The following is a 57015-nucleotide window of genomic DNA, read 5'->3' on the forward strand; positions in this document are numbered from 1 at the left end:
CTCACCCAGCAGGGCCGCCGCTTCGGGCAGGTTGGGGGTAATCAGGGTGGCGCGGGGCAGTAGTTCGCGGATCAACAGCGCTTCGGCCTCGCGCTCCAGCAAGCGGTCGCCGCTGGTGGCAAGCATCACCGGATCCACCACCAGCGCCCTGGGCTCAAACTCGCCCAGGGTATCAAGCAGGGCGCGGATGATATCGGCATTGGCGAGCATGCCCGTTTTGGCGGCCGACACCGGAAAATCCGCCAGTACCGAACGCAACTGGGCACTGACGAATGCCGGCGGCACCGGGTGCACCGACTGCACGCCGCGGGTGTTCTGCGCAGTAAGTGCGGTCAGGGCGCTGCAGCCGTACACACCCAGGGCGGCGAAGGTTTTGAGGTCGGCCTGAATGCCGGCCCCGCCGCCACTGTCGCTGCCGGCGATGGTCAGCGCGACCGGGGGCGCACTCGGTGATTCGGGTCGAACAAAGGCATCGTTCACGCGGTCCACTCCAAAAAACAGTGGCGCGGGTAACGCAAGCATCAACAACGGATGGAACTTCGGTGGAGGACACCGGAGGGGCTGTTCTGGCTTTCGTTCCCTACGCCGGTATTAACCGGATCAGGTTCTGCGGGTAAAATCTCAGCCCGGACATTGTCCGGGCACCCCGACGAAGTTCGTGTTGGCTGACGCCCGCTTTCACTTTGCAGACAGCGCCCGACCAACGCCGAACAGTCTATTGCAGTCATCCAGCGCTGTAAAGTAAGCGTACTGCCCTGAGGCGCTTACTCTGGTTTACCTTTTTTAACAACTTGCCCCACGAGCAGACTCGACCTGCAGCGGCCGAGTGAGTAAACTCCCGACTTACCCACCACGGCGTTCCAAATGTGGAAATCAACGGACAGGAACTCACATGAAAACAACCCATACCCTCTGGTGTCTCGCTCTTCTGGCCCTCGCTCCGCTGAGCGCGAGTGCCAACTCGCTGCTGGACATCTACGAGTTGGCGCTGGAGAACGACGCTCAGTTGGAAGCCGATCGCGCCGCCTACGTGGCCGGCCAGGAAAACCGCACTCTGGGGCGGGCCGGCCTGCTCCCACAGATCAATGCGCGGGCTTTCTATACCGAGTCGGAGGACGACAACTTCGACAACACCGCGAACACCTCCCAGGTCACCGAACGCGAACGCTCCGGCTGGAGCATTTCGCTGGATCAGCCGCTGGTCAACATGGCGGCCTGGTACCAGTACAAGCGCGGCTCCACGCTGAGCGAACTGGCCGAGGTGCAGTTTGGCGCCGACCAGCAGTCGCTGATCGTGCGGGTGGCCGAGGCTTACTTCAACGTCCTGCGAGCCATTGACAATCTGGAAACCGCCCGGGCGGAAGAGAAAGCGTTGGAGCAGCAACTGGAACAGACCTCCCAGCGCTACGACGTCGGCCTGACCGCCATCACCGAAGTGCACGAAGCCCAATCGGTGTACGACACCGCGGCCGCCGCCGCCCTGGAGGCCGAGGGCAACCTGGGTATCGCCTACGAGGCGCTCGAAGTGCTCACCGGGCAGCCCCATGACCGGATCGCGCCACTTGCCGACGATTTTCCTGTGGTTCCCCCACAGCCGGCTGACCGGCACGAATGGGTGGAATTCGCTCTGCAGAACAACTACCGACTCGAAGTGGCCCAGCTCAATGCCCGCGCGGCTTCACAAAGCGCCAAAGCCGCCAGGTCCCAGCACCTGCCCACCCTCTCCGCCTCAGCGGGTTACAATGACACCCAATCCGAGGGCGATCAGTATTTTGGCGGCGATATTGGCAACATCACCAGTGACTCCGAGACCCAGGGGCACAGCTTCACCATCAGTCTGGACGTTCCCTTGTTCTCGGGCGGACGCACTTCGGGCCAGCGCCGCCAGGCCCATGCCCAATACCTGCAAGCACGCGCCGAAATGAACCGGACCCAGCGAAACGTCGTGCAGTCCACCCGATCACTGCACCTGTCGGTGCAAATCGGAGTCTCTCAGGTACGTGCCCGCCAGCAGGCCATCGTGTCGGCCGAGAGTGCACTGGAAGCGACCCAGTCCGGCTACGAAGTAGGCACGCGCAACCTGGTGGAAGTGCTGCTGGCCCAGCGAGCGGTCTACCAGGCTCAACGCGATTACTACAATGCCCTCTACGACTATGTGATCGACAGCTTCCAGCTGCGGGAAGTGGCGGGCATGCTCACCCCGGCGGATGTCCAGCGCATCGACGGCTCTCTGGATGTGGGTGATCCGGTGCGCCGCAGCGAACTCGAAGGGTCATGAGCCCCGCGCTTCCCCGGTCTGTCCGACTGGTGGAGGTGGGGCCCCGGGACGGGCTGCAGAACGAAGCCCGCCCCGTCTCCCTGGATGCCAAGCGCCAGTTGCTGGAACAGCTGGCGCAGGCGGGCCTGCGTTACCTGGAAGCCGGCAGCTTTGTGCACCCCGAGCGGGTGCCCCAGATGGCCGACAGCGATACTCTTCTGCGCGACCTGCGCCGTCACCCGGGCGTCACCTACGCCGCCCTCACCCCCAACCAGCGCGGCTTCGAACGGGCCCTGGCGGCCGGTGTGGATGAAGTCGCCGTCTTTGCCGCCGCCTCCGAGACTTTCAGCCAGAAAAACATCAACTGCAGTATCGACGACAGCCTGGCGCGTTTCGAACCCCTGATGCACAGCGCCCGTGAGGCGAACCTGCCGGTGCGCGGCTACATTTCCTGCGTGCTCGGCTGCCCCTACACCGGCCGGGTGGCGCCCGAACAGGTATTGGCGCTGACGCACCAACTGCTCGATCTGGGCTGCCGGGAAGTGTCGCTGGGCGATACCATCGGCGTGGGCACGCCGGGCGACACCGCCCGACTGCTCGATGTGCTTCTGGCCGAGATTCCGCCCGAGCGCCTGGCGGTGCACATGCACGACACCTACGGGCAGGCACTGGCCAATATTTACGTGGCCCTGACCCATGGCATCAGTGTGGTGGACAGTGCCGTCGCCGGCCTGGGCGGTTGCCCTTTTGCCCCCGGCGCTGCGGGCAATGTCGCCACCGAGGATGTGGTGTATATGCTCAATGGCCTGGGTATAGAACACGGGGTCGATCTGGAGGCGCTGGTGCACGCGGGCGATACCATCTGCCGCACCCTGGGGCGCGACAACGCCTCCCGTGTGGCCCGCGCCCTGCTCAGCCGGGCAGATTCCTGACCCGTTTTTTCTTTTCTGACGAACTGATGACTGACCACCATGACCGATGATCCGCAACTGCCTCTGGAAACGACGCTGAACCTGGAGACCGCTCCCATTCACTGGCGCGAACTGGAGCGCTTTTTTGCCGCCGGCCGCGCGATCCGGGTGGCGCCGGAACTGGACCTGGTAGCGGTGGGAGCCGAGCTGGCAAAGGACAATGCCCGGCAGATTTCACAGTGGATGGAAGAGGGAAAAGTCGACGCGGTGCCGGATGAAAAGGCTCAAGCCTGGCACGAGCGCAATACCGAAGTCTGGGCGCTGGTGATCCGCCCCTGGGTGTTAGTGCAGGAGCGAACTGAGTCGTAAAGGGGTACGCTAGCTGCGGCTTTTCTTGTGCTGGCGCTCCCAGTTTTCCAGGCGTTTGCGCTCGCTCTTGCGCAGCAGAATATAGGTGGCGCCGCTCTCCCCGTGCTGTTTCAGGGCCGAGTGAAACGCCAGCACCTCGTGCAGCTGTGGCAACCAGTGCGCCACACAGCTTTTGAGTAACGCCGGACGCTCGCGCCCCACTCCCTTACCGTGGGTGATCAGCGCACAGCGGATGTCCTGCGCCATACAGTCCTGCACAAAACCAAACACCGCCCGGCGCGCCTGTTCCACGGTCATCCGGTGCAGGTCCAGTCGGGCGTCGATGGTGTACTTGCCCAGGCGAAGATTGCGATAGACCCCGTTCTGCACCCCGTCGCGTTTGAACGCCAGCAGGTCGTGGGGGTTCAACTCAGGCACGTACTCGCCGGAGAGGAAGTTGCTCTCGGCGCCCACCGCCTGGGCCACCGCCGCTTCGCGACGCTGGGCCAAAGTGAGAGGATCGGCGTCGCGCTGCGCCAGCGGCACCTTGGGCTCGCTCTTGATCGGACGCACGTCGCGCATTTCCCGCCGAAATATTTCCAGCTCGTCGGGCTTGTCTGCACTCATAACCTTTACTCTCGTGCCAATATTGCGGGCCCCCGGAGCCCTCGACCGGTCCGGGAGCCTGCTACACTTGGGGTGTCCCGATTGATGATGGCCAATGCCAGCATCAATCAGGAGGCCCTGAAATCAATCCATCATTCTGACAAGCGGACCCAGATGCTGAGCCGATTTTCCCTCGCCCTGATCACCTTGCTGTCTACCGCCCTGTTCGCGTTTGCCTGGGCCCTGGCACTATTTTACGGTGGCGCTCCCGTGCCACTGGAACAGGTGGACTGGCCCATTGTACTGCGCGAGCTGGTGCTCTGCCTGACTCTTTTTACCCTGTTCGCCACGGCGGCCTATCTGCCCGTGCGCAAATCCATCGCCGAGAAACTGACCATCGGGCTGGGACTGATTTTTCTCGGATCCTGGCAGGAATTGCTCAACCAACTGATTCTGTCCGACTGGTGGCTCGCCAAGGCCTTTACTCTGACGCTCAGCCCCGCCGGGCTGATGCTGGCCACGGTGGGTCTGTTTCAGCTGGGCCGGGCCTACCGGCTGAGCCGGTTGATGCTCGGCAGCTACCAGAATATCGAGCGGGATCTGGCGACCATCGATCAGCTCACTCAGCTCTATAACCGCCGCTACTTCTTCTCCGTTTGCGGGCCGCTCATCGAGCAGGCCGGCGCCGGGGGGCATCGACCCGTGCTTCTGAGCCTTCGGATCATGAACCTCACGCCACTCAATCGCCGGCTGGGCTTTCAGGCCGGAGACGATGTGCTGATCCGGGTGAGCAAAGCCATCCGCCGGCACCTGCGCCCGGAGCATGTCGCCGCACGCCTGGGAGGACGGCGCTTTGCCATCCTGCTGCCCAATGCCAGCGAACGCGAGGCCGAAGAGCTGGCTAACCAGATTCGCAGCCGCGTCGAGCATGTGCTCATGACCAGCGAAGAGGGCGAGGAGGTACTCACCGGTATTGAGCTGGAAGCCCGCGCGGGCGAATACCAGCCGGGCGAGACCCTGGACGAGCTGTTGACTCGCATCGGGTCCAACCCGGATCCCTCCACAACCGACACCGCCTCCGGGGCTTCCGGGGCCGATTAACCGGTATTGCGCATCCCGGCGGAAATACCCGCCATGGTGACCTTGAGCGCCCGTTCCAGCTCGGGGCTGATGGGATTGCCACTGCGATGGCGCTTGAGCAGCTCGACCTGCAAGTAGTTGAGCGGATCCACATAGGGTTTGCGCACGCTCAGTGCCCGCTGGAGCATCGGCTCGTCATTGAGCAGTTGATCCTGGTGTTTGATCCGGTTGATCAACACCTCCAGCGCGGCCAGATCGGAGCGCAACTGCTGCCCCAGTCCGTGCAGATCGGCCGGCACCAGCTCTTTCTCGTAATAGGTGGAAATCGCCAGGTCGGACTTGCCCACCACCATTTCCAGCAGATCCAGAAAGCTGGAGAAGAACGGCCAGTTTTCCAGCATATCCACCAGCGTTCCCGGAGCGTTCTCCAGCCCGTACTCCAGCGCCTGGCGGGTGCCCAGCCAGGAAGGCAGGTTCAAACGCACCTGCATCCAGGCAAAAACCCAGGGAATCGCGCGCAGGCTGTCCACGCCGCCGGTCGCCTTGCGCTTGGCCGGGCGACTGCCCAGAGCCAGCAGGTTCAACTCCTGCTCCGGAGTCAGGCTGCGGAAGTAGGGCACGAATTTCGGGTGACCGCGCACCACGCTCCGGTAGGCCTCGAGACTGCTCTGGGCCATGCGCTCAATCAGGTCGCGCCACTCCTGCGAGGGCCCCTGGTGAGGCATGAGTGTGGCCCGCAGGGTGGCCGAGACATAGGTGGAGAAGCTGCTGAACGCCACCCGGGACTGGCCGAACTTGTAGCGGATCATCTCGCCCTGCTCGGTCACCCGGATCTGGCCGCGCACCGACCCCGGCGGCTGGGACGCCATGGCCTTTTCCACCGGGCCACCACCGCGACCGACGGTACCGCCGCGGCCGTGGAACAACACCAGATTGACGCCCTGCTGCTCGGCGTGGGCCACCAGTTTCTCCTGCGCCTTGTACTGGGCCCAGGTGGCGGCGAACTTGCCGGCATCCTTGGCCGAGTCGGAATAACCGATCATGACGGTCTGCCGACCCGCGATGTAATCCTGATACCAAGGCAGTTGCCAGAGGCGGTTCATCACCGAAGGCGCCCGATCCAGGTCGTCCAGGGTTTCAAACAGGGGCACGATGGGCATGTTCCAGTCCATGCCGCACTCGCGCAGCAGCAGCGCCACCACCAGTACGTCCGACGGCTGCTGGGCCATGGAAATGACGTAGTGTGAGAGGGTTTCGCGCGGCTCGTTGGCAATCACCCGGCAGGTGGCCAACACCTCGGCGGTCTCGTCACTCATGGGCCATTTGGCGGGCAGCAGCGGCCGTTTGTTGTCCAACTGCTCGAGCAGAAATTCCTGCTTTTCCTCTTCCGACCACTCCAGATAACGACCCAGCTCCAGGTATTGGGTCAACTCATCCATGGCCTTGATGTGGCGCTCGCCATCCTGGCGAATATCCAGCGGTACCAGGTTGATACCGAAGCTGTGAATACGCCGGATGGTATCCATCAGTGGGCCATTGGCAACATGAGGCAGGCCCACGTCGCGCAGCGAGCGGTAACACAGCATCAGCGGTTCGAGCAGATCCTCGCGCGTGCGGATCACCGCGTCGGACGCCTCGGGGGTGCGCCCCTTGAGGCGGGTCTCGGTCCACTCCAGGGTGGCCTGCAGCCGGCGACGCAAATCCAGCAACAGATCCCGATAGGGCGTGACACTGTCCGGGAATACGGCCCGCAACTCCTCGTTGGCCTGGTGCATGCTCAGGTCATTGCCCAGATTGAAAATATCGCGCAGGTACAGCTCCGCCGCCATCCACCGGCCCAGCAGCAGCACTTCACGGGTGACTTCATGGGTCACGTTGGGGTTGCCGTCACGGTCCCCGCCCATCCAGGAGAAGAACTTGAAGGGCTTGAGGTCAGTGGGCAGACACTGATCCAGATGGCGACAACAAAGCCGGTCCAGGTGGCGAATAAAATCGGGGACCGCCTGCCAGAGGCTGTTCTCGATCACCGCAAAGCCCCACTTGGCTTCATCCACGGCCGTGGGCCGCTCGCTGCGGATCTCATCGGTACTCCAGATCTCTTCCACCAACCGGTGCAGCCGGCCGCGGTGTTTGTCCTGCTCATAGGTGAGCAGGTTGCCGCGCTGGCGGTCCCCCAGGGTGTGCACTACCTGGTCGTATTTGCGGATCAGGGTACGCCGGGTCACCTCTGTCGGGTGAGCAGTCAGCACCAGCTCGATGCTCAGATCGCCGATGACATCGGCCAGCCGATCCCGCCCGTAGGTGTCAGACAGCTCCAGCAACAGGTTTTTCAGGCCATCTTCCGACTCGGCCTCGGCACTGGAAAAGTACTCCTGCTCGGCGATATTGGCCAGATTCAGGAACTGGTTGAAAGCCCGCACCAGCGGCAGAACATCCCGATCATCCAGCTCACCGAGCCGCTCCACCAGGGGGGCCGAGTCTTCATCTTCGGACTGCTGGATGGTTTTGCCCAGCTGGCGAATATCCTCGATTTTCTGGAATAGCGCCTCGCCCTCGTGGTCGCGAATGGTATCGCCCAGCAGTTCACCCAGCAGACGCACGTTTTCCCGCAATGTTTCCGGCAGTGCCTCCATAGACAGTCCTCCAAACTATGAATAGGCCCCCATTCTACGTCAAACTGACATCAAAGGAATATCCACAGCGCCAGAGCGAGCCGCAACCGGACCGCGCGCTGTCCACAAAACCTGTGCACAAAGCTGTGAATGACAGCTGGGTAACTGCGCCAAACCCTATAAGGGCAAGGCCGGAGAAAATTGTTCAGTTTATGAACCTCCGGCCGATACTTGCTATTTCCACGCTTTCAATGAAAAATGCGCCAACCCCTTACATCATGCCGGGGGGCGGTATTGCCGAGCGCCAGTTGCCAAGCCGGGATTTGTGGTCAATGCTTAGCCGGTGTGCGCACGTTGTCATCGACTCCATTGTGAAGGATGTCTGTTTGCTGAGATTCTTGCTGTTAACCGGGTTGCTGCTCGGCCTGGCCTCGGCGCCAGGGGCTGAAGGTGCTGAAAGCGCGGGCGCCGTGGGCGGCGCCGTCAGTGTGCAGGGTACGGAGGATGCAGGCAGTGCAGACGGAGCAGAGGCCCCGCCGCAGTCCGGCCAGTGGATAGCACTGGAGGATGGCACCCGTTTCGACCGTGGGCTGGCACCGGACCTGACGTTTCCCCCGGTCGAAGTCAGCCATGCCGGTGGCGGCGTCCTGTGGCATGAATTGACCTTCACACTGACTCGGGATGAGACGATCGTACTGGACTTCACCAGCTCCTCGACCCTGGATTTCTTCACCCACCATGTTCTGGATGCCAGCGGCTCGCCTGTCGCCCAACTCAGCGGCGGACTGAGCCGGCCCGAGGATTATCAGTATTTTCTGCGCCACGGCCAGCGGCTGGCGCTTCCCGCCGGTGAATACCGGGTCTTCACCCGGATGGAAAGCCCCTTTTACCTGGCGCTGCCCAAGCCCCGGGTGTTTTACGAGGCGGACTATGTCCGGCAGATTCCCTACACCCAGAGCCTCACGCTGATCGGCCTGGGGATTTTTCTCGCGCTGATTTTCTACTACTCGGTCATGGCGGTGTGGCGCGGCTCGCGCACCGACCTGCTCTATGCCCTGTTCATCACCGGCAACCTCCTCTACAACGGGGCGGCACTGCTGGTGTACAGCCATCTGTTCGGCTGGACCTGGTTCTACCTGACCAGCACCCCCATTCTGCTGTCCAACGTCATCTATATCGCCTTTGTCATGCGCCTGCTTCGCATCGGGCGGGCCGAGCAGCCCACGCTGTACTGGCTCGGGGTGAGCGCCATGGGGCTACTGATCAGTTTCTGGCCCCTGGCCCTGCTCGCGCCCAACTGGTCGATGGAATTCTGTCGCGCCGGCGTGGCGGTGTTCGCGCTCTATGGCCTGATCAGCGGCATTACCCGCAGCCTGCAGGGCAGCAAGGTGGCTCGCCTGTACCTCATCGCCAACGCCGCCTTTGCCGTACCCGCGCTGGTCGCGATCTCGCTGCAGAGCCTGAGCACCCCACTGTACCTGGTAGAGCACCTGGGCATGGTGGCGGTATTGATTGAAGTGCTGCTGCTGGCGCAGGTGCTCAGCTATCAGATCGGACAGGTGTACAAGGAGCGCGCCGACATCCAGTCGGCGAGCGAACGGATCAAAATGCTCGACAACCTGACGTCGCAGGCCCCGGGGGTGATCTACCAGTTCGAAATGGCGCCCGATGGCCGCTTCAGCATGCCATTTGTCAGCCGGCAGGTGGAGAAGTACGCCGAGATCTCGCCCGAGGAGGTGGTTCACGACATCTATCACCTGTTCAAACGGGTACACCCCAAGGATTACAACGACTTCAAGGCGTCCATCATTCATTCGGCCCGTCATTTGAGCCGGTGGAGATTGGAGTTCCGGGTGATTCTTCCCGTCGCCGGCATTCAGTGGCTGGAGGGCTCCGCTCAACCCGAGCGGCTGAACGACGGCACGACGCGCTGGTACGGGTTCATCAGCGATGTGACCGAGCGCAAGAAGATCGAAGATCATATGCGCCACATGGCACAACACGACCCGTTGACCCAGCTGCCCAACCGGGCCCTGTTCAGCGACCGGCTCGAGCACGCGATCAAAAGCGCCACCCGGCTCAACAACCGGCTGGCACTGATGTTCATCGACCTGGACAACTTCAAGACCATCAATGACCAGTACGGGCACGATCTGGGAGATCAGTTATTGCAGCAGGTGGCCCAGGCACTGACCGTCAATCTGCGCGCGGCGGACACGGTGGCGCGCCTGGGCGGGGACGAGTTTGTGGTGCTGTTGGAGACCGTGACCAGCCTCGAGGAGGCGCAGGCGGTGGCGGAGAAAATCCGCCGCTCCTGCGAGCGCCCCATCCCCGTGGGCCACTTGACGCTGACCATCTCCACCAGTATCGGTCTGGCGTTGTTCCCCGACCACGCAAGTACCGAGCTCGGTTTGATGCGCGCCGCGGACCAGGCCATGTACCGGGCCAAGAAGCAGGGGCGCAACCAGATCCAGGCCAGCGAAACGCTCACCGAGCCGGACTGACCTCCGCGCCCTGGCACATGACCTGCGGGCCTTTTTCGAGCCCTGCCCGGCTGGGCGCGGGGGCCAGATGGAGACAAAGGCATCGGTCATCGCTCAAAAATTGCCTGGCCGAGATAGCAATACCCCGTTTATGCACAGCCGGGCCACGCAACTCGAAGATGATGCCACCCTCATAAAATTGCCCGGAGCGCAATAACTGCTACCATGGCTGGCTCACCGGGAAAGGCCTCACTATGACGCTGCTTATCATCTACATTCTGCTGGCACTGGCTGTGTCTTTTTTGTGCTCCATTGCCGAAGCCGTGCTGCTCAGTGTGACCGGCGCGCACGCATCAGTGCTGGAGCGCGAAGGCAAACCCTCGGGGGCACTGCTACACAAGCTCAAGAGCGAGATCGACCGCCCACTGGCCGCCATCCTGACGCTCAACACTGTGGCCCATACGGTGGGCGCGGCGGGTGCCGGCGCTCAGGCCACGGTGGTTTTTGGCAGCTCCGCCCTGGGCATTTTTTCGGCCATTCTGACCTTTCTGATCCTGGTGTTCTCGGAGATCATCCCCAAAACGCTGGGTGCTCACTACTGGCGCCCGCTGGCGCCGGCGACGGCGTACAGCCTCAAATACCTGATCATTCTCTTGCAGCCGTTCATCAAACTGTCGGAGGCGATTACCCGTCTGCTGACCCGCTCCGGTCCGCATTACGCCGGATTTGACCGGAGCGAATTTACCGCCATGGCGGAGCTGAGCTCGCGCGAAGGCCATCTGGACGACCGCGAGTCGGACATACTGAAAAACCTGATGAAGCTGCGCCTGACACTGATCAAGGAGGTCATGACCCCGCGGGTGGTGCTCTTTTCGGCGGAGCAGAGCCAGAGCGCCCGGGAGTTTCTCGACGCTCACCGCCAGGTGCCCTTTTCCCGCATCCCCATCTATGAAGACGATCCGGACCGGATCAACGGCATTGTGCTGCTCAATGACCTGCTGCTCGCCCAGGCCCGGGGCGAGGGAGACAAGCCCCTGAAAGCCTTTCACCGGCGGATCCCCGCCCTGCTCGATACCATGTCACTGAACGACGCATTGGAAGAGTTTCTGCGCGAACACACTCACATCATTCTGGTGGTGACCGAATACGGTTCGGTGGTCGGCGTGGTGACCCTGGAGGATGTACTGGAAACGCTGCTGGGACTGGAGATCGTGGACGAAAAAGACAAAACGCGCGACATGCAGGAACTGGCCCGTCGCCACTGGCGCCGACAGGCGAGACGCCTGGGCCTGGAGGAAGACGCCGCCGAGGAGGATGTCGTCGCAACGGACAAGCGCGAGCGCCGCGACCCGACAGACGAACGGGACCGGAGCAGCGAGTGACCCTTCGGGCGGTCCATCACTACCAATCGAGAAACACGTCCTTGGGATCGAACCGATAGTTCACCACATTGGCGCGGTGGCCCTCACGCACGGCATTGATGCTGCGCTGGGCGGCGAGCGTCCAGATGGGGTAAGTGTCGCTATCGACGCAATAACCCTGCTCAAGCAGCGGCGTCGCGATGGCACGCCGGGCACCGACCGCCTCCTCGAGGCTCTGGAACGGCCCCTGCATGATCGTGCGCTCGGGCGGCCCCTCTTCACCGGCGAAGGCGATCAGGGCAAACAGACCCGCCTCATCGTGACGCAGATGAATTTCCACCCGGCGCGGCCCACTCGTCAGCACCAGAGGCGCCGAACCCGATGGGACCGTGAGACTGTACTGAATGCGCATGAGCGGCTCCACTGTACCATTGGCGCGATGCTCTCCAGGTGAGGGGGTGAGGCCGCGCCCTGTTATTGGGGTCTACTACAGTTTAGTACACCCCCACCCGGATGACGCCCGGATTCAGGCTAAGCGCGTGATTGTCAAAACCTATCAGCGCCCTTCACAGGGCATCCAGATCAAAGGGAATCACTTCACTGATGGTCCGGGCGCCGTGCAGACACATCAACAGGCGATCCACACCCAGGGCCACGCCCGCGCTATCGGGCAGGCCCTGCTCCAGGGCGGCGAGCAACTTCGGGTCACCGGCATGAGGCGTTAGCCCCAGGGCCTCGCGCCGGTCCCGGTCGGCGGCGAAGCGCCGGCGTTGCTCCCCGGCATCGGTCAGCTCCCAGTAACCGTTGGCCAGCTCCATCCCTCCGATGAAGGCTTCAAACCGGCGGGCGACCCTCTGGCCCCGGCTGTCGGGCTCGATGCGCGCGAGTGCCGCCTGGCTTTGCGGGTAGTCGTACACGAACGTCAGACCCGGCCCCAGGGTGGCTTCCAGCTCATGCGTGACCAGCAGATCCAACCAGAGATCCCGGTCCTCCGCCTCCGGCCCGTCCACGTCAATCTCGATGCGGCCCCGGGCAATGGCGGCCAGCTCCGCCGCGCTGGCGGTATGCGGATCGACGGCCAGGTGCGACTGAAACCATTCGCGGTAGCTCAACCGGGCGACTTCCAGGCCCGGCCGCAAGTGGAGCAGCAGGGCTTCGACCTCGTCCATCAACTGATGGTCATTCCAGCCGGGCCGATACCACTCCAGGAGAGTAAACTCCGGATTGTGTCTGCGCCCGTACTCACCCCCATTGCGAAACACCTTGCCCAACGCGTAGATTGGGCCGGAGCCCGCCGCGAGCAGCCGCTTCATGGCGAATTCCGGGGAGGTCTGCAGGTAATAGGTGCGCCCGTCACACTGCGCCGACACAGACTCGATGTAAGGATCCGTGACGGCGGCGGCGCCCATGACCGGCGCTTCGATTTCCATCACGGCGCGCGCGGTAAAAAACTCGCGTATCTGTCGATACAGACGGGCCCGAGCCTGCAGATAAAATAGGGAAGCCGAGGGTCGCCAGTCAGTCATAGGAGTTGTCAGCAAAGGGAAGGGGGGCTGTAACGAAAAAGGTGGAGCAGGTGGGCCGGGCGGCCCACCCTCGGGTCAATCAGTCCTTGGAGGCGCGCCCCAGGTATTCGCCCGTGCGGGTGTCCACACGCACGACGTCGCCCTGATTCATGAACAGCGGTACTTTCACCACCGCGCCGGTACTCAGCGTGGCGGGCTTGGTGCCGCCCTGGGCGGTATCGCCCTTCAGGCCAGGGTCGGTCTCGACCACTTCGAGCTCCACATGGTTGGGCGGTGACACCGCCAGCGGTGCGCCATTGTAAAGCGTGACCACACAGCGGTCCTGCTCTTTAAGCCACTTGGCGGCGTCGCCCACGGCGGCCTTGTCCGCCTGGTGTTGCTCAAAGGTATCCGGCTCCATAAAGTGCCAGAACTCGCCATCGCTGAAAATGAAGTCCATGTTCTCGTCGGTGACATCGGCACCTTCCAGGTTCTCGCTGCCGCGGAAGGTCCGATCCCAGACCCGACCGGTTTTGAGGTTGCGCAGCTTGACCCGGTTGAAGGCCTGACCCTTGCCCGGCTTGACCAACTCATTCTCGACAATGTTGCAGGGATCGCCGTCGAGCATCACTTTCAGCCCGACACGGAAATCGTTGATAGAATACGTGGCCATACTGCCCTCTCGCTACTCAGATGTTAAAAGGCGCCCATGATACATCGAACCGCTGCCACATGGCAGGCCCCCCGCTGGCAAAACGAGCTGGCCGACATTATCCGTTCACCCGAGGCGCTGTTCCAGCTACTGGAGCTGGACCCGGCCCTGCTGCCCGACGCCCTGGCCGCCAGCGAGCGTTTCTCGCTGCGGGTACCGCGGGCCTACGCGGCGCGCATGCGCAAGGGTGACCTCAACGACCCGCTACTGCGTCAGGTCCTGCCTCTGGGGGAGGAGCTGGTCGCCGCCCCCGGGTACAGTGCCGATCCGCTGGGTGAGGCCGAAGCCAACCCGATTCCGGGACTGATTCACAAATATCACGGCCGGGTGCTGCTGATCGTCTCCGGCGCCTGCGCCATCAACTGTCGCTACTGTTTTCGCCGGGAGTTTCCCTACGAAGACAACAACCCCGGGCGCTCGCGCTGGCAGGAGGCACTGGACTACATTGCCTCCGACCCCAGCATCACCGAGGTCATCTACAGCGGCGGCGACCCGCTCAACGCCTCCGACAGGCAGCTGCAGTGGCTCACCGAGCGAGTGGCGGCAATCGGTCATGTGAAGCGCCTGCGCATTCACAGCCGCCTGCCGGTGGTCATCCCCAACCGGATTGATGAGTCCTGTCTGGAATGGATGACCGGGCACCGCCTGAGCACCAGTCTGGTCATTCACAGCAATCATGCCCGGGAGCTGGACGACGACGTCCATCAGGCCATGAACCGCCTGCGCGCCGCCGGTGTCACCCCGCTCAACCAGACGGTCCTCTTACAGGGTGTCAACGATCGGGCGGAAGATCTGGCCGAATTGAGCGAACGCCTGTTTGCCTGTGGCGTTCTGCCCTACTACCTTCATATGTTGGACAAGGTGGCCGGCGCCCGGCACTTTGAGGTGGATGAAAGTCGGGCCCGCCAACTGCTGCAGCAACTGCGGGAGCAACTGCCCGGTTACCTGGTGCCCAAACTGGTGCGCGAAATTGCCGGCGAACCCAGCAAGACGCCCCTCGCCTGAGCCACATCATCCGTGAGTCGTGCCCGGATCTGCTATAGTCGAGGTTACCGAACAGGCCGACACCAATCCGATAACAGGCCCACAACCAGCGAGCTGCTTTTTTGATGACTGCCGACACTCCCCTGACCGAGCTTCTGAGCCGCTTCAAAGTGCCCTCGCAAGATCTGGAAGCGCTGAGCTTTTGCGCCAGTAAGCCCGCCAAGGTAAACGCCTGGGTCGAGGCGCTGCCCATGACCCGGATCAGCTACGTCAGCACCCTGATCTACCGGGCACTGCCGGAAATCGCCCGCCTGAAAACCGGCGCCGAAAACCGTCTGGCCATGCTGGAGGCCCTGCGACCGGCGGTCCAGCAGGTGATTCAGGGGCTGACCCCACAGTTTCTGAACCAACCGCTCATTCTGCCGGAAGTCGCTCGCAAGACCGCCACGGTCGCCCAGGCGCTGCAGAAGCATATGACCAATGGCTACCTGTTGGTGGCGCTGGAGCTGGGGCAGGACGGCAAAAAAGAGACCGAGGAGGCGCTGGATCGAAAAGCGCTGGCACTGCAGCGTGCCGTCACGGGCCTGGGCCTGATTCTGCTGCGCAGCTATCAACTCTACACCCCGGTCCCCGCCCGTCTCTGGCTGGAATTGCACACGCTCTATCAGTTGGCGGAACGCTGGGGCGTGAACCGGCGCCCGGTCAAGGAAACCCTGCCGCACCATCGCCGGCTCAATACCGTCGAGTCCAGCTACCTCAGGTCATTGTTGCTCGCCTGCGCCCATCCCAACCAGATGCGCCAGACCGAGGTGAGCAACACCTACGAGGCCCTTGAGTCGCTGGTCACCGAAGCCCGGCTCGTTGGCTACGACGCCGACCAGCAGGACAACCTTTTCGCGGTGGTGCTCGATGCCGACGCGCCGCCACTGTACAAGTCACGCCTGCCCAACGTCCCCGGCGGGGTCATCCGCGAGCTGGACACCGGCCCGGTGGTCAACCGCCTGAACGATGAGCGCAAGGCTCTGGGTCCCCGCGCCGCCAGCGCCCGCGACACCCTGGGCCTGACCAGCGCATTGAACGAGCACCTGACCCAGGCCTGGCACCTGCTGGCCCAGCGCAGCTTTGAGCGGCAGGCCGGCCGGGGGGAAATGGAGCTGACCATCGGTCTGTCCAACCTGCACTTTTATCTGGCGGGCGGACAGCCCTTCAACCTGTTTCTGAACCAGGCGACGCATCTTCACGGGGACGAGTCGGGCCTGTTTGCAGGTCGATTGCCGGGGGCTGAAGCGACCGAAGAACCGGATCCCTGGGGCGATGCCTTCGATGCCGGCGGCAGCCGGCTGGCCGGCCACCAGGTCAACACGTTCAACATTGAAAGCAACATCAGCAAGAGCCAGCAAAAAAGCTACCGGGGCGATCACCCCACCTACCTGGTGCCCATCATTGACGTGAGCCTGGGCGGCTACTGTCTGGAGTGGCGGGAAAAAGCGCCACTGCAACTCAAAGCCGGGGAACTGCTGGGCCTGCGGGAACAGGGCCGCCACAAATGGAGTGTGGGCGTGGTGCGCTGGGTCCAGCAGGCGCGCAATGCCACCCTGGTTGGCATCCAGACACTGGCCCCCCAGGCGTCGCCCCTGGGAGCGGCAGTTGTCTACAAAACCGGCGGTTACTCAGAATTCCTGCGCGCGTTGGAAGTACCCCCACTGAAGGCGATCAACCAGCCCGCCACCCTGCTGACCAACTCGGTCACCTTCCACGAATACAGCAAAGTGCGCCTGTACCGGCGCAACACCGGCCAGCAGGAGGACAACCAAAAGACCCAGACGATCGTACAACTGACTCGACGGCGCTTTTCGACCGGTGCCATCAGCCAGTTCGAGTATCGGGAGCTGGTCGTCGGCAAAGCGGGTGAAGCCACCGAGGGCGAGGAGCAGTGGCCCTGAGGCCACCGAAACCCAACGTAAAATACCGCGAAAAGCGTAACCGACCCACAAAAGTTACCCAAAGCGGCGGATATTGGCGTATTAATCAACATTAGTATTGAGGCACGCCTGTAATCGTTTAATATAGGGCCAGCAAGCATGATTCAGGCCGCTGGCAAGCCTCTGCCGACAACCGGTAGTGTTTGCCGCCTGAACGGTGGCCATCGGCTGGCCCCGCAGTGGCACCTGAATCAGCCGGCCGCACAGCGGTACCAATCAAACAGCCAGGAATGCGTACCGGGCCCGATCCGGTTCAGCGACGCCGCGTTGGCAACGTTCGGCCTCAAGCCTCAACGCCAACTACGAGCTTCCAGATGAGTGCAGTAATCTTTTATGGATCCCAACGAAACAATTCGCCTGCTGATACTGAATGACTCCCGCTCTGAGGCCGAGCGACTGATCAGCATGCTCAACAATGCCGGACGCCCCAACCGCGCCCAGCACGTCGATAGTGAAGAGCGTCTGGGAAAGCTGCTGCAGGAGCAGACCTGGGACCTGCTGATTGCTCACGACGCCACCGACAACGTCCCGCCGCAGAACGCGATCCGCCAGATTCGCCGGCTCAACCGGGATGTTCCGGTCGTGCTGCTCACCGACGACAGCTCCAGCGCCTCGGTCGTGGAGGGCCTGAAGCTGGGCGCCGCTGACGTTGTGCGCCTGGACGAAGACCAGCACCTGTTGCAGGTGATCGAGCGGGAAATGGAAAACCGCGACCAGCGCCAGCAGCGGCGCATCGCCGACCGGCGGTTTCGCGAAGCCGAGCGCCGCAGCCAGGCCCTGCTCGACAGCTCCCGCGACGCCATCGCCTACGTTCAGGACGGGCTCTACCTCTACGCCAACGAATCTTTCGCCGAACTGTTTGGCTACAGCGACAAGGACGACATCGACTGTCTGCCGATCATGGACATGGTGGCCGACAAGGATCAGAAGCACCTCAAACAGTTTTTGAAGAACTTCACCCTCAAGGGCGATGACGCCGAGAGCACCAAGGTCGAGTTTGAAGGCGTAAAGCACGATGGCTCGACCACCCACGTCAGCCTGGACGTCGCCCGGGCCACCTTCGACGAAGAGCCCTGCATCCAGTTTCTCGCCCGCGCCCGGGCCGCCGACACCAGCGAAGAGCTCGAGGCACAGATCGCCCAGATCAAGTGGCAGGATCTGGCCACCGGCCTGTACAACCGTCAGTACATGGTGGAGCAACTGGAGAAACTGATCGGGGCCGAGGGGCGGAACCAATCACCGGAAGCGAGCCTGCTCTACATCGACATCGACAATTACGCCGATCAGGTCCAGGCGGCGTTCGGGGTAGCGGGTGCCGACATGGCCCTGAGTGATATCGCCGCCCTGCTGCGCGAGAACACCCAGGAGGGCGACCTGCTGGCCCGCTTTGGCGACAGCGCCTTCACGCTGCTGGTGCCGGCCATCAAGGCCGACGCGGCCGTGCTGCGGGCAGAGAAGTTGTGCAAGGCGATTGAAGACCACATTGTCGATGTGGACGGCAAGACGCTTCAGTTGACAGCCAGTGTCGGCATTTCCCTGATCAACGACACCACCTCCAGCGCCGAGTCGGCCATTGAGCAGGCGGTCAGCGCTATGGAAAAAATCCGTGCCGAGCAGGGCGGCAACAGTGCAAGACTGTACGAGCCGGCCATGAGCGACGCCGAGAAAAAAGAGCGCGACATCATGACCGATGTTCAGCATGCGCTGGACAATGACCGTTTCCGCCTGTTGTTCCAGCCCATCATCAATCTGCGGGGCTCGGATGATGAGTACTACGAAGTGCTGCTACGGCTGCTCAACCACGACAATGAAGAAGTTTCTCCCAAGGAGTTTCTGGACGCCGCGGCCAAGATGGACGTCAGTCACAAAATCGACCGCTGGGTGATTCTCGAGTCTATCAAAATGCTGTCCCAGCATCGAAGCAAGGGCAACAAAACCCGGTTGATCATCAACCTCAGCCGCCAGTCACTGTGTGACGAGAGTCTTCCGCCCTGGCTGGGGGTTGCCTTCAAGGCGGCCAAACTGCCGAGTGATGCCATCGTGTTTCAGGCCAGCGAAGTGGACATCACCAACCACATCAATGCCGCCAAAGCCTTTGCCGAGAGCCTCAAAAAACTCAAAAGCTGCCTGAGCATCAGCGGCTTTGGTTGCTCTCTGAACCCCTTCAATGTGTTCAAGCACGTGGAGCTCGGCTTTGTGAAAGTCGACGGCTCTTTTACCCAGGATATCCAGAACAACAACGAGAACCCCGACGCGCTGGTGGACATGATCAAGCAGCTCCACGGCGAGGAGGTCACTACGATCGTGCCCTTTGTGGAAAACGCCAGCGTGCTCGCCACTTTGTGGCAGGCCGGCGTGCACTACATCCAGGGCTACTATCTGCAGGAGCCGACCAAGTCGATGGACTACGATTTCAACATGGAGAGTTGAAACTCCCGGCCTTTCGGGGGCCGGCGTTACAGCGAGCCGTGCTCCCGGTCGCGAAAGCCCAGCAGATACAGAATGGCATCCAGTCCCAGCGTCGAGATCGCGTGCTCCGCCGAGGCTTTCACCAGCGGTTTGGCCCGGAAGGCGATACCCAGGCCTGCCGCATTGAGCATCGGCAGATCATTGGCGCCGTCGCCCACCGCAATCACCTGCTCCGGGGCAATGCCCTCGCGCTCGGCCAATTGCGCCAGCAGCGCCGCTTTGCGGTTGCCGTCCACCACCGTGCCAGTGACCGTGCCGGTGACCTTGCCATCGACAATATCCAGCTCATTGGCGTAGACGTAATCAATGCCCAACCGCTGCTGCAGAAAGCGGCCAAAGTATTCAAACCCGCCGGATAAAATCGCCGTTTTGTAGCCCAGTTTTTTCAGGGTGGCAATCAGCTTCTCCGCCCCTTCGGTCAGGCGCAGATTCTCGGCAATCTCCTGCAACACCGACTCATCCAGCCCGCGCAGCAGCGCCAGTCGCTGGGCGAAGCTCTGCTGAAAATCCAGCTCGCCGCGCATCGCCGCCTCGGTAATCGCCACCACCTCATCGCCCACGCCGGCCGCCTTGGCCAGCTCGTCGATCACCTCCGCCTCGATCAGAGTCGAGTCCATATCGAAACACACCAGGCGTCGGTTGCGCCGGTAGGGGGTGTCGCGCTGAAAGGCGATGTCCACCTCCAGACGTGTGGACAGTTCCATGAAATCCTCGCGCAGTGCCCGCGAATCGGCCGGCGCGCCGCGCACGGAAAACTCCACACAGGCACTGCTGTGCCGATCCAGCGCCTCCAGAGGAACCCGCCCGGACAGACGATTGATATGGTCGATATTCAGATCGTGCCGCACGGTCACCGCCGTGAGCTCGGCAATCTGCTCGGCCGTGATCTGGCGGGAAAGCAGGGTGACAATATGGCGGGGCTTGCCCTGCTGCTCCACCCAATCCTGGTAGCGCTGATGCTCAATCGCTTCGAAACGCACACGCACAGACAAGGCCTCCGCCCGTCGGGTGATCACCTCCTGCACCTGAGCCATGGCCTCCGGTCCACCATCCAGTGCCACCAGCATGCCCAGCGCCAGATCGTCGTGAATCACCGCCTGACCGATGTCCAGAATAATGCCGCCATGGCACGCCAGCTCGGCCGCCAGGGTGGACGTCACGCCGGGCTTGTCGTCCCCGAAAACGTTGATCAGCAGAATGTCTTTCACACAGGCTCTCTTAATTACCGGGAAGTTGGATACCAGACACAGCTGGTTGGCAGAAGAAGTTTGACGTGGGCGAGATTATACCGTCTCCGGCACCGCCGGTGCCATTTGTCCGGCAAACCTGCCATTATGGCGCCCTGAAGCGAACCACTCCCCAAAATCAGCTTTCCCCGACACAAGTGACTGGTAACCGCCGGGCGCGGACGCGTAAAATACGCCGCTTCAGCCCACGGACCCAACAAGGACCTCAATGCCGCTGCCCGACCGACTTCAACGCCACTGGCGCCCATTGGCGGCCAGCGCTCTCGCACTCGTCCTGGGGCTGGCCGTGGCGGCCCTGCACGGCTACAGCAGCCTGCAGAGCCAGCGTGTGCAACTGGACGAGTTTGGCCAGGCGCTGGCACGCTCCGCCGCCCAGCGCGCAGTCGATGCCACCCTGAGCCAGGACATGATCAGCCTGCAGGTGGTGCTTCAGGAGCTGACCCGCCACCCCCGTGTCGTGGGCGCCACCATCCACGATGTGGAGAACCGCCTGCTGGTACAGAGCGGTTTCGCGCCCGCCGATGCCCGAAGCGGGCAGTTCCGGCATTATTCGGCCTCGGTCGCGCTGGATGACAACATTGCCGGTCACCTGCAGCTGGCGATGACACCCGTCAGCCTGAGTGCCTGGGACCGCCAGTTTTTCATCCTCTGGGGGCTGATCATTGTCATTGCCGCCGCGCTTCCCTGGGTTCCCCAGGTTCGCACCGCCCTGCAGCCACCACGCGCCCCGGCGCCGCATTATCCCTCACCCGACCCGGAAGAGGAGCCCGAGCCAGCGGCCCCCGATGAGCCCGGCGCGCGGCTTCGGCTGCGTCTGCAATTGGCCAACCTGCCCCAGTTGTATCGACAGCTCAATCGCGAAAGTTTCAACCGCCAGGTCACGCGTTTCGAGAAGCAGCTGCAGGGAGTCCTGTCGCTGTACAGCGGCCAGCGCCTGGCGCTGTCCCGAGACACACTCCTGATTGATTTTGTGGGCGAGAACCACAGCGACTGTGCCTTCCGGGCCCTGTGTAGCGCACAGCTGCTGGGCGAAATGTCGCACCTCAACTCCGGCCCCCGCCTGCGTCTGAACGCGCGCATTCACCCTCTGCCCGATGCCCCCGGCGCCTCTCTGGCCGAAGACTTCAATCGCCAGTATCTCGAACCGCGCGAAGCCGACACTCTCGGAATCGAGATCGCCCCCGACCTGATTGACGAAGTGCTCCAGCAACACCTCGAGCTGGACCCGGAGACCGGTGTGCTGGTCGGCGTCAAATCGCCCTACCGGCAACTGCTCGACAAGCAACAGCAACAGCTTCAGTCGCTGAGCGAGCGGAAGTAGTCACAGGAACGTCTGCCTCCTGGCTCCCCGCACTGTTCAACGAAGACGGCTAACAGCGACAGGAATTCTCATGAAAGTCGATATCTATGGCCGGTTTCAGTTAGACGTGATTCAGGAAAATGGGACCTGGGTCGCCTATAGACAGGAGCCCGGAAAGAAGGTCAAACTTGGTGAACTTGTTTTCCCGGAAGATCTGAAACCAGACGAGGTTCCGGTTTACCTGGATGACATTTACCATGAACTGGCTCGCCCGGGTCAGACTGTCCGTATCATCTCGGTAGACTAGGCAGCGTTGAATACATAAGAACGAGAAATCACAGGATTTTAATATGATAAAAGGAAACTCCATCAATTTGAGGCATGTACGAGAGAGTGACCTCGAGTCCCTGCATGGTTTGATGAACGACCCCGAGCACCGGGGGCCATTCACAAGAACACCGATCAAATCTCCCGTGCGCTTCAGAAATGAATTCAACGCCAACGGCTTTTCTTCCGAGGGCAGCGAGCTGTTGGTGATCACGAGTAAAGACGACAGAATCCTGGGCACCATCGGACACTTCACTACGGCTCCGTATTCGTCGGCGCGGGAACTGGGGTTTTCGGTATTTTCCACAAAATCCCGCGACCAGGGCATCGCCACCGAAGCAGTGCGTTTGATCACTGAATACCTATTCCACAGCTTTCCATTAAACCGGGTGCAGATATGCATGCCCACAGGTCATAAAGCCTGCGAACAGGTGGCGCTCAAAAACGGGTATATCAAGGAGGGCGTTGTCAGAGGCTCGATTTTTATTCAGGGGGAATTTCTCGACACCTTCCTCTATTCAATTTTAAGGCAGGATTTTTCAGAAACCGGATGATCACTCTGGATCTGCCATCCGGCTTCCGGCTCTTCGTGGGCCGGCTTTCCCTACTGCCGGAAGCCCTCAGAAAAACGGCCTCGGAATCAGAAAGGGATTCTCATGAATACATACAATGTCTACTTCACGCCGAAAGAAGAGATCGACCATAACCACTTGCTGGAGCTGGCCCACCGATTCGCGACGTTTTTGCAGGAGCAGGGATTGATTCAATCCTACAACCTGAGCCGAATCACCAGCCCGGGGAATTTCGAGGCCATGCCGCAGTACACGATGGCGGTGAGTTTCTCCTCGGCACAAGCGATGGAGCAGAGCTTCTCGGAAATACGAAAAAGTCATATGCACCGGTTTCCACATTCGGAGCTCATGCAATCTGTATCGGATTTCAAAGTGACGTTTTCGGAGGCATGCCGCGCCTGAGGTATCAAGCACCTCGCAGGGGCACAGAACGCCTGGCGAACGTAGCCACGCGAGAACAAATTGACAGGGGTGATGGGGAGGAGGACGATGGAGTGTTCCATACCCAGAGTCTGGGTTCTGTCGCACTTCTGAAGGAGTTACAGTCGCATGCGCGTTTTTTCCAACCCGGTCGGATCCGGATCTCTCTGGTTCGACAACCTCGCCACCGCCGACGGCACCCCGGTTGCCTACGACCCGCAAGCGCGGGCGTTCCTGCCCATGCCGCCCTTCTGCGCCAATCGGGACATCATTGGCTGTAACTGGATCGCGCCCGAGCAGGGGGCCTTCTGCCGATCCTGCGCCATGACGGCGCTGGCGCCGGACACCTCCATCCCCAATGCCATGCCCTACTGGGCCCAGACCGAGGCGGCCAAGCGCTGGGCGATCGACAATCTCGGCCGCTGGCACTGGTTCCGGCCGGAGGACCCGGGCGCGCCACCGGTTTTTCACATGCTGGCCGAGGGGCCGACGCCTGTCCCCATGGGCCATGTGGCGGGCGTGGTGACCATCAGCGTGGCCGAAGCCGACCCGGTCCTGCGTACCACCCGCCGCCAGGCGCTGGAAGAACCCTATCGCACCATGATCGGCCATATGCGCCACGAGATTTCGCACATGCTCTGGTGGCGGCTCAGCCTGCGCGAGGATTTTCTCGATGCCTTTCGTGCCATGTTCGGTGATGAACGTGCGGATTACCCGACCGCCCTCCAGCACCACTATAACGATGGGCCACCACCCGACTGGAAGCAGCGTTTCCTGACCACCTACGCCTCCTCACATCCGCACGAGGACTGGGCCGAAACCGCTGCTCACCTGCTGCACCTGACCGACATTACGGACAGTTTTGTGGCTACCGGCCTGTCATCGCCAGAGCTGCCCAACCCGGGCTGGGACCCCTATGCAGAACCGGACCCTTACCGCCTGATCCAGGTCGCGGCCTCGCTCTCGGTGGGCGTCAATCACGTCAACCGGTCGATGGGTCTGGAGGACCTGTACCCCTTTATGCTGTCGGAAACCGCGCGCGAAAAGCTCGCCTTTGTGCACGATTGGCTGCGCCGGGGCGCCCAGGGGCTTTAATTCGGGAAGACAGGAAGTGGAGATATCCTTTTCCGACAACAGGCTGATCGAGAGGAACGACTCCGGTGACTTGGTATAACAACTATCTCGACCCCATGTTGACCCTCACCACCCTGTGGCAGTTGACGGTACTGGCCGCGGCCATGCTCTGTGCCTTACTGCTCAATTGGCGACTGCAGAAGTTGATGCAATCCCGGGCCGATTCGGGGCCCGGCTTCCGTCACCTTGCGATCCGCAGCCTGCAACGGCTGCTGTGGCCTCTGGCCGCGCTGGCGATCATCCTGCCCGCCAAAGCCATTCTTGCTCATTACCGGCACCCGGTTCAGATCCTGGAAGTTGCCATTCCCATCCTGGTGGCATTGGCACTGATCCGCCTGATCGTGTACCTGTTGCGCAAAACCTTCACGGTCAGCCCGTTGCTCAAATCGTCCGAGAGTATCCTGGCCATCCTCATCTGGCTGGGCGTGGCCATGCACCTGTTGGGCTGGCTGCCGGCAGTGCTCACTCTGCTGGATGGGCTGGCATTCACCCTCGGTGAAAGCCGTATCTCACTGCTTGCGGTGCTGAAGCTGCTTCTGATGGTGGCGCTGAGCTTTACCGTCGCCGTCTGGCTGTCGGAACTGATCAACCGGTCGCTGGAGCGCTCCGCCCACGTATCCCCCAGCATGCGTGTGGGCTTCGGCAAATTCATCCGTATTGCCCTGCTCGCCCTGGCATTTCTGCTGGCTCTCAATGCCGCCGGTATCGATCTCAGCTCCCTGGCGGTGTTTGGTGGGGCGCTGGGTATCGGTATCGGCTTTGGCCTTCAGAAAATTGTCTCCAATTTCATCAGCGGTTTCATTCTGGTCATGGACCGTTCGATCAAGCCGGGCGATGTCATTACTGTGGGCGACAATTTCGGCTGGGTGGAGGCGCTCAACTCCCGTTACATGGTGGTTCGTAACCGGGAGGGAGTCGACACCCTGATTCCGAATGAAAACTTCATTACCAACGAGGTGATCAACTGGAGTTACGCCGACCCCAATGTGCGCGTGATCATCAAGGTCCAGATCAGTTACGATGACGATCCCGAGCAGGCCATGGAACTGATGCTGGAGTGCGCCCACTGCTCCGACCGGGTAATTGCCGAACCCGCGCCGACCGCGCGGCTGATGGAGTTTGCCGACAATGGCATCGCGCTGCAATTGCGGGTGTGGATTGCCGACCCGCAGAACGGTACCGCCGCCGTCAAGTCGGAAATCAACCTGGCGATCTGGCGTGCCTTCAAACAGAACAGCATCACCATCCCTTTTCCCCAACGGGATCTGCATATCAAAACCGGACCCGGCACAGATCCTTTGACGTAAACGGATCGTATCCAGTGTCGTACGACCATTCCGACACCACAGGAGGCACCATGCGCCCTTTGATACTGCTGCTTTTGCTCTGGAGCCCGGCGCTCTGGGCTGATGACACCGCCGAGGCCATTTTTGCCGGGGGTTGCTTCTGGTGCATGGAGCCGCCCTACGATGAACTCGATGGGGTGCTGGAAACCACCTCGGGCTATATTGGCGGCCATGTGGAAGACCCCACCTACGAGCAGGTGGTGACCGACACCACCGGGCACACTGAAGCGGTGAAAATCACCTACGACCCGGAGCAGGTCGACTACCAGACCCTGCTGGATGTGTTCTGGCCCAATATCGACCCACTGGACGAGGGCGGCCAGTTCTGTGACCGGGGCGACTCCTACCGCGCGGGCATTTTCTATCTGAACGATCGTCAAAAGGCGCTGGCCGAAGCCAGCAAGAAGGCCATCGAGCAACGGTTTGATCAACCGGTGGTGACCGAGATCACCGAGGCGACGACCTTTTACCCCGCCGAGGACTACCATCAGAACTATTACCAGAAAAATCCGATCCGCTATAAATTTTACCGCTACCGCTGTGGTCGCGATGACCGGCTGGAAGAGCTCTGGGGTTGATCACCAACGGTGGTGACCGTCGCGGCCAGAGCGTACACTAGCGCTTTCTGGTAGAAAGGTTGGAACGCGCGGTATGCACATTCACATTCTCGGTATCTGCGGTACTTTCATGGGCAGCCTGGCCCTGCTGGCGCGCGAGCTGGGGCACAGGGTCACGGGCAGTGACGCCAATGTCTATCCGCCCATGAGCACGCAGTTGGAAGAGGCCGGCATTGAACTGCTCGAGGGCTACCACCCGGAGCACCTGGAACCGGCGCCGGACCTGGTCGTAGTGGGCAATGCCCTGAGCCGGGGCAACCTGGAGGTGGAAGCGCTGCTCGATCGGGGCCTGCCCTACACCTCCGGGCCCGAGTGGTTGCGCGAACAGGTGTTGCCGGGCAAATGGGTATTGGCCGTGTCCGGCACCCACGGCAAAACCACCACCGCCAGCATGCTCGCCTGGATTCTGGAATACGCGGGCATGGCGCCGGGGTTCCTGATCGGCGGCGTCACCCAGAACTTTCCCCACTCCGCCCGCCTGGGCGAGACCCCGTTTTTTGTGGTGGAGGCGGACGAGTACGACAGCGCCTTTTTCGACAAGCGCTCCAAGTTTGTCCACTACCGGCCGCGCACCCTGATCATCAACAATCTCGAGTACGACCACGCCGATATTTTCCCGGATCTGGCGGCCATTCAACGCCAGTTTCACCACCTGGTGCGCACCGTGCCCGGCTCGGGGCTGATCATCAGTCCCGCCGGTGAGCGCGCGATCGAGGATACCCTGGCCCAGGGCTGCTGGAGCCCGCGTCAGACCCTGGGAGGCGATGACGGCGAGTGGCAGGTGCGCCTGATCAACACCGATGGCAGCTGCTTTGAAGTCCTGCACGAGGGCGAGCCCCTCGCGACGGTCAACTGGTCGCAGAGCGGACAGCACAACGTGATGAACGGACTGGCCGCGCTGATCGCCGCGCGTCATGTGGGCGTCTCGCCCGAAGTGGGCGCCCGGGCGCTGAGCGAGTTTGCCGGCGTCAAACGGCGCCTGGAGCTGCTGGCGGATGTGCACGGGGTCAGGGTCTACGACGACTTTGCCCACCACCCGACCGCCATCAAAACCACGCTGGCGGGCTTGCGCGCGAAGGTGGGCGACGACAAGATCATCGCGCTGATCGAACCGCGCTCCAACACCATGCGCATGGGCGTGCACAAAGACTCACTGATGAACGCCTGTACCGACGCCGACGCGGTACTCTGGTACCAGCCCAAAGACAGTGGCTGGGAGCTGGAGACGCTGATCAAGCACAGCCCGGTGCCCGCGCAGTTGGAGCACAATCTGGACGAGATGATTCACGCCACCCTGTCACTGGCCGAGGGCGGCAGCCATATTGTGATCATGAGCAACGGCGGCTTTGACGGGATTCATCAGAAACTGGTGGCGGACTTGAAGCGCCATGCGCTGTAGGGTGGGTTTCACCCACCGAACCAACCGGAGAAAAACCATGGAACCTGACCGCACGATCACGCTGGCGATGACCGGCGCCTCCGGCGCCCAGTACGGGCTACGCCTGCTGCAGTGCCTGCTGGCCGCCGACTGCCGGGTGTACCTCTTGCTCTCCGGGGCGGCCGAAGTGGTGATCCGCACCGAGACCAACCTGGAGCTGCCGGAGACGCTGGACGAGCAGCAACAGATGTTGAGCCAGACATTCGGCGCCGACGATGAGCAGCTGCAACTGTTTTCGCGCGAGGACTGGTTTTCGCCGGTGGCCTCGGGTTCAAGCTCGCCCAGTTCGATGGTCATCTGCCCCGCCAGCGGCGGCTGCCTGTCAGCCGTCGCCCACGGCGCCAGCAACAACCTGATCGAGCGCGCCGCCGATGTCGCATTGAAAGAACGGCGCCAGCTGATCATGGTGCCGCGGGAGGCGCCCTACTCGGAGGTGCATCTGGAGAACATGCTCAAACTCACCCGCATGGGTGCCATCATCATTCCGGCAAGTCCCGGCTTCTATATGCAGCCGAACAGCATCGAAGAGCTGGTGGATTTTGTGGTGGCGCGGATCCTGGACCAGCTGGGACTGGAACAGGACCTGATGCCCCGCTGGGGCGAGTCCTGAGCCGGCGGGCTTTTTAGCGAGCAAGCGATCAACAGTAGCGGCGGATCAGTTCCAGCGTCTTTTCCAGAGCGCCGCGATTGCCCTCCGAGACGCGTCTGGCCGCCTCACCCCACTGGCGCCGCTGCGCCCCGTCTTCCAGCAGTTCCAGCGCCGATTCGGCCAATGTTTCAGCCCCGGCCACCAGGCGCAGGGCGCCGGCTTCGGACAGCAGCCTGGAAACCTCGGCAAAATTGAACTGACTCGGGCCACTGAGCAGCGGCAGGCCCCAGGCCGCCGGCTCCACCAGGTTATGGCCGCCATTGGGCACCAGGCTGCCACCCACGAAGGCGAGATCGCTGGCACCAAACATCAGTAGCAGCTCGCCCATGGTATCGCCCACCAGCACCTGCACCGATTCATCCAGAACCCCGCGCTCACTGCGCCGGGCACTGACAAAGCCGCGCTCGCGGCATAGCTCGTAGACCGACCCGAAGCGCTCCGGGTGGCGCGGCACCAGCACCAGCAATGGATTATGGGTCGCGCGTTCGCGCACCCGCGCAAATGCCTCCAATATAATTTCATCCTCGCCCCGATGGGTGCTGGCCGCGATCCACACCGGTCGATCGGTGTCACCGACCCAGTCCCGACGCAGCCCGGCGGCCTGCCCGCGCAGCCCCTCATCCAGCGTCAGGTCAAATTTGATATTGCCGGTGATATGCGTCGCCTCGGGGCGCAAACCCAACTCCTGAAAACGTTCGGCATCGGCCCGGTTCTGAATGCCGGCCTCCGTCAGGCATTTGAGCATGGGGCGAGTGAGCGCCCCAACCCGGGCGTAGCCGCGGGCGGAACGCTTCGACAGCCGGCCGTTGATCAACAGCACCGGGATTTCCCGCCGGGCACAGGCGGCGATGGTGTTGGGCCAGAGTTCGGTTTCCATGATCAACAGCAGCCGCGGCTGGGTGCGATGCAAAAAGCGATTCACGCACAGCGGCAGATCGTAGGGGGCGTAGACATGGAATACCTGGTCGCCCAGAGTCTGCTGCACTCGCTCGGAGCCGGTGGGCGTGGTGGTGGTGATCACCAGTTGCAGGTCGTTGTCCTGCAGCAGAGCGCGGATCAGCGGCAGCGCCCCGAGGAACTCGCCCACCGAGACGGTGTGCAGCCAGACCAGGGTTTTCTCCGTGGCCAGGGGAGCGAAGCCGCCAAAACGCTCGGACCAGCGCCTGGCGTAGGCCGGAGCCAGCCGGGCGCGCCAGAGCAGACGCAGCAGAATCAGCGGAACGCAGAGGTAAAAGAACAGGGTGTAAATCAAGCGCATGCACAGACGTCCGTCGATGAACCGGGCGCACAGGATACCACTCCCCACGACGGGGATCGATTCACGTTACAATGGCGTCTTGATTTGAAATACTCTCAGGTGGTCATGTCCCAATCCCCGCTCACAGTCGATCTGGACGTTGCCGTAATCGGCGGCGGCGTCGCCGGTCTCTGGCTGCTCAACCGCCTCCTGGCGGCGGGCTACGAGGCCGCCCTGTTCGAGTCGCACGCACTCGGCGGGGAGCAGACGCTGGCCTCCCAGGGCATGATCCATGGCGGGATCAAGTACACCCTGGCCGGCTCGCTGACCGGCGCCTCGGAGCAGCTGGCCGACATGCCCCGGTACTGGCGCGCCTGCCTGGCAGGCGAAGGGTCGGTGGACCTGAGCCATACCCGGATACTGAGCAAACACTTCTACCTCTTCTCCAGCGGCGGCATGACCGATGGCATCAGTACCTTTCTTGCCAGCCGCCTGGCGCACGGGCGCAGCCAACCGGTGAAAGCCGGCCGGCGGCCAGCACCGCTGGATCATCCCGACTTTCAGGGCCGCGTCTACCAACTGCAGGACCTGGTGCTGGATGTACCCAGTCTGGTGGAGGATCTGGCGGCGCAGGCCCGGGGGCGCCTGTTCAAAACGGATCCGGCCCGCGACCAGTGGCAGACCGATGAGAAGGGGGCCGCCACCCTGACCACCGCCGCCGGCGCGAGAGTGCGCGCCCGGCAAACGATTCTGGCCGCCGGACGGGGCAATGCCGCACTGCTGGAACAGCTGGGTCATCGCCAGCCCGCCATGCAGACCCGCCCGCTCCAGCAGGTACTGGTCCGACACCCGTCCCTGCCCTGGTTCTACGGCCACTGTCTGGGCGCGGGCAGCCAACCCAGACTGACCATTTCCACCCACAACAGTGCCGATGGCACGCCGATCTGGTATCTGGGCGGCGCCCTGGCCGAAGACGGCGCCAACATGAGCGAAGCGGCGCTTATGGCTCGTGCAAAGAATGAGCTGGCCAGCCTTTTCCCCCAGCTGGCACTGGCCGACGCCGAATGGACGACCCTCTGGGCCGAGCGCGCCGAACCGGTGCAGGCCGGCGGCCGGCGCCCGGACGGTGCCTACCTGGCGCTGGTCCCCGGTTCGGATTCGGTCCGGGTCGCCTGGCCCACCAAACTGACCCTGGCGCCGCAGCTGGCCGAAGAGGCGGTGAGCGCCCTGCAACAGGCGGGGTTGCAGGCGCATCGATCGTCAAATCTGGAGGCCCTCAGTCAGTACCTGTCCATACCCGCCCTGGCTCCCTCCCCCTGGGACCGGTTGTTCGCACTGGAGCACGCCTCATGCTGAAGTGCCGGCCCCTCGGGCAGACGGACGTGCAGATCAGCCCTCTGGGGCTGGGGACAGTGAAGTTCGGTCGCAATCGCGGGGTCAAGTATCCCCGGGCCTTCGAGTTGCCCAGCGATGGACAGATACGCGACCTGCTGGCGCTCGCCCGGGAGCTGGGAATCAACCTGCTCGATACCGCCCCCGCCTACGGTCACAGCGAGGCGCGTCTGGGACAACTGCTGCCGGGCCCGCGCACGGATTGGGTGCTGAGCACCAAGGTGGGCGAGCGTTTCGACGGCGAGCGGTCCCATTTCGACTTTGCCCCCGAGGCCATCAGGGCCAGTGTGCGCCAGAGCCTGCGGCGGCTCGGCAGTGACTATCTGGACCTGGTACTGGTACACTCTGACGGCAATGATCGCGAGATCATCGAGCACTGGGGCGCGCTGGATACTTTATCGGAGCTCAAGCGCGCGGGCTGGATCCGGGCCTTTGGCATGTCCACTAAAACGCTGGACGGCGGGTGGCAAGTAGCGCAAACTGCCGACGCCGTCATGGTGACGTGCAACCTTCGGGAGCGGGACCAGCAGCCGGTTCTGGACCGTTGCGGGCAGTTGAACAAGGGCGTGCTGATCAAAAAGCCGCTGGCCAGCGGGCACCTGGACACAGACATGGCCGACCCGGTACAGGCGAGCCTGGACTTCGTGCTGGGCCAGCCTGCCGTGACCAGCGCCGTGATCGGCACACTCGACCCCGAGCACCTGCGCGCCAATGCCGCACGAGCCGAACGGGCGCTCGCCCAGGCGGCGCAGCGGGCAACCAGACCGACGCCATGAGACGATTACCTTAGGCCATTAAAGGTTACAATGAACAACAGTTTTCTCGACCAGGTGCAGTGGAACGACGACGGGCTGGCCCCGGCCATTGCCCAGGACGCCGATACCGGCCGGATTCTGATGATGGCCTGGATGAACCGCGAGTCCCTGGCGCTCAGCGCGCAGGAAAACCGGGCCATTTACTGGTCCCGCTCGCGCCAGCAGCTGTGGCGTAAAGGCGAGTCCTCGGGGCACGTTCAGGAGCTCAAGGACATTTACCTGGACTGCGACGCGGACGCGTTGATCCTCAAGGTCAAGCAGCTGGGCGGCATCGCCTGCCACACCGGGCGCGAGTCCTGTTTTTACCGGGTGTTGAACGACGGGCAGTGGCAGACCGTCGACCCGGTGCTGAAAGATCCAAAAGACATTTACTGACAAAGAGCGCTTCGGCCAACAGATGCAGACCACAGAGCAGAGCACAGACGTACTGACTGAACTGACCCGGGTACTGGAAGCGCGCAAGCGCGAGGCCAGCGCCGGCGACTCCTATGTGGCGAGCCTGCACCAGAAGGGCCTGAACAAGATTCTGGAAAAAGTGGGCGAAGAGTGCACTGAAACCATTCTCGCCGCCAAGGACGCCGAAACCAGTGGCGACAACCAGCACCTGATCAGTGAAACCGCCGACCTGTGGTTCCACTCGCTGGTGATGCTGTCGCACCTGGGCGAAAATGCCGACGCCGTGCTCGATGAGCTCGCCCGGCGCTTCAACATGTCTGGCCACGCCGAAAAAGCGGCGCGCAAACAGTAACAGCTAACATTACTTCGTAGAGGAACAGGTTATGGGATTTGGTGGTATTGGCATTTGGCAGCTGCTGATCATTCTGGCCATTGTGGTTCTGCTGTTCGGCACCAAACGCCTGAGCAGCATCGGTACGGATCTGGGCAAAGCCATCAAGGGCTTCAAGAACTCCGTCAAAGATGACGACAAAGAGTCCGAAGGCAGCGAAGACGAGAAAGAGACCGGCGATACCGCGCGCAATGTCGAAGACAAGGCCGACAACACGCAGGCGGACACCCGCACGGAAGACGCCAAGGCCGACGATAAAACCCGTCACTAGCCTTCGGTCCCCACCACCCCGAGCGGCCTGAGGCGCTCGGGGCGAGGTCCATCGCCCGCTCAGCAAAGGTATTTCTGTGTTTGATATCGGCTTTTTTGAACTGCTGATTATCGGTGTCGTCAGCCTGGTGGTGATCGGGCCGGAGCGACTGCCGGAAACCGCCCGTGCCGTGGGCCTGTGGCTTGGCCGGCTCAAGCGCAGTCTGCGCGAGACCCGGAGCGAACTGGAAAAGCAGCTGGGCGCGGACGATATCCGTCGGCAACTGCACAACGAAGAAGTCATGCGCAGCCTGGAGTCGACCCGCCGACAGATTCAGGACGCGGTACAGGAGGGGGCCATTGATCACCCCCTGCGCAAGTACCGGGACGAGGAAGAGCGGCCCGACCACGCCCACGGCGACAGTGCCTCCTCGGCCCCCCAGTCTGATACCCCCCGGAGCGACTCTGCCCAGCCAACGTCAGAGGGTGAGGACGAGTCGGCGCCAAAGACACCACACCCGAGCCCGGAGCCCCAATCCGAGGCCGAGCCGAAACCCGATACTGACTCCAAACCTTCGTCCTGAGACCGAGCATGAGCGTGTCCCCCAACGAAAATGAACTGCCCCTGGTGCAGCACCTGATCGAACTGCGCAATCGGTTGCTGCGCGTGATCGTGATCGTGCTGCTGATTTTTCTCGGGCTGTTCTACTTTGCCAACGACATCTACACGCTGACGGCGGCGCCGCTGCAGAAGTTTCTGCCCGAGTCCGCCGGCATGATTGCCACCGACGTGGCCTCGCCCTTTCTGACACCGTTCAAACTCACCCTGTTTGTCTCGGTGATCCTGGCGGCGCCCTTCATCCTGCATCAGATCTGGGCTTTCATTGCGCCCGGACTCTACAGCCATGAAAAGCGGCTGGCGCTGCCGCTGCTCGCTTCCAGTGTCCTGCTGTTTTACGGCGGCATGGCATTCGCCTACTTTGTGGTCTTCCCGCTGATTTTCGGCTTCTTTACCAGCGTGGGCCCCGAGGGCGTGGCGGTGATGACGGATATGGCCAAGTATCTGGATTTCGTCCTGAAGCTGTTTTTTGCCTTCGGCGTGGCCTTCGAGATTCCCATCGCCACCATTCTGATGATCCATGCGGGCATCATCACCCCCGACGACATGGCCAAAAAACGCCCCTACGTGGTGGTGGGCTGCTTCATCCTCGGAATGATCCTGACTCCACCCGACATCATCTCCCAGACCCTCCTGGCCCTGCCCATGTGGCTGCTGTTCGAGGTGGGGGTATTTTTCGGCCGCATGGTCTACCGCCGCGACCAGCAAAGAGAACGCGAAGAAGAGCGCGAGGGATAGACAGCCCTGAGCGTTTGGGGGAGACAGCCCTGAGCGGGTTGGAGGAGACAGCCTTGAGCGCGGGGACACAGCCCTGAGCGCCGGCTAAACAGCCCAGAGCGTAACGGGCACCCCTGATCCCCAGCTGAATCAACCTTCAGGGCTAATGATTGTGTCCTTTCGGCCGACATCTGCTATATAGTTCCCTTAACCATAAGAGACTGCGGCGGAATGTCACATGATCAAACAATCCCTATCCACCAAAATGATGATCGCCATGACAGCCATCATTCTGGTTGTGGCCGGCATCATCCTGTTTCTCAGCTATCGCTACATGGCCCAGCAACAGCAGGCCAGCTTTGATCGCGAAGTGGAAAGCGGCATCGAACTGATCAACTCCTCCCTGCTGGAGCCGGTCTTTGCCTACGATTTCCAGCAGATCGAGGCGATTGCCGAGTCTCTGGTCAATACCGCCACCATCCATCAGATCACCGTCACCGACCATCGGGGCAAGGCGCTGGCCTCAGCCCGGGCGGAGGAGACTCTCGACCCGGCCAGCCAGCTCAGTCGCACTGACGTTGAGATCCTGCGCGACGGCGACACCGTGGGCCGCTACGACGTGGTCTTCTCCCGCCAGCCCATGGAAACCGTGCTCGCCAGCCAGTTGACGATGGGGCTGTTCATCGTCATCGCCCTGATGATCTCGGTTCTGGTCACCCTTTATCTGTTGGTACGCAAAATCATCGTCCGCCCGATCGCCCTGATTTCCACCAATCTGTCACAGATTGCCCAGGGCGGAGGGGATCTGACCTCGCGCCTGCCCACCGACAGCGGTGACGAGGTGGCCGAGCTGGCCCACCACTACAACCAGGTCATCGATCACATTGCCTCGATCATTCGCAGCGTGGTGGAAGTCACCAACACCTTCAATGATCACGTCCGGCAGATGAGCGATGCCTCAGCCAGCACCGCCGAATCGAGTGAGCAACAGCTGCGGGAGCTGGAGCAGGCCTCGACCGCCCTGCATCAGCTGTCTGCCTCGGCCGATGAGGTGGCCAGCTCCTCCGGCGAAACCGCCGATCGGACCAGAGACACCAACCAGTCTTGCACCGATGGTGCTCTTGTGGTGCGCTCGTCCCAGGAAAACATCCTGAAATTGACCGAACGCATCGAGCAGACGGCGGGAAAGATCGACTCGCTCAAGGCCAGCAGTCAGAATATTGGCAAAGTGATGGAGGTGATCCGCGCGATCGCCGAGCAGACCAACCTGCTCGCCCTCAATGCCGCCATTGAAGCCGCCCGGGCGGGTGAGCAGGGCCGTGGTTTTGCGGTCGTCGCCGATGAGGTTCGCACCCTCGCCCAGCGCACCCAGGCCTCAACCGAAGAGATTGAAAGTATTGTCCTGCAACTGCAGCAGGATGCCGACCAGGCTCACGACTCCATGGAGGAGAACACCCACTGGGCGCGCGAGACGGTCGAGAGTGGCAGGAAGGTCGAAAGCGTGCTGGAAAGCATCAAAACCCATGTCACCACCATCAATGACATGAACCACCAGATCGCCACCGCCGCCGAAGAGCAGAGCGCCGTGGCCGGTGAAGTGAGCCAGTTCATCACCGCCATTTTCAGTCTCTCGGAAAAGGTATCGGGTAACGCCCACACCCTGAGCACCAGCTCCGATCAACTGTTGCAGGAAAACAATGAACTGCAGCATCGCATGCACAAATTTGTGATCTGACCATGACTTCAACCCACAACTTCCACAGCCACTCCGTTACCCGCCGCGCCTGGCTTCTGGCCGCCGCGCTGCTGTGCAGCCCACTCGCCTTCAGTGAAACGCTGCGCGTCAACCAGACCGATCACCCGCTGGACAGCTACGCCGTGGGCGCTCTGAAGGTGGCAATGGAATACATGGAGGGTGACTACTCGGTGAGCATCAGCGAAGACCCGATCACCCAGACCCGCGCCATCGAGCGCCTGGAATCCGACCGGATGGATGTGATGTGGCTCTCATCCAACCAGGAGGCGGAAGAGCGCCTGATGCCCGTTCGCTTCCCGATGCTCAAGGGGCTGCTGGGCCACCGGATTTTCATCATCAACCCCGACAATCAGGCACGCTTCGATCGGGTGCGGGAATTTTCGGACCTCAAGCAACTGACCTTCGGGCAGGGCGCAGGCTGGCCCGACGTGACCATCCTGGAAGACAACGGCCTGGATGTGATCACCACCAGTAAATATGACAATCTGTTTTACATGGTCGAAGGGGGGCGCTTCGATGCCTTCCCACGGGGCGTACTGGAGCCCTGGACCGAGCTGAAGGCGCACCCGGACCTGCCGCTGACGGTGGAAGACAATCTGGTGCTGGTGTATGTCCTGCCGTTCTACTTTTTTGTCAGCCCCGACCGGCCGGAATTGGCCGAAGCCATCAAAACCGGGCTGGATCGGGCCCTGGCCAGCGGCCGATTTGATGAGTACTTCTATGGCCACCCCATGGTGGAAGATGCGCTCACCCGCTCCAACCTCAAGAACCGCCGGGCGTTCGAGCTGGGCAATCCTTTCCTGTCACCCGAAACTCCCCTGGATATCGACAATTACTGGCTTGACCTGGAAGACCTGTGACCTCCGTCGGGCCGACTCCGGCGGGCGTCAGAAGCTCCCGGCCGACTCTAATCAATAGCAAAACATAAACCTGTGGGTTAAACCGATAGGGAAAACCCAATATTCTTCTCCAAATGGCGCATTTTTACACTTATTTGCGAAAGTCCCCCGTCGGCGCCTTCCAACTTGGCTATACTGGACGGGATTGCATGGCAATTGTCAGGGGACAGGCTCCCCCTCTACAATCGGATTAGCTATAGACAGATCAGCCCTTGCCAAGGGCTCCAGATGTAAGTTTCAAGGGCTACGTTTTCATGTCAGAACCGAATCAACAATCGGCAGCCGGCTGCAGCCACTGTCGGGACCTTCCACCGCTGCCATTTGCTTTTACCATGGCGTTTCAGCCTATTGTCGATATCGAGGCCCGACAGGTGTTCGCCTATGAGGCCCTGGTTCGCGGCGTCAATGGCGAGGGGGCATTCGACATCCTCAAGCAGGTCAATGACGACAACCGTTATCAGTTCGATCAGTCCTGCCGGGTCAAGGCCATTGAGCTGGCGGCACGCCTGGAGGTGAGCACCAAGCTGAGCATCAACTTCCTGCCCAACGCGGTGTATGAGCCCAAAAGCTGTATCCGCGCGACACTGGATGCGGCGGAGAAATATCAGTTTCCGCCCGAGCAGATCATCTTTGAGGTCAATGAGTCCGAGCCTGTGGGCGAGCCGGGCCATCTCGGGCGGATCTTTCAGGAGTACCACAACCAGGGGTTCACCACCGCCATCGACGATTTTGGCGCGGGCCATGCCGGACTCAACCTGCTGGCCGATTTCCAGCCGGGCATCATCAAACTGGACATGGCGCTGATCCGCCGCATCGACACCAACAAGATCCGTCAGTCCATTGTGCAGGGGCTGTTGGCCACCACCAATGAGCTGGGTATCACGGTCGTGGCCGAAGGCGTCGAGACCGCCGGCGAGCTCCACACTCTTCGAGCCATGGGCATTCGTCTGATCCAGGGTTTCCTGCTGGCACGGCCCGCCATTGAGCGGCTGCCAGAAGTGGACTACTCGAGCCTGGAGGGCTGATCCGCCCCCGGCAACAGAGCGGGCGTTGCCGGAAAATTCCGGGGAAATGACAGCTAACTCTTGACAATAAGCGGTATAACTTTTATTTATTGGATAACTCCATTATGACCATTCAGGTTGTAATGCTCAGAGGGCTTGCACCGCAGACTATGCATTCGCTGTGCCGCCACCCCTAACATCTCTTGCGCGAAGGAGAGTGATGGACTATGGCGAACACTACAACAGAAGCATCCAGCAACGCAGTAACCGCACAGATTGATCGCAACGCGGCGGTCGATTTTTTCGAGGAATTGGCGGCCGAGGCCGATATCCGAATCAACGGTGACCGGCCGTGGGATATGCAGGTCTACAACCCGGCGTTTCTCTCCCAGGCCCTTTCTTCGGGCGCCCCTCTCGCCTTTGCCGAAGCCTACATGAAGGGCTGGTGGGACTGTGAACAGCTCGACGGATTGATCACCCGTGTGCTCCATGCGCACCTGCAAAAAAAAGTGCGCAAACTCGGGACGCTGCAGCTGCTCAAGGCCTATCTCTCCGCGACGATCATCAACAAGCAGGACCCCGATCGCGCCTTTCAGGTCGGCGAGGTGCACTACGACATCGGCAACGATCTCTATCGGCGCATGCTCGATTCGCGCATGATCTACAGCTGCGGTTATTGGGCCAATACGGACAACCTGGAAGACGCCCAGCATCAAAAGCTCGACATGATCTGTCGCAAGCTCAAGCTCGAGCCCGGCATGACGCTACTGGACATCGGTTGCGGCTGGGGTGGGCTGGCCGAATTTGCCGCGCGCCACTACGGGGTGGAGGTCACCGGCATCACCATCTCCAAAGAACAGCAGAAGCTGGCCCAGGAGTACTGCGCCGGCCTGCCGGTGGACATCCGTCTGATCGACTACCGCGCCCTGGAAGGAGAGTTCGACCGCATTGTGTCCGTGGGCATGTTCGAACACGTGGGCCGAAAAAATTACCGCGTGTACTTCGAGACGGTCAGTCGACTCCTGAAACAGGATGGGCTTTTCCTGCTACACACCATCGGCACCGACCGGGAAAACAACAGCGTCGATCCGTTCATCGAGAAATACATTTTCCCCAACGGCGAGGTCCCCTGTCGCCGACTGATCAACGACAACAGCCTGGGCCTGTTACGCCTGGAGGACTGGCATAACTTTGGCGCGGACTACGACCGCACCCTGATGGCCTGGTGGCACAACTTCGAACGGGCCTGGCCCGAGCTGGAAGAGGAGTATGGTCAGGGCAACTTCTACCGCATGTGGAAATATTACCTGCTCAGTTGCGCCGGTTATTTCCGATCGCGCGAGGGGCAGCTGTGGCAGATTGTCTATACCAAGCCCCAGAGCATGTGTGAATATCGCAGTTTGCGGTAAACCCCATCATCAAGCCAGCGCGGCGATATAGGCCAACCACCCGGGCTGGTTCTCGACTTTTTTGCGCTCCCGAAAGCTGCCATCGGCCACATCCCAATAGATGTGCAGCTTTTTGAAGCCCGCTTCATCGAGCAGCTCGCGAATCTCCACCATGGACCAGCAGCGCCAGACGTACTTGAACGCCTTATCCATCTTGCTGCCGTCTTTAAAATGAAAGTGGATGTAGTTGACCGCTTCGTTGGTCATGGGGTTGAAGCTGTTCTGGTCCCAGATATAGGTGAAGCCGCCCTCGATCTTTCGCTTCTCCTGCATCACTTCCTGCGATTCCCAGCCACCGTACATATCCAGAAAAAAGATCCCGTCTTTGACCAGAGACTGACGGACCGCCTTGAAATAGCGCAACATCTCTTTGCGCTCCTGAAAAATCCAGTAACTGAAGTTCATGGCATTGATCAGGTCAAACTTCTCCCGTGTCACCTGCCGGACGTCACGCCGGGCGAGAGTGACCCGGTCGCCGGGCTCGCCGTAGGGTGCCAGGTTGTGCTCGCTCCCCCATTCCAGAACCTCGGGGTCAATGTCCACCCCCAGCGCCGTGCGTTTTTTATGGCTGTCGACCCAGTGGCCACACAGCAGCGCGGTACCGCAAAAGTCTTCCCGCATGGAAAAGGGCCGACGCTTGCGCAGTTTTTTGAAGGTTCTGTCAAAAAACTCCACCTCAAATTCCGGCGCCTGCACGCTGCGCTGATACAGATCGTGCCTGTCGGCGTTTTTCGCGGTAAAGCGGGGCTTGGCTTTCTTTTTCGGCAAAACAACCTCCCGGTTGACTCTGGTGGCTTTGACTTACCCGTTGAACGAACGGCGCTGCGTAAAAGCCGTATAATAACAGCTCAATGCAGCCAGCCCCCAAACAGTGATAAAGTAGCGGCCATGACGTCGTCCCTGATCCCCGAGAAACCCCTGCTCTTTTCTCCCTCTCTGGCTGCCACCATCGGCCTGGAAGAGGCGGTCATGCTCAGCGCTCTGAATGACGTCGCCCAGTACCGGCCCGGCACCTACAGCCGGGGCCACCGCTGGCTGGAACTGGAGCAGGCACTCGTCCAGCAGTTGCTACCCTTCTGGAACGATTACGATATCCAGCGGGTCAGCAAAAGCCTGCGCGACAAGGGGATCATCCTGCTCGACTCCGCCCCCTATGGCGAGAGCCACAGCCTGAAGCTGGCCTTCAACGAGGCGCAGGAGGCAGCGGGCCCGCAAGCCGCACCCCAGGCGGCGTCCCAGCCGCCCCCGCCGCCAGAGGGGCGCAGCCGCGCCAACCGTATCGCCCCCAACTGGCAGCCGGATGCCGAGCTGATGCGCCACATCGCGCAACACAACATCCCCGATCACTTCGTGCGTCGCCAATTGCCCGAGTTTATTGCCTACTGGCGCGAGCGGGGCGAGAGCCACCACGCCTGGGGGGCCAAGTTTCTCAAACACCTGCTGCGCCAATGGCGCGAGGAAGAGACCCAGCAACAGGTGCGCCAGAACCGGGAAACCGGCATGCACGCTGACTGGCGGCCCAGCCGGGACGCGCTGGAAGTGCTGGTCAAGCACGCCAACATCAGTCTGGCTTTTATTGAAGACGCCATTCCGGAATTTGTGCTTTACTGGCAGGAACGGGGTGATCTGGGCCGGACCTGGAACAGTAAGTTCATCCAGCACGTCAAGCGCCAGTGGCTCAGGTATAATGCGGCTCTGGAGCACGACACCGAGCCGCGCCGGATTCCGGAGAACTGGCAGCCCAGTCAGGATGTCTATGATGTGTTGCGACTGGCCAATATCGATATCGACTTCGCCCGGCGGCAGGTGCCGGAATTTGTGCTCTACTGGCGCGACAGCAACCAAGTGCACAGCTCCTGGAACACCAAGTTCCTGCAACACGTCAAATTTCACTGGGCGCGACAGCATGCCCTGAATACGCAGAACTCACAGGCAGGCCAAGATGCAGGACAGCAAGACCCTTCTCTCGCAAGTCGAACAAGAGATCGCAGCCTCGTCCAGGACCTCACAGACCGCAGCTGGGCCCGATGAGCGCCGCCGGCGCGAGGCCACCGACGAGCATATCGACGCGCTCAATGAGGCCTTTGCGTTGTTTCGCATCAATTATCACAACCAGTACTACAAGGCCTACACCGACACCCAGGTGCTCAACCAGATCAAAAAGCTCTGGCTCGAGAGTCTGACCCAGTTCGAGCCGGACACCATCCGGCGCGGCGCCCGGCGTGTCATTGAAACTTCGGAATTTCTCCCCACGCTCAACCGCATGATTCGCGCCTGCCAGGGCGACCCGGAGAGCTACGGCCTGCCCGATGCCCACAGCGCCTACGTGGAGGCCTGCCGGGCTCCCAGCCCCAAGGCGGCCCAGCGCTGGAGCCACCCGGCGGTCTACCACGCCGGAGTGGCGAGCGACTGGTTTTTCCTGGTCAGCAGCCCGGAAAAAGTGGCGTTTCCGGTGTTTGAACGGCACTACCGGCGCCTGTGCGAAGAGGTAATGAACGGCGCTCGCTTGAGCCGGCCCCAGGCACCGGCCCTGCCGGAGACCACCGAGACCCCGCTGTCGGCCGAAGAGAACCATCAGCGGCTCGAGGCACTGAGACGCGAGCTCGACTTGTAGACAGCGCTGCCTGTCGGATTTGGCGCCAACGACGCCAGTGCCGACGATGCGGCCGAGACACGATTTCAATCAATACTAAAGGTGAATTCATGAAGCAGAGTGTTACCCAGTGGTTTTTGGGCCTGGCCTTTGTGGCCTTCCCCGTTGGCTGCCTGGTACTCGCGTTTTATCTGATCGCCCACCTCCCGGAGCCCATGGAGATGGCCGAAGAGGAGGACCCCGCCATCCCCAAACCCGAGACGGTCAGCCAGCTACCCGACTTTCGCTCGATCAGCGACATTCCGGCGCGCAAACGCGCCTTTTTCGAGATGCTCCTGCCCATGGTGGAGTGGCGCAACAGCCAGCTCAAGCAGCTGCGCGCGGAAATCGAAGCCCTGCGTGACGCCCGCAAAAACACCGGTAAACTCACCTCTGAGCAGCGGGCACGACTGGAGAAGCTGCGAATTCACTTTCGGGTGAGTGAAGACAACTACCCGGATACGGGCCAGGCACTGGAAGCACTGCGCCGTCGCGCGGACATCATCCCGTCTGACATGGTACTGGCGCAGGCCGCCGCCGAGTCCGGCTGGGGCACCTCGCGCTTTGCGGTGGAGGCCAACAACCTGTTCGGCCAGTGGTGTTATCGCAAGGGTTGCGGCCTGGTACCCAACGCCCGTGCCGAAGACATGAGCCACGAGGTGCAAAAGTTTGCGTCGGTGAACGAGGCGCTTGCCACCTACTTTCGCAATATCAACACCAACCGGGCCTACCGGGAGGTGCGCCAGATCCGTGCCAAGCTGCGCGCAAACGACCAGCCTCTGAAGGGGCTGCAGATGGTAGAGGGACTACACCGCTACTCCAGCCGGGGGCAGGCCTATATCGAGGAGCTCAAGGAGCTCATCCGGTATAACGACCTGGAAAATATCCAGGCGCGTCTGGCCGAGGTGGAGGCGCAGGAGGAGGCTGAGGCTGAGGCTGAGGCGCAAGAGGCATCGCAGAGCGAAAGCCAATAAAGTGGTGGGCGGAGCCCACCCTACGGGGTATTGGGGTAAGACTCGGGGCGGCCCTACCGGGTGTTGAAGTTGAAGTACAGGGTGGGAGCGCGAGCGGCGCCTTCCTCCGAATCGTAGAAGGAGGCTTCCAGCGCTCCCAGGGGGCGGATCAACAGGCCGCGGGTTGTGCCATTGAGTAACCGCTGCATGACCGGTCTGGGGAGCGTGATCCGGGTTTTACCGCCTTTCTGCCGGGCCGGAGCCACATCAAAGGTCATCTGGCTGTTGAACAGCTCGGCCAGCGGTTTACCCTGAGCAAAGCGCTCGAAGGTGATCGAACTCTGCTGCCAGTCGGCCGGCCCACCGAACACCTCAAAGACGCGGATTTTGTCGAACTCCACCCCCAGATCTTCCCCATGGGCACCAACGTAGTCACCGCCCGCGAAGACTGAATGCGTGGTCAACTCCAGTACGCCGGCGCCATCCGCCTCCCCGGCTCGGCCAGACTCGTTTTGCAGCTCATCGAAGTCCCAGCGCAGAATCGGCCACTGCCTGGCACTGACGGTAAGAACACGCACCCGCCTATCGCCATCACGAGTGCTCCAGCCATCAAAATTCACTTCGGGGAAATCCCGATTGAGCAGCGCATCCTGGTCCACGCTCCGACGGTGATCGAAAGTATCGAGCGCGGGCACGGGCGGGTGATAGACCAGGGGTTCACCCCGGTCCGGATCCGCCTCCGAGGCGAGCACAACGTCGGCCCGGTAATAATCCACATCCAGATGATACTGATCGGGGCCCCAATCGGTCGCACTCAATTGAACATTGAGCGCATCGCCGGGAGCGACATCCAGATCACGCGTGGTCATGCTGATCACATGCCAGCCGTCGCTGTCGGGAATGTCATATTCGCGCAGATGCTGGTGAAAGTCGGTGGTGCGCTGGGTGTTGATCATGAAGTTCACCCGCTTGGGCGCATGGCTGACGCGAATACGCGCCTCCACTCGCAGCTCATAGTCGGGGTCCTGCAATTTTTCCAGATCCAGATCCCCGGCCACATTGCGCTTGATGATTGACCACCAGACATTGTGCCGGTCGTCGGAGGCATCCATCTCCATGCGCGCAAAGCCACCTCTGGGGATGAATTCCAGGCTCGCATCGCCATCACCGGTAAAGGACCCCCACTGTTCGTCGATCGAATCACCCTCGAAGTGATCGACAAATTGTGCGTTTGCGGCCAAGGCCAGGGCGCACAAGGCGCCGAACAGAAGCCCTCTGAGGGGAAAGATAGGCGAGCGCATGGCACAGTTCCTGTTATTGTTGGTTTAAGGGCGCTCGCGGTTTGCGACGCTTGTTGGTGGGCGAAGCCCACCCTACCAAAGAGTGAGTCGAGCCTGGGTCAATCTTCGTGAACCCAGTTGCCCTTTTTATCGGTGACCAGCCATTGCTGGGAGAACCAGTAAAAGCGGCCGGACTCACCCGTGCTGGCGGTGCAGTTATAGCGAACACGGCCCGGAGTCAGGGGCTTGTTGGCCCGGGTGATGAACCTGGCCCCTTCCGCCTTGACCTCAATCGCACCCTGCATGGAGGCAAAGCAGTTGACCCGGGAGCTGAGCGACTCATCCTCCAGCGTCACGGCCAGGACGGGACGCTCACCCTCGGGCACCACCACCTCATCCAGTGGGGACTTGAGCTCCATATCCTCGTAGAGCGAAACGGAGTCGATGGGCATGGGGCGGGTATTCACCTTGGTCACAAAGTCTTCCATCTCGGCGAACGAGCCGCCGAAGGGGAAGCGCGGCAGTGCGTACAGATCGCTGTGCGATCCGATGGGGCCGGACTGCTGACCGAAGGCCACAAAATCCAGCTCCTCCAGAAGTGCTTTGACCTGATTGTTGTATTCACCGTAGGGGTAGGCCAGCATCCGATGGCTCTGGCCCGTTTCCTCTTCAATACGCTGCTCGGCATCGACCACTTCCGATCGGATACGCTCACGCCACTGCTTCTGGCTCTCGCCGGATTTCTGCCGCTGCAGGTGATTGTGTTTGGTGCTGTGGTTGGCGATGGTGGCTCCGCCTTCCTCGGCCATTTCCCGCAGTTGCGCCCAGGTGCTGAAGCCATTCTTGCCCTGATCCAGTGGCTCGGTATTCACAAAGACGGTAAACGGCCAATCGCGCTTTTTGAGCAGCGGGTAAGCGGTATCATAAACCGAGTCGTAGGCGTCATCGAAGGTGATGGCCACCGTATTATCCGGCAGTTCTTCGCCCTTTTTGAGTTTCTCAACCAGCGTTTCCAGGGGCACGATTTCAAAATCCTGCGCCTCGATATAATCCATATGCTCGCGAAAACGTTCGGGCGTGACGCTGGTGGACCTGGGCGTCGTGTCGCTCACATGGTGGTACTGCAACACCACCGCCGCCTGTAGCGGCCGCGACTGCAGCAGGACCGAAGCCAACAGCAGCGCCAGTAGCGCGGCTATGCCCACAGTGAGTACGGGTTTGACCATCCGCATCAGATTCCCCTTATACGTTGATGAATTTAAGGCCCACACCTTCGGGTTCGGTTCTCACCACTTCCATTTCCAGCACGGGCGCCTCGACCATCATTCCCTGCACCTGCCCGGTGACGATCGAGCCTACAGGCGGCACTTGGTCCGGTTCCAGCACGACAAAGACGCCGCCATCGGAGATGTCACGGGTTTTGACCACCAATTCGCCAATGGATTCATGTTGAATTTTGATCCGGCAGGCCATGGGCGTGCGGCTGTGTTCCCGTTTATCTTCGCTCATCGCGTGGTCCTCTTTTCTATCCGCCGACATTACCATGTCGGCATTGTTGTTATTGTGCGGCAATCGGCTCCAGCTTAACTGACTTCGGCCCGATCCACCTTCTGAAACCCGCGGGGCAGCTTGTTGCCGCGCCGGCCGCGCTCGCCCCGGTAGTGGTCCAGATCGCTCGCCTTGAGCGTCAGATGCCGGCGACCGGCATGGAGCGTCAGTGCCTGCCCCTCACCGATCACTCCCACGGCAATCACATACTCCTCGCGACTCTGCACCCGCGCCGAGGGGATGTTCATGATCTTGTTGCCCTTGCCCCGTGCCAGTTCGGGCAACTCGGTCACCGGGAACACCAGCAGGCGACCCTCGTTGCTGACAGCGGCCAGCAGGTCCTCTTCCGGGTTGTCCAGTAGCTGGGGCGCCATAACCTGTGCCCCCTTGGGCAGGGTGAGCATGGTTTTACCCGCGCGGTTCTTGCTGAACAGGTCGGCGAGCCGGGCCACAAAGCCGTAGCCAGCATCGGAGGTCAGCAGCACGCGCTGCTCATCCGGGCCCATCAGAGCCCCCTCGAAGCTTGCCCCGTTGGGCGGGTTGAGGCGTCCACTCAATGGTTCCCCCTGCCCGCGGGCCGAGGGCAGGTTGTGCGCGGCGATGGCGTAGCTGCGGCCCGTGGAGTCGAGTAGCATGACGCTCTGATTGGTTTTGCCGCGAACGGCAAATTTGAAGCTGTCACCGGCTTTGTAACTCAGGGCCGCCGGATCGATGTCGTGGCCCTTGGCGGAGCGGATCCAGCCCTTTTCGGACACGACCACGGTGATGGGATCGACGCTGATCAGCTCGTTCTCGCTGAACGCCTGGGCCACCTCGCGCTCCACCAGGGGCGAGCGGCGATCATCGCCATAGTCTTTGGCCACTTCGAGCAGCTCCTTGCGCACCAGGGTTTTCAGCCGGGTGGCCGAACCCAGGACTTTCTCCAGCTTGTCGCGCTCCTTTTCCAGGCTCTCCTGCTCGGAGCGGATTTTCATTTCTTCCAGCCGCGCCAGCTGGCGCAGTTTGGTATCGAGAATGTAGTCCGCCTGAACCTCGCTCAGCTTGAAGCGCTTCATCAGCACCGGCTTGGGTTCATCTTCGGTACGGATAATATGGATGACTTCGTCGATATTCAGGTAGGCTTCCAGCAAGCCTTCCAGCAAGTGCAGTCGCTTTTCCACCTTGTCCAGACGAAACTGCAGGCGCCGCCGGGTGGTCACGGTGCGGAAGCTGAGCCATTCGGACAGGATGGTATCCAGGCTCTTCACGCCCGGGCGACCATCGATGCCAATCATGTTCATGTTGACCCGGTAGGTTTTCTCCAGGTCGGTACTGGCGAACAGATGCTGCATCAGCTGTTCGTCATCAATGCGATTGGAGCGCGGCGTGATGATCAGCCGGGTGGGGTTTTCGTGGTCGGATTCGTCGCGCAGGTCGGTGACCATGGGCAGCTTCTTGGCCTGCATCTGGGCGGCAATCTGCTCCAGAATCTTGGCGCCGCTCACCTGATGGGGCAGCGCGGTCACGACGATGTCGCCGCTGTCTTTCTCCCGGCTCCAGATGGCGCGCATGCGCAGGCTGCCGCGCCCGGTCTGGTACATCTTGATCAGGTCCTCACGGGGGGTGATCAGCTCCGCCTCGGTGGGCATATCCGGGCCCAGAATGTGCTCGCACAGCGCCTCGACGTCGGCCTTGGGGTTGTCCAGCAGGTGCACACAGGCGTTGACCACCTCCCGCAGGTTGTGCGGCGGGATGTCGGTGGCCATGCCCACGGCAATACCGGTGGTGCCATTGAGCAGCACGTTCGGCACCCGGGCGGGCAGCACTTTGGGCTCATCCATGGTGCCGTCGAAGTTGGGCTGCCAGTCGACCGTGCCCTGCCCCAGCTCCTCCAGCAGCACTTCGCTGTAGCGCGCCAGGCGCGATTCGGTGTAGCGCATGGCCGCGAAGGATTTGGGATCGTCCGGGGAGCCCCAGTTGCCCTGTCCCTCCACCAGGGTGTAGCGATAGGAGAACGGCTGCGCCATCAGCACCATGGACTCGTAGGCGGCCGAGTCGCCGTGCGGGTGAAACTTGCCGATGACATCGCCCACGGTACGCGCGGACTTTTTGTACTTGGCGGTAGCCTTCAGCCCCAGCTCACTCATGGCATAGACGATGCGCCGCTGGACCGGTTTGAGCCCGTCGCCAATATTGGGCAGCGCCCGGTCCAGAATGACGTACATGGAATAGTCCAGGTACGCCTTTTCGGTATAGTCTTTAAGGGCAATACGCTCTTCGGCGTCGGGGGATACAACGACTTCGTTCATGCACGATCCTGATCAGTGATGTTTTAGTACTGCAGTTTTATTTCGCCCTGCTCCTGCACCCGCATGGCCGGCAACCATTGGCTGAAGTCCAGTTTGGCGTCAAAGTTATAGCTGACTCGGTCGCTCACTTCGCGGCGGGTAAAATGCTCCACCAGGCGGGCAATGGAGAGCAGGTTGGCCGAGACTTCCACGGTCACCGGCGTCTCCTCATAGGCCTTGAGCGTGGGCACACGACTGGTGGTGCCACTGAGAACCTCAATGTTTTCGATGCCGATGTTATAAGAGATCCCCCGCAGGGACAAATCCCGCCCGTTGGGGTTGCTGATCCCGAGGTGCACCGCAATGCGCTGATTCATCCCCTGAGAGGGCATCAACTCCAACCCCATCACTTTCACCTGCGGCTCTTCCAGCCCGATGGGAAAGTGAGAGCAGGCGCTCAACATCAGGACCAGCACCGCCAACCACAACCGATTTTGCACAGTTTTTCTCATAATTTCCCACTCGCTTCTGTTCATTTAATTGGAACGCCGCCGATCACTCAGCATACGTCATAGCGCAGACTCTCGTGACAGCCTCTCGGACTTTTGTGAGGCAGATCACGCGGGTCTGTTCGACCCTGTGTTGTAATGCGAAACCGCGCCCGGCGGTCAGTTAGTCTCGGGCCATCATGACGATCGGGCCAGCCACGTTGCCACCAGAGCAACGCGCCCCCTCAACCCGTCCCTTCAACGAGCCGTGCCTATGCCCAAACACTCACTCAACCCGGACGACTTACTGGGGAGCCGGGAAATCCGCTTCATCGACCGTCAGGAAACCAATTACCCCAGCCTGATGCGGCTATGCCTGGACTTCGACTTCTGCGTGCTGCAGTTGTTGCACAAAACCCCGGTGCCCACAGCCAATAAATCGTTTGTTCTGGTGACCCGCGACTACCGGCTGACCCCCACCGCCGCGATCAGCCCTGCGTTTGCCCAGATGGAGCAGCTCGAATCCTATGTCCAGCTGCACCAGGTGGATATTCTGCACGACTACCTCTTTGGCTTTGTGGATGAAGACATCGCCGGTAGCCAGGAGGCCTGATGCCCGCCCGTCCCGGTGAAGCGGGCACCGGGAATAGACGCTGGCGCCCGTCTCCGCTATGCTCTGGCCTTTTACCCGAGCCCTGCTCTTATGCGAACCTTGCTCCTGGTCGGTGGCGGACACACTCACGCGCTCTACCTGCTCAATGCCCGAGGGCTGCTACCAGACGATATCCGGGTCGTACTGATCTCTCCGGAACGCTTCGTGCCCTATCCGGGTATGCCACCCGGCCTGGTCGCCGGCCACTACCGCTTTCGCGACTGCCATATCGATCTGGGGCAGCTGTGCCGTGCCACTGAAACCGAACTGGTGTTTGGTCGGGCCGTCGGGCTCGACCCACAGGAGCGGCGAGTCACACTGGAAGACGGGACCAGCCTGGACTTCGACCTGGTATCGCTGAACACCGGCCTGCAGCCCGATACCCGTACCCCGGGAATCGAGACGCACGCCCTGAGCCTCAAGCCGATCAACCGGTTTCTGCCGTTGTGGCAGGAAACCCTGGAGCAACTGCATACCCGCGAGCGCATCGATCGGGTCAATCTGGGCGTGGTCGGAAACAACCTCACGGCGGTGGAAATGGCACTGGCTCTGCGCCACCGACTCGGTCGGGACGACAGCCTCAAGGCACCCGTTTCGATACATCTGGTCCACACCGGCGGCAAGCTGCTACCGGACTTCCCTCTGGCGGCCCAGCTCAGGGCAGCCCAGCTGTTGCAGGAGCGACAGGTTCGCGTGCACCCGTTGTTTGAGGTCGCCCGGGTGGAAGCGGACCAGATTCTGACCGAGCGCCAGCAACATCTGCCCATGGACAAAGTGATCTGGTGCCGGCCGGGCGAGGCCAGTCAGTGGCTGACCGACTCGGGGTTGACGGTGAATGACCGGGGGCTGATCCAGGTCAACCAGTCGCTTCAGTCAGTCAGCCACCCCGGTGTCTTTGCCGTGGGCGAAATCGCCAGTGCCGCCGGCCCCCTGCAGACCCAGACCGAGGCGCAGGCCGAGCGTCAGGCCAAAGTGCTGGCCGCCAATCTGGCGCGTGCCCTCGCTGGCGAGCCCTTGCGCACCTTCAAGCCGGCAAAGCGCGCCCTGAGCGTTCTGGCCTGTGGCGATGAGTTTGCCCTGGCGCGCTGGGGCAACTGGGTCTGGGGCGGCGCCTGGGTCTGGCGCTGGAAACAGCGCATGGAGCGCAAGTATATGGCTCAGTTTCCCAGACCGTAATGGCCGGGGTCACGCCCTACCCGCTCAGCTCAGCTCCTGCTCAAACTCTTCCAGCAGGTCGATGGGCTCCAGCTCTTCGCCTTCAAGCTCTTCGTCCCAGTTGACGCCGACCAGCAGCTCGTCGTCGTGCATTCCCGGGAGCCAGTCATCCAGCAACTCTTCCAGTTCGATGGCCACCGGCCGGTAGTCGCTCCACTCCTCGCGGCAGTGCGGCTGGGCCAGCTCCAGAGAGGACCAGAGTGGCATGACGTCGCTCTGCTCGTACTTCTCCGACGGGCAGAGCGCCCAGCCCTCGGGGCCTTCCAGGCCATACACTCCCCCTTTCTCCAGGGCTTCAACAATAAAGCGGTCGAGGTTTTCAACGGCGTCTTCGCTCATTGAGCTCATGGTGGGATTCCTAGTGCGACAGAGTGAATAGTAAAAACAGTGGAGTCAGAGCACCAGCGTCCGGCCATTGGCCTTGAGCCAGTCTCTGAGCTCCCGGTAATCGGGGCAGACCTGCTCCACCAGCTGCCAGAAGGCGCGGCTGTGGTTGTGATGGCGCAGGTGGCACACTTCGTGAGCCACAAGATAGTCCACAATGGACTCGGGGGCCAGCACAATCTGCCAGTTGTACTGAATGGCGCCGCGGCTGGTGCAGTGACCCCATTTGGAGCGGGTGACCCGCACGTTCACGCCGGTGCACCGCAGCCCCAGCCGGGCGGTCAGCCGATGGGTTTTCTCGGTCAGGAGCCTGAGGGCCTCGTCCCGATACCAGCCCTGCACCAATCGCCGCGTCTGCTCGCGCGCCGGTTGACGACTGCGCCGCGACAGGCCCACCCGTAGCTGACCGCCTCGGCGCTCGGCCCTGCCGGCCGGCGCTTCGGTCACATCCAATGCCAGTGTCGACCCCAGCCAGGGCAGCGATTCGCCCGTCACATAGCGGTACTCCGGGATGGCGGCCAGAAGCTGCTGCTGAGCGCGGATCTTGCTTCTGACCCAGGGGCCCTTGCGCTGAACCAGACGTGCCAGTTCCCGCTCGGAGACGCCCAGGGGCGCCCGCACCAGCAGGCGAGCATCGCGCACCTCGAGGCTGACTGTGCGCCGGCGGGTGGAGCGTTTCACTTCAAACTCGAATTCTGTCATACCGACTCCCTTCGCCCTCAGTCCAGGCCCGGGCGGGTGAGAATCACCGCCGTGCGCAGACGGCCGCGTCCGAAACTGCTCATCCGTTCAAAATCGGCCCGCGCCAGGGGCAGGTACTGACAATCCAGGGCCGTCTGGCCCTGACCGTCGGGGTCGGGATCATGGACGTAGATGCAGTCGTCATCGTAACCACTCATCACCACCCAGTGCGGGGCTTTTTTCTTGTCCATCCGGTAAGTGCTGATCAGAATCAGGGGCACGCCGCCACGCTCAAAGGCGGTAATCAGGTCATCCTGGCGCAGGTCCCGGTAATGTACCGGGGTATCGCGCCGCTCCAGAGCGGCGCGATAATCCTCATGCACCAGCGTCATCACCGGCTTCTTGCTCTCATCGCGCACACCGTCCAGAAACAGTGGGCCGGGCTGATTGACCCAGACCTCGGCGGCAAAGCCACGCTCCAGCGCCGCCAGCGCCAGCCCCATGGGGTGGCATCCGCCGTGGCCGGAGGTCATGAAAATGGTCGTGGACTCGCGCCAGAGGCGCAGTTCTTCGGTTGCGGAGGGAATATACTCCGGATCCAGTGCGGCCAGGGCCATCATCAGCGCAGCGGGGCCGCAGGTGAAGCGGGTCCCCTGGGCCAGCCAGGGAATGGCGCGATGGTAGGCCGTATCACTCACCAGCCGGATGCGCTTCTGGTAACGCAGGGCATCGCTGTGATCTTCGTAGTAGTCCTGGTAGAGCCCGAACTGCTTGTAGCCCAGCGTCTCATAGAGCGCGATCGCGTTGCGATTCTGACTACTGACCTCAAGGCGCATGTAGAAGCACCCGCTCGAGCGCGCCCCCTCCTCCCCCGACGCGATCAGCCGACGGGCCAGCCCCCGGCCACGGTAGTCCGGGTCCACGGCCAATGAGTAAATGCGCGCCAGCCGGGTGCCCCGGTGAAACAGCACCAGAATGTACCCCGCCAGCCGCTGGCCATCGCGGGCCAGCAGGAACACGCACTGATCGCCATCAAGCCAGCGCCGAAAACTGCGCCGGCTGAGCCGGTCACTGTCAAAGCAGCGCTGCTCGAGCGCCACCAGATCATCGAGGTCGGGGGCCGTGGCCGCCACCAGCGAGGGTTCGGCGATATTCTGGGAGGGTATGGAGGTCATAGGTTATTGCCGCTGGTTGCGCCGGTAGTTGAGTTCGCGACTGTGTAGATCGATCCGCTCTATATGCACCGCCACCCGCTGTAACCAGCGCAGCAGCTCCATACGGCCAACCCCTCGCTTGAAATCCAGACGCCCCTGCGCGATGTCGTGCATGGTCTGTTGCCGCGTAGTTTGCTCGATTTCGGTCATTTCTGCGACCAATTCCTTCACTCGTTCCAGCGCCAACGTCTGCTTGCCGTTGAGCACGTGGACCAGTTGACCCAGTAGCGCCCGCGCCCGGGGAAGATCCTCACTCTCGCGCAGCGCCATGGAGACCGTCTTGTTTTCGCAGCGTTCGAGCAGACGCTGCAGGTGCTCCACGACCTGAATGGCCGCCAGCAGGCGCTCCCACTGGCTGCCCGAGGTGTCCTCCAGGTGAATGGCGTCAAGATATTCCTGCACATCATCCAGCTCCCGGCCCATATCCCCCAGCGGCGCCGAACGGCTGGTTTCCCCCAGAATATAGGTCAACTGCTCGGCGATACGCGCCACCTGCTCGGCCAGCACTTTCTGCACCGCTGTCAGTGCCAGCTCGGGGTATTTGAGCAGGCCGCGATCCAGGATCTGCTGATAGCCGAAGGGCTTTTCCGGAAACAGCCGCTCGATCAGACGGGCGAACTGCCGGGTGAACGGCAGCACGCAGAGCACCCCGAGCAGGTTGAACGCGGTATGGAAGCCCACCAGGGCGAATTCTTCCTGGGCGTCAAAGACGGCGGGAGAAGCCCACTGCCAGAAGGCGATATAGGGGGTGATCAGAAACAGGGCAATGGCACTGACCGAGGTGTTGTACACCACATGGGAGAAGCCGGTACGGCGCACCGCCACATTGCCCCCGATGGTGGCCACAGCGGCGGTAAAGCTGGTGCCGATGTTCATGCCCACCACCAGCGCCGCGGCCTGTTCAAAGACAATGGCATCGGTGTACAGGGCGGTAAGTGCCGCTACAACCCCGGCACTGGAAGACTGGGTCACGATAGTGAACAGGACCCCCACCAGCACCAGCTTGAGCTTGCCGGAGAGGCTGTCGGCCGGAAACTGCCTGAAATCCACGAACTCGCGCAGCCCCTCCATGCCGCCCTGCATGCCCTCGATGCCGATGAAGATCAGCCCGAAGCCGGCCAGCGCAAACCCCAGCCCGCCCAGAGAGCGGGAGGCGAACAGCCGGATCATGGCGCCGACAAACACCAGCACAGCGGCCATCACCGACAGTTTCAGTTTGAAGCCGATGACCGCCACCAACCAGCCGGTCATGGTGGTGCCCAGCGCCGAGCCGAAGACAATGCCGAGTGCCTGGGAAAAGCTGAGCAGGCCCGCGCCCACAAACCCCACGGTCGCCACAATGGTGGCGCTGGAGGATTGCAGGATCGCCGTGCTGGTCAGCCCGGTCATCACACCGGTGAGTGGACTGCGGGTAAAGCGCATCAACACGCCCCGGATGGCGTCGCCGGCCAGCGCGCGCAGACCCTCGGTCATCAGTGTCATGCCCAGCAGGAACAGGCCGAGCCCGCCCAGCACCTCGATCACTACTCGCGTCAGATCCATCCCGTGCGGCACCCCATACCGAACGTAAAGAAAGCACCGAACGCAAAGGCAGGCAGCGGAAAGGCAAGATGGAAAACCACAGATTTGCTAAGATGACGCCGCATTCTTGATTGGACCGCCCAGCTCCTGAGAAAGAGAAACCATGAACGAGAAATTATTCGCTGCCCTTCAGTATATCACGCCCCAGCACCGGCTCTCGCGTGCCGCCGGCTGGCTGGCCAATCACCGAGCCCCGGCAATCAAAAACCGGTTTATCGAGTGGTTCATCAAACGCTACCAGGTCGATATGAGTGAGGCCGCCGAGGAAAACCCGCGCGCCTATGCCTGTTTCAATGACTTTTTCACCCGGGCACTGAAGCCCGACGCCCGGCCCATCGCGCCCGAGAGCGAGGCGGTTGTCTGCCCCGCCGACGGAGTCATCAGCCAATTGGGCACCATCAGTGAAGGCCGTATTTTCCAGGCCAAGGGCCAGCTCTACACAACGCGGGAGCTGCTCGGCGGCGATGAACAGCTGGCGCACGAATTCGATGACGGCGCCTTTGCCACGGTTTATCTCGCCCCCAAGGATTATCACCGGGTGCATATTCCGTACGGCGGTCAGCTGCGGACCACCGTGGCCATCCCGGGCGACCTGTTTTCGGTCAACAACGCCACCGCCAATCAGGTACCGCGCCTGTTTTCACGCAACGAGCGGCTGGTGGCCATTTTTGATACCGACCGGGGCCCCATGGCCGTGGTGCTGGTGGGTGCAATGATTGTCGCAGGTATCGAAACGGTCTGGGGCGGCGAAGCGGCTCCGGTCAAACGGCGAATCCAGACCCTGGACTACCGCCCGGGACAGAAGGCCATCTCCCTGGAAAAAGGCGAGGAAATGGGCCGCTTCAAGCTCGGCTCCACCGCCATCGTGCTATTTGCCAAAGATCGGGTAGAGTGGGACACGGCGTACAGCGCCGGCAGCCGCACCCGGATGGGTGAGAGACTGGGGAACGCGATTCAGGGCTGAAACCGCTCGAGCAGCGACATCAGGCCGGACTTTTCCTGTTTCAGGATGTAACTGTCGCGCACGGCGGTGATATCCACCTCATAGCTGCCCGGCTCCAGGTCGCGCGCGATCTCGACTTTCTCGATCTCTTCCAAGGTCTTTTTACCCGAGTCGATCAGTGCCTGCTTGCGTCGGTCGTCCTCGGCAAGGTCAAACACCTGAGGCGACTCGAGGGGCGACTTGACCGCATCGAGCACCAGCATCACCTTGGGTTTGAGGCGACGCTCAAAGTTCTGTTCGACCACCACACCCACTTCGCCGGTGCTCAGTTCCACCAGGGTGCCCGTCGGATACAGACCGATGGCGCGGATGAATTCCACCACCAGCTCTTCCTGAAACTGCGTGTTGCGCAGCTCATACAGCCGACTGACCGCCTTGGAGGGCGCAATGGGTTGGCTGGCGCCCCGGGGGTTGGTGGTGTTGTCATAAAAGGTCACGACCCCCGCTATCTTGCCCAGCAGCGGGATTTTGTCGCCCTGGAGGTGGAGCGGGAAACCGCTGCCGTTGAGCCGCTCACAGTGGGTTTTGACCACACTGATCACGCGCGGCTCAACCCCCGGGGTTTTGCGCAGGATCTCCACCCCTCTTTCCACGAAGCTCTCGTACTGCTTCTCCTCGTCGGGCGTGCGCTGGGTCTTGGTGAGCAGCCCCTGGTCGAGCTTCACCTTGCCCACATCCTTGAGCAGTACCCCCATGGCGAGCACATCGAGATCGCGCTTGGGCAGCCCGATATGGCGCCCGAAAAGAATGGCCCAGACCGAGCAGCGAATGGCGTGGCTGTAGGTATATTCGTCTTTTTCCTGCACCCGCGACAGCCAGGTGAAGGCGTCGGGGTTGCGCACCACACTGTCTACCATGTCGCTCGCCAGGCGTTTGGTTTCCAGAATCGGTACCCGGTGCAATTCGTTGCTGCCCAGGTAGTCCAGCACCTCGCCCACGGCGTGGTAAACGCTCTGGTGCAGCTGACGGGCTTTCTTGATTTCCTTTTTGAGTGGCTGAACCGGGCCGTACTGATGGCGCTGGATGCGCAGCGGGGCCACATTGACCTTGGCGGGGGCGTGCTTGTTCTCGCGGGCGGTGATGCGGCTGCGCAGGCTGTCTGAAGGGATGGTCTGCAGGTTGGTAGACACCGGGGAACGCCCTCTGACCACATCGATATAGACGTGTTTGCAGAGGCTTTTGAGCTGCCGAATCTCGTCCAGATCCCGGATAAAGAAGCCTTGGAGGGGAAACGGGGTCTGGGTCCAGGGTCGATCGAGACCCGAGACATACATGCCAACGGTAATTTCGTTGACATCCAGTTTGACTTGTTTGATTCCCACTAAGGTGCCCTCTAAGCCGTGAGGCCGGCGTCAAATCCATCTATTCAGCCAGTGTAGTCAAAAACCAGGCAGGATGCTACAGATAGTGAATCAGAACCCTCCGCGGAGTCAAGCTACCCCTCCCGGTGCTTCGACGACTCATGGTACTGGGCCGAAAGCTCGTGTACCGCCCGGATGAAAGCCCCCGCGTGCTCGGGATCAACTTCAGGGGTGATGCCGTGACCCAGGTTGAACACATGGCCGGGCCCCGTGCCGTAGGAGGCGAGAATATCGGCCACTTCCGCCCGGATACGGTCGGGGCGGGCATATAGAATGGTCGGGTCCATATTGCCCTGCAGGGCGACCCGGTCGCCCACCCGACGACGGGCCTGGCCGATGTCCGTGGTCCAGTCCAGGCCCAGGGCATCGGCGCCGGTATCGGCCATGCGCTCCAGCCACTGACCGCCGCCTTTGGTGAAGAGGATGACGGGCACCTGACGCCCTTCGTGTTCGCGGATCAGGCCGCTGACGAT

Annotated in this window: 55 protein-coding genes and 1 riboswitch (2 of these 56 only partly in view); of the genes, 35 read left to right on the forward strand and 20 right to left on the reverse strand. The window is 61.7% G+C overall.

What is annotated here, in order from left to right; genetic code table 11:
- Positions 1 to 480, reverse strand: the 5' portion of a protein-coding gene (gene thiD, locus AAE484_RS05145; protein ID WP_341937271.1) for a bifunctional hydroxymethylpyrimidine kinase/phosphomethylpyrimidine kinase. Its footprint begins 369 nt before the window's first position; the window shows 480 of its 849 coding nt (coding positions 1–480); the start codon lies at positions 478 to 480; the stop codon falls past the left edge of the window.
- An 80-nt stretch (positions 481 to 560) separates the two neighbouring features.
- Positions 561 to 659, reverse strand: a riboswitch (TPP riboswitch).
- A 233-nt stretch (positions 660 to 892) separates the two neighbouring features.
- Here thiD and AAE484_RS05150 point away from each other — a divergent pair.
- Genes AAE484_RS05150 through AAE484_RS05160 form a run of 3 tightly spaced genes read left to right on the forward strand, consistent with a single transcriptional unit; the run spans position 893 to position 3537 of the window.
- The gene (locus tag AAE484_RS05150; RefSeq protein WP_341937272.1) at positions 893 to 2278 is read left to right on the forward strand and encodes a TolC family outer membrane protein; all 1386 of its coding nucleotides are present in this window, start codon (positions 893 to 895) and stop codon (positions 2276 to 2278) included.
- The gene (locus AAE484_RS05155) at positions 2275 to 3189 is read left to right on the forward strand and encodes a hydroxymethylglutaryl-CoA lyase (RefSeq protein WP_341937273.1); all 915 of its coding nucleotides are present in this window, start codon (positions 2275 to 2277) and stop codon (positions 3187 to 3189) included. The genes AAE484_RS05150 and AAE484_RS05155 overlap by 4 nt, the downstream gene beginning before the upstream one ends.
- Positions 3190 to 3228: 39 nt before the next feature.
- The gene (locus AAE484_RS05160; protein WP_341937274.1) at positions 3229 to 3537 is read left to right on the forward strand and encodes a DUF2288 domain-containing protein; all 309 of its coding nucleotides are present in this window, start codon (positions 3229 to 3231) and stop codon (positions 3535 to 3537) included.
- Positions 3538 to 3546: 9 nt separating this feature from the next.
- Here the strand turns inward: AAE484_RS05160 and smrA are convergent, their stop codons facing one another.
- Positions 3547 to 4143, reverse strand: coding sequence for a DNA endonuclease SmrA (smrA, locus tag AAE484_RS05165; RefSeq protein WP_341937275.1), 597 nt, complete (start codon positions 4141 to 4143; stop codon positions 3547 to 3549).
- A 72-nt stretch (positions 4144 to 4215) separates the two neighbouring features.
- On the opposite strand from smrA, the gene AAE484_RS05170 reads away from it, so the two are divergent.
- Entirely contained in the window at positions 4216 to 5223 is a 1008-nt protein-coding gene (locus AAE484_RS05170) for a GGDEF domain-containing protein (RefSeq protein ID WP_341937276.1), read from the forward strand.
- Here the strand turns inward: AAE484_RS05170 and ppc are convergent.
- A complete protein-coding gene (gene ppc / locus AAE484_RS05175) occupies positions 5220 to 7835 on the reverse strand; it encodes a phosphoenolpyruvate carboxylase (protein ID WP_341937277.1) in 2616 nt (871 codons plus the stop codon). The genes AAE484_RS05170 and ppc overlap by 4 nt on opposite strands.
- Before the next feature lie 365 nt (positions 7836 to 8200).
- Between ppc and AAE484_RS05180 the strand changes: the two genes are divergently transcribed.
- Together AAE484_RS05180 and AAE484_RS05185 are read left to right on the forward strand one after the other, a co-directional pair.
- Positions 8201 to 10318: a diguanylate cyclase domain-containing protein gene (locus AAE484_RS05180; RefSeq protein WP_341937278.1), complete on the forward strand. Its 2118-nt coding sequence runs from the start codon at positions 8201 to 8203 to the stop codon at positions 10316 to 10318.
- 233 nt (positions 10319 to 10551) lie between these two features.
- A complete protein-coding gene (locus tag AAE484_RS05185; protein ID WP_341937279.1) occupies positions 10552 to 11679 on the forward strand; it encodes a hemolysin family protein in 1128 nt (375 codons plus the stop codon).
- A gap of 19 nt (positions 11680 to 11698) precedes the next feature.
- Here AAE484_RS05185 and AAE484_RS05190 read toward each other — a convergent pair whose 3' ends face one another.
- From AAE484_RS05190 to efp, 3 genes are all read right to left on the reverse strand, one after another.
- Positions 11699 to 12070: a PA4575 family protein gene (locus AAE484_RS05190; RefSeq protein ID WP_341937280.1), complete on the reverse strand. Its 372-nt coding sequence runs from the start codon at positions 12068 to 12070 to the stop codon at positions 11699 to 11701.
- A 154-nt stretch (positions 12071 to 12224) separates the two neighbouring features.
- A complete protein-coding gene (gene epmA / locus AAE484_RS05195; protein ID WP_341937281.1) occupies positions 12225 to 13184 on the reverse strand; it encodes an EF-P lysine aminoacylase EpmA in 960 nt (319 codons plus the stop codon).
- A 79-nt stretch (positions 13185 to 13263) separates the two neighbouring features.
- Positions 13264 to 13836: an elongation factor P gene (gene efp / locus AAE484_RS05200; protein ID WP_341937282.1), complete on the reverse strand. Its 573-nt coding sequence runs from the start codon at positions 13834 to 13836 to the stop codon at positions 13264 to 13266.
- Positions 13837 to 13872: 36 nt separating this feature from the next.
- Between efp and epmB the strand changes: the two genes are divergently transcribed.
- The 3 genes from epmB to AAE484_RS05215 all read left to right on the forward strand — a co-directional run bounded on the left by epmB (position 13873) and on the right by AAE484_RS05215 (position 19271).
- Positions 13873 to 14880: an EF-P beta-lysylation protein EpmB gene (gene epmB, locus AAE484_RS05205; protein ID WP_341937283.1), complete on the forward strand. Its 1008-nt coding sequence runs from the start codon at positions 13873 to 13875 to the stop codon at positions 14878 to 14880.
- Positions 14881 to 14984: 104 nt separating this feature from the next.
- The gene (locus AAE484_RS05210) at positions 14985 to 16802 is read left to right on the forward strand and encodes a hypothetical protein (protein WP_341937284.1); all 1818 of its coding nucleotides are present in this window, start codon (positions 14985 to 14987) and stop codon (positions 16800 to 16802) included.
- 372 nt (positions 16803 to 17174) lie between these two features.
- Complete coding sequence (locus AAE484_RS05215; RefSeq protein WP_341937285.1) at positions 17175 to 19271, forward strand: EAL domain-containing response regulator; 2097 nt, start codon at positions 17175 to 17177, stop codon at positions 19269 to 19271.
- 26 nt (positions 19272 to 19297) lie between these two features.
- Here AAE484_RS05215 and serB read toward each other — a convergent pair whose 3' ends face one another.
- Positions 19298 to 20518: a phosphoserine phosphatase SerB gene (serB, locus tag AAE484_RS05220; protein WP_341937286.1), complete on the reverse strand. Its 1221-nt coding sequence runs from the start codon at positions 20516 to 20518 to the stop codon at positions 19298 to 19300.
- A gap of 247 nt (positions 20519 to 20765) precedes the next feature.
- Here serB and AAE484_RS05225 point away from each other — a divergent pair, with 247 nt between their 5' ends.
- The 9 genes from AAE484_RS05225 to AAE484_RS05265 all read left to right on the forward strand — a co-directional run bounded on the left by AAE484_RS05225 (position 20766) and on the right by AAE484_RS05265 (position 28321).
- Entirely contained in the window at positions 20766 to 21878 is a 1113-nt protein-coding gene (locus AAE484_RS05225; RefSeq protein WP_341937288.1) for a hypothetical protein, read from the forward strand.
- A 70-nt stretch (positions 21879 to 21948) separates the two neighbouring features.
- Complete coding sequence (locus tag AAE484_RS05230) at positions 21949 to 22164, forward strand: DUF7661 family protein (RefSeq protein WP_341937289.1); 216 nt, start codon at positions 21949 to 21951, stop codon at positions 22162 to 22164.
- Positions 22165 to 22207: 43 nt separating this feature from the next.
- Positions 22208 to 22738 (forward strand): GNAT family N-acetyltransferase, encoded by a 531-nt coding sequence (locus tag AAE484_RS05235; RefSeq protein ID WP_341937290.1) that lies wholly within the window; start codon positions 22208 to 22210, stop codon positions 22736 to 22738.
- Between the two features lie 102 nt (positions 22739 to 22840).
- Positions 22841 to 23158 (forward strand): DUF6614 family protein, encoded by a 318-nt coding sequence (locus AAE484_RS05240; protein WP_341937291.1) that lies wholly within the window; start codon positions 22841 to 22843, stop codon positions 23156 to 23158.
- A 147-nt stretch (positions 23159 to 23305) separates the two neighbouring features.
- Positions 23306 to 24271: a zinc-binding metallopeptidase family protein gene (locus tag AAE484_RS05245; protein WP_341937292.1), complete on the forward strand. Its 966-nt coding sequence runs from the start codon at positions 23306 to 23308 to the stop codon at positions 24269 to 24271.
- A 65-nt stretch (positions 24272 to 24336) separates the two neighbouring features.
- Entirely contained in the window at positions 24337 to 25617 is a 1281-nt protein-coding gene (locus AAE484_RS05250; RefSeq protein WP_341937293.1) for a mechanosensitive ion channel family protein, read from the forward strand.
- A gap of 50 nt (positions 25618 to 25667) precedes the next feature.
- Positions 25668 to 26234: a peptide-methionine (S)-S-oxide reductase MsrA gene (gene msrA / locus AAE484_RS05255; protein WP_341937294.1), complete on the forward strand. Its 567-nt coding sequence runs from the start codon at positions 25668 to 25670 to the stop codon at positions 26232 to 26234.
- A 73-nt stretch (positions 26235 to 26307) separates the two neighbouring features.
- Positions 26308 to 27672 (forward strand): UDP-N-acetylmuramate:L-alanyl-gamma-D-glutamyl-meso-diaminopimelate ligase, encoded by a 1365-nt coding sequence (mpl, locus tag AAE484_RS05260; RefSeq protein ID WP_341937295.1) that lies wholly within the window; start codon positions 26308 to 26310, stop codon positions 27670 to 27672.
- A 37-nt stretch (positions 27673 to 27709) separates the two neighbouring features.
- Positions 27710 to 28321, forward strand: a complete 612-nt coding sequence (locus tag AAE484_RS05265) for a flavin prenyltransferase UbiX (RefSeq protein ID WP_341937296.1) — start codon at positions 27710 to 27712, stop codon at positions 28319 to 28321.
- A gap of 28 nt (positions 28322 to 28349) precedes the next feature.
- Here the strand turns inward: AAE484_RS05265 and waaA are convergent, their stop codons facing one another.
- Complete coding sequence (gene waaA, locus AAE484_RS05270; protein WP_341937297.1) at positions 28350 to 29618, reverse strand: lipid IV(A) 3-deoxy-D-manno-octulosonic acid transferase; 1269 nt, start codon at positions 29616 to 29618, stop codon at positions 28350 to 28352.
- Between the two features lie 84 nt (positions 29619 to 29702).
- Between waaA and AAE484_RS05275 the strand changes: the two genes are divergently transcribed.
- From AAE484_RS05275 to cfa, 11 genes are all read left to right on the forward strand, one after another.
- Complete coding sequence (locus tag AAE484_RS05275) at positions 29703 to 30953, forward strand: FAD-dependent oxidoreductase (RefSeq protein ID WP_341937298.1); 1251 nt, start codon at positions 29703 to 29705, stop codon at positions 30951 to 30953.
- On the forward strand, positions 30947 to 31765 hold the full coding sequence (locus AAE484_RS05280) for an aldo/keto reductase (RefSeq protein WP_341937299.1): 819 nt from the start codon (positions 30947 to 30949) through the stop codon (positions 31763 to 31765). Before AAE484_RS05275 ends, AAE484_RS05280 begins: the two co-directional genes overlap by 7 nt.
- A 30-nt stretch (positions 31766 to 31795) precedes the next feature.
- On the forward strand, positions 31796 to 32179 hold the full coding sequence (gene hisI, locus AAE484_RS05285; protein ID WP_341937300.1) for a phosphoribosyl-AMP cyclohydrolase: 384 nt from the start codon (positions 31796 to 31798) through the stop codon (positions 32177 to 32179).
- A gap of 22 nt (positions 32180 to 32201) precedes the next feature.
- Complete coding sequence (locus AAE484_RS05290) at positions 32202 to 32552, forward strand: phosphoribosyl-ATP diphosphatase (RefSeq protein WP_341937301.1); 351 nt, start codon at positions 32202 to 32204, stop codon at positions 32550 to 32552.
- A 31-nt stretch (positions 32553 to 32583) separates the two neighbouring features.
- A complete protein-coding gene (gene tatA / locus AAE484_RS05295) occupies positions 32584 to 32862 on the forward strand; it encodes a twin-arginine translocase TatA/TatE family subunit (RefSeq protein ID WP_341937302.1) in 279 nt (92 codons plus the stop codon).
- 76 nt (positions 32863 to 32938) lie between these two features.
- Positions 32939 to 33424 carry a Sec-independent protein translocase protein TatB gene (gene tatB / locus AAE484_RS05300; RefSeq protein WP_341937303.1) on the forward strand — a complete coding sequence of 162 codons (486 nt, stop codon included), beginning with the start codon at positions 32939 to 32941 and terminating at the stop codon, positions 33422 to 33424.
- Positions 33425 to 33432: 8 nt separating this feature from the next.
- The gene (gene tatC / locus AAE484_RS05305; RefSeq protein WP_341937304.1) at positions 33433 to 34197 is read left to right on the forward strand and encodes a twin-arginine translocase subunit TatC; all 765 of its coding nucleotides are present in this window, start codon (positions 33433 to 33435) and stop codon (positions 34195 to 34197) included.
- Between the two features lie 217 nt (positions 34198 to 34414).
- The gene (locus AAE484_RS05310) at positions 34415 to 35911 is read left to right on the forward strand and encodes a methyl-accepting chemotaxis protein (RefSeq protein WP_341937305.1); all 1497 of its coding nucleotides are present in this window, start codon (positions 34415 to 34417) and stop codon (positions 35909 to 35911) included.
- Between the two features lie 2 nt (positions 35912 to 35913).
- Positions 35914 to 36792: a substrate-binding periplasmic protein gene (locus AAE484_RS05315; protein WP_341937306.1), complete on the forward strand. Its 879-nt coding sequence runs from the start codon at positions 35914 to 35916 to the stop codon at positions 36790 to 36792.
- A gap of 293 nt (positions 36793 to 37085) precedes the next feature.
- A complete protein-coding gene (locus AAE484_RS05320) occupies positions 37086 to 37856 on the forward strand; it encodes an EAL domain-containing protein (protein WP_341937307.1) in 771 nt (256 codons plus the stop codon).
- Between the two features lie 206 nt (positions 37857 to 38062).
- On the forward strand, positions 38063 to 39244 hold the full coding sequence (cfa, locus tag AAE484_RS05325; RefSeq protein WP_341937308.1) for a cyclopropane fatty acyl phospholipid synthase: 1182 nt from the start codon (positions 38063 to 38065) through the stop codon (positions 39242 to 39244).
- 9 nt (positions 39245 to 39253) lie between these two features.
- Here cfa and AAE484_RS05330 read toward each other — a convergent pair whose 3' ends face one another.
- Positions 39254 to 40051 carry a class I SAM-dependent methyltransferase gene (locus AAE484_RS05330; RefSeq protein WP_341937309.1) on the reverse strand — a complete coding sequence of 266 codons (798 nt, stop codon included), beginning with the start codon at positions 40049 to 40051 and terminating at the stop codon, positions 39254 to 39256.
- Between the two features lie 120 nt (positions 40052 to 40171).
- Here AAE484_RS05330 and AAE484_RS05335 point away from each other — a divergent pair, with 120 nt between their 5' ends.
- The 3 genes from AAE484_RS05335 to AAE484_RS05345 all read left to right on the forward strand — a co-directional run bounded on the left by AAE484_RS05335 (position 40172) and on the right by AAE484_RS05345 (position 42889).
- Entirely contained in the window at positions 40172 to 41314 is a 1143-nt protein-coding gene (locus AAE484_RS05335) for a DnaT-like ssDNA-binding domain-containing protein (protein WP_341937310.1), read from the forward strand.
- A complete protein-coding gene (locus AAE484_RS05340; RefSeq protein ID WP_341937311.1) occupies positions 41226 to 41897 on the forward strand; it encodes a replication protein P in 672 nt (223 codons plus the stop codon). The genes AAE484_RS05335 and AAE484_RS05340 overlap by 89 nt, the downstream gene beginning before the upstream one ends.
- An 89-nt stretch (positions 41898 to 41986) precedes the next feature.
- Entirely contained in the window at positions 41987 to 42889 is a 903-nt protein-coding gene (locus AAE484_RS05345; RefSeq protein ID WP_341937312.1) for a glucosaminidase domain-containing protein, read from the forward strand.
- A gap of 53 nt (positions 42890 to 42942) precedes the next feature.
- Here the strand turns inward: AAE484_RS05345 and AAE484_RS05350 are convergent, their stop codons facing one another.
- From AAE484_RS05350 to AAE484_RS05370, 5 genes are all read right to left on the reverse strand, one after another.
- The gene (locus AAE484_RS05350) at positions 42943 to 44169 is read right to left on the reverse strand and encodes a hypothetical protein (RefSeq protein WP_341937313.1); all 1227 of its coding nucleotides are present in this window, start codon (positions 44167 to 44169) and stop codon (positions 42943 to 42945) included.
- Between the two features lie 98 nt (positions 44170 to 44267).
- On the reverse strand, positions 44268 to 45380 hold the full coding sequence (locus AAE484_RS05355; protein ID WP_341937314.1) for a polysaccharide deacetylase family protein: 1113 nt from the start codon (positions 45378 to 45380) through the stop codon (positions 44268 to 44270).
- Between the two features lie 10 nt (positions 45381 to 45390).
- Positions 45391 to 45657, reverse strand: a complete 267-nt coding sequence (locus AAE484_RS05360; RefSeq protein WP_341937315.1) for a PilZ domain-containing protein — start codon at positions 45655 to 45657, stop codon at positions 45391 to 45393.
- 74 nt (positions 45658 to 45731) lie between these two features.
- Positions 45732 to 47984, reverse strand: coding sequence for a DNA topoisomerase IV subunit A (gene parC / locus AAE484_RS05365; RefSeq protein ID WP_341937316.1), 2253 nt, complete (start codon positions 47982 to 47984; stop codon positions 45732 to 45734).
- A gap of 23 nt (positions 47985 to 48007) precedes the next feature.
- Positions 48008 to 48463, reverse strand: a complete 456-nt coding sequence (locus AAE484_RS05370) for an LEA type 2 family protein (RefSeq protein ID WP_341937317.1) — start codon at positions 48461 to 48463, stop codon at positions 48008 to 48010.
- Positions 48464 to 48725: 262 nt separating this feature from the next.
- Between AAE484_RS05370 and AAE484_RS05375 the strand changes: the two genes are divergently transcribed.
- Together AAE484_RS05375 and AAE484_RS05380 are read left to right on the forward strand one after the other, a co-directional pair.
- Positions 48726 to 49064: a hypothetical protein gene (locus AAE484_RS05375; protein WP_341937318.1), complete on the forward strand. Its 339-nt coding sequence runs from the start codon at positions 48726 to 48728 to the stop codon at positions 49062 to 49064.
- Between the two features lie 90 nt (positions 49065 to 49154).
- On the forward strand, positions 49155 to 50279 hold the full coding sequence (locus AAE484_RS05380) for an FAD-dependent oxidoreductase (protein WP_341937319.1): 1125 nt from the start codon (positions 49155 to 49157) through the stop codon (positions 50277 to 50279).
- A 24-nt stretch (positions 50280 to 50303) separates the two neighbouring features.
- Here AAE484_RS05380 and AAE484_RS05385 read toward each other — a convergent pair whose 3' ends face one another.
- Genes AAE484_RS05385 through AAE484_RS05400 form a run of 4 tightly spaced genes read right to left on the reverse strand, consistent with a single transcriptional unit; the run spans position 50304 to position 54139 of the window.
- On the reverse strand, positions 50304 to 50666 hold the full coding sequence (locus AAE484_RS05385; RefSeq protein ID WP_341937320.1) for a DUF2750 domain-containing protein: 363 nt from the start codon (positions 50664 to 50666) through the stop codon (positions 50304 to 50306).
- A gap of 45 nt (positions 50667 to 50711) precedes the next feature.
- Entirely contained in the window at positions 50712 to 51404 is a 693-nt protein-coding gene (locus AAE484_RS05390) for a M48 family metallopeptidase (protein WP_341937321.1), read from the reverse strand.
- 17 nt (positions 51405 to 51421) lie between these two features.
- Entirely contained in the window at positions 51422 to 52558 is a 1137-nt protein-coding gene (locus AAE484_RS05395) for a GNAT family N-acetyltransferase/peptidase C39 family protein (protein WP_341937322.1), read from the reverse strand.
- 3 nt (positions 52559 to 52561) lie between these two features.
- A complete protein-coding gene (locus AAE484_RS05400) occupies positions 52562 to 54139 on the reverse strand; it encodes a Na/Pi cotransporter family protein (protein ID WP_341937323.1) in 1578 nt (525 codons plus the stop codon).
- Positions 54140 to 54281: 142 nt separating this feature from the next.
- On the opposite strand from AAE484_RS05400, the gene asd reads away from it, so the two are divergent.
- On the forward strand, positions 54282 to 55142 hold the full coding sequence (gene asd / locus AAE484_RS05405; protein WP_341937324.1) for an archaetidylserine decarboxylase: 861 nt from the start codon (positions 54282 to 54284) through the stop codon (positions 55140 to 55142).
- Here the strand turns inward: asd and AAE484_RS05410 are convergent.
- On the reverse strand, positions 55133 to 56503 hold the full coding sequence (locus AAE484_RS05410) for an HD-GYP domain-containing protein (protein ID WP_341937325.1): 1371 nt from the start codon (positions 56501 to 56503) through the stop codon (positions 55133 to 55135). The two genes, asd and AAE484_RS05410, sit on opposite strands and share 10 nt — an antisense overlap.
- A 113-nt stretch (positions 56504 to 56616) precedes the next feature.
- Positions 56617 to 57015, reverse strand: the final stretch of a protein-coding gene (gene hemE, locus AAE484_RS05415) for a uroporphyrinogen decarboxylase (RefSeq protein WP_341937326.1). The gene runs 687 nt beyond the window's last position; 399 of the gene's 1086 nt are visible here — the last part of the coding sequence; the start codon falls outside the window, past its right edge; it ends in the stop codon at positions 56617 to 56619.

The organism is Marinimicrobium sp. C2-29, assembly GCF_038419845.1.
Classification (GTDB): Bacteria; Pseudomonadota; Gammaproteobacteria; order Pseudomonadales; family Cellvibrionaceae; genus Marinimicrobium.

Bases quoted from the DNA above. Each gene is read 5' to 3' on its own strand.
- AAE484_RS05150 (WP_341937272.1), top strand. From the start codon at position 893: ATGAAAACAACCCATACCCTCTGGTGTCTCGCTCTTCTGGCCCTCGCT.
- AAE484_RS05155 (WP_341937273.1), top strand. From the start codon at position 2,275: ATGAGCCCCGCGCTTCCCCGGTCTGTCCGACTGGTGGAGGTGGGGCCC.
- AAE484_RS05160 (WP_341937274.1), top strand. From the start codon at position 3,229: ATGACCGATGATCCGCAACTGCCTCTGGAAACGACGCTGAACCTGGAG.
- smrA (WP_341937275.1), bottom strand. From the start codon at position 4,143: ATGAGTGCAGACAAGCCCGACGAGCTGGAAATATTTCGGCGGGAAATG.
- ppc (WP_341937277.1), bottom strand. From the start codon at position 7,835: ATGGAGGCACTGCCGGAAACATTGCGGGAAAACGTGCGTCTGCTGGGT.
- AAE484_RS05185 (WP_341937279.1), top strand. From the start codon at position 10,552: ATGACGCTGCTTATCATCTACATTCTGCTGGCACTGGCTGTGTCTTTT.
- AAE484_RS05190 (WP_341937280.1), bottom strand. From the start codon at position 12,070: ATGCGCATTCAGTACAGTCTCACGGTCCCATCGGGTTCGGCGCCTCTG.
- epmA (WP_341937281.1), bottom strand. From the start codon at position 13,184: ATGACTGACTGGCGACCCTCGGCTTCCCTATTTTATCTGCAGGCTCGG.
- efp (WP_341937282.1), bottom strand. From the start codon at position 13,836: ATGGCCACGTATTCTATCAACGATTTCCGTGTCGGGCTGAAAGTGATG.
- epmB (WP_341937283.1), top strand. From the start codon at position 13,873: ATGATACATCGAACCGCTGCCACATGGCAGGCCCCCCGCTGGCAAAAC.
- AAE484_RS05210 (WP_341937284.1), top strand. From the start codon at position 14,985: ATGACTGCCGACACTCCCCTGACCGAGCTTCTGAGCCGCTTCAAAGTG.
- AAE484_RS05215 (WP_341937285.1), top strand. From the start codon at position 17,175: ATGGATCCCAACGAAACAATTCGCCTGCTGATACTGAATGACTCCCGC.
- AAE484_RS05225 (WP_341937288.1), top strand. From the start codon at position 20,766: ATGCCGCTGCCCGACCGACTTCAACGCCACTGGCGCCCATTGGCGGCC.
- AAE484_RS05230 (WP_341937289.1), top strand. From the start codon at position 21,949: ATGAAAGTCGATATCTATGGCCGGTTTCAGTTAGACGTGATTCAGGAA.
- AAE484_RS05235 (WP_341937290.1), top strand. From the start codon at position 22,208: ATGATAAAAGGAAACTCCATCAATTTGAGGCATGTACGAGAGAGTGAC.
- AAE484_RS05240 (WP_341937291.1), top strand. From the start codon at position 22,841: ATGAATACATACAATGTCTACTTCACGCCGAAAGAAGAGATCGACCAT.
- AAE484_RS05245 (WP_341937292.1), top strand. From the start codon at position 23,306: ATGCGCGTTTTTTCCAACCCGGTCGGATCCGGATCTCTCTGGTTCGAC.
- msrA (WP_341937294.1), top strand. From the start codon at position 25,668: ATGCGCCCTTTGATACTGCTGCTTTTGCTCTGGAGCCCGGCGCTCTGG.
- mpl (WP_341937295.1), top strand. From the start codon at position 26,308: ATGCACATTCACATTCTCGGTATCTGCGGTACTTTCATGGGCAGCCTG.
- AAE484_RS05265 (WP_341937296.1), top strand. From the start codon at position 27,710: ATGGAACCTGACCGCACGATCACGCTGGCGATGACCGGCGCCTCCGGC.
- waaA (WP_341937297.1), bottom strand. From the start codon at position 29,618: ATGCGCTTGATTTACACCCTGTTCTTTTACCTCTGCGTTCCGCTGATT.
- AAE484_RS05280 (WP_341937299.1), top strand. From the start codon at position 30,947: ATGCTGAAGTGCCGGCCCCTCGGGCAGACGGACGTGCAGATCAGCCCT.
- hisI (WP_341937300.1), top strand. From the start codon at position 31,796: ATGAACAACAGTTTTCTCGACCAGGTGCAGTGGAACGACGACGGGCTG.
- AAE484_RS05290 (WP_341937301.1), top strand. From the start codon at position 32,202: ATGCAGACCACAGAGCAGAGCACAGACGTACTGACTGAACTGACCCGG.
- tatA (WP_341937302.1), top strand. From the start codon at position 32,584: ATGGGATTTGGTGGTATTGGCATTTGGCAGCTGCTGATCATTCTGGCC.
- tatC (WP_341937304.1), top strand. From the start codon at position 33,433: ATGAGCGTGTCCCCCAACGAAAATGAACTGCCCCTGGTGCAGCACCTG.
- AAE484_RS05310 (WP_341937305.1), top strand. From the start codon at position 34,415: ATGATCAAACAATCCCTATCCACCAAAATGATGATCGCCATGACAGCC.
- AAE484_RS05315 (WP_341937306.1), top strand. From the start codon at position 35,914: ATGACTTCAACCCACAACTTCCACAGCCACTCCGTTACCCGCCGCGCC.
- AAE484_RS05320 (WP_341937307.1), top strand. From the start codon at position 37,086: ATGTCAGAACCGAATCAACAATCGGCAGCCGGCTGCAGCCACTGTCGG.
- cfa (WP_341937308.1), top strand. From the start codon at position 38,063: ATGGCGAACACTACAACAGAAGCATCCAGCAACGCAGTAACCGCACAG.
- AAE484_RS05335 (WP_341937310.1), top strand. From the start codon at position 40,172: ATGACGTCGTCCCTGATCCCCGAGAAACCCCTGCTCTTTTCTCCCTCT.
- AAE484_RS05340 (WP_341937311.1), top strand. From the start codon at position 41,226: ATGCAGGACAGCAAGACCCTTCTCTCGCAAGTCGAACAAGAGATCGCA.
- AAE484_RS05345 (WP_341937312.1), top strand. From the start codon at position 41,987: ATGAAGCAGAGTGTTACCCAGTGGTTTTTGGGCCTGGCCTTTGTGGCC.
- AAE484_RS05350 (WP_341937313.1), bottom strand. From the start codon at position 44,169: ATGCGCTCGCCTATCTTTCCCCTCAGAGGGCTTCTGTTCGGCGCCTTG.
- AAE484_RS05355 (WP_341937314.1), bottom strand. From the start codon at position 45,380: ATGCGGATGGTCAAACCCGTACTCACTGTGGGCATAGCCGCGCTACTG.
- AAE484_RS05360 (WP_341937315.1), bottom strand. From the start codon at position 45,657: ATGAGCGAAGATAAACGGGAACACAGCCGCACGCCCATGGCCTGCCGG.
- parC (WP_341937316.1), bottom strand. From the start codon at position 47,984: ATGAACGAAGTCGTTGTATCCCCCGACGCCGAAGAGCGTATTGCCCTT.
- AAE484_RS05375 (WP_341937318.1), top strand. From the start codon at position 48,726: ATGCCCAAACACTCACTCAACCCGGACGACTTACTGGGGAGCCGGGAA.
- AAE484_RS05380 (WP_341937319.1), top strand. From the start codon at position 49,155: ATGCGAACCTTGCTCCTGGTCGGTGGCGGACACACTCACGCGCTCTAC.
- AAE484_RS05385 (WP_341937320.1), bottom strand. From the start codon at position 50,666: ATGAGCTCAATGAGCGAAGACGCCGTTGAAAACCTCGACCGCTTTATT.
- AAE484_RS05390 (WP_341937321.1), bottom strand. From the start codon at position 51,404: ATGACAGAATTCGAGTTTGAAGTGAAACGCTCCACCCGCCGGCGCACA.
- AAE484_RS05395 (WP_341937322.1), bottom strand. From the start codon at position 52,558: ATGACCTCCATACCCTCCCAGAATATCGCCGAACCCTCGCTGGTGGCG.
- AAE484_RS05400 (WP_341937323.1), bottom strand. From the start codon at position 54,139: ATGGATCTGACGCGAGTAGTGATCGAGGTGCTGGGCGGGCTCGGCCTG.
- asd (WP_341937324.1), top strand. From the start codon at position 54,282: ATGAACGAGAAATTATTCGCTGCCCTTCAGTATATCACGCCCCAGCAC.